At 60.4% G+C, this 55779-nt stretch carries 57 protein-coding genes and 1 CRISPR repeat array (1 of these 58 only partly in view); of the genes, 27 read left to right on the forward strand and 30 right to left on the reverse strand.

Going from position 1 to position 55779, the window contains the following annotated elements; translation table 11 throughout:
- Positions 1-41 precede the first annotated feature (41 nt).
- Positions 42-539: direct repeats of the CRISPR family, unit length 36 nt; unit sequence AGATTAGCAGTTCAGAATTCGAGGTCCAGCCGCAAC.
- 241 nt (positions 540-780) lie between these two features.
- Together ACN0Q0_RS13950 and ACN0Q0_RS13955 are read left to right on the forward strand one after the other, a co-directional pair.
- Positions 781-1032: a helix-turn-helix domain-containing protein gene (locus ACN0Q0_RS13950; protein ID WP_417244017.1), complete on the forward strand. Its 252-nt coding sequence runs from the start codon at positions 781-783 to the stop codon at positions 1030-1032.
- Entirely contained in the window at positions 1032-2351 is a 1320-nt protein-coding gene (locus ACN0Q0_RS13955; protein WP_417244018.1) for a type II toxin-antitoxin system HipA family toxin, read from the forward strand. The genes ACN0Q0_RS13950 and ACN0Q0_RS13955 overlap by 1 nt, the downstream gene beginning before the upstream one ends.
- Before the next feature lie 16 nt (positions 2352-2367).
- Here ACN0Q0_RS13955 and ACN0Q0_RS13960 read toward each other — a convergent pair whose 3' ends face one another.
- Positions 2368-3006, reverse strand: a complete 639-nt coding sequence (locus ACN0Q0_RS13960; protein WP_417244019.1) for a WGR domain-containing protein — start codon at positions 3004-3006, stop codon at positions 2368-2370.
- 88 nt (positions 3007-3094) lie between these two features.
- Between ACN0Q0_RS13960 and ACN0Q0_RS13965 the strand changes: the two genes are divergently transcribed.
- The 5 genes from ACN0Q0_RS13965 to ACN0Q0_RS13985 are packed head-to-tail and all read left to right on the forward strand — an operon-like array spanning position 3095 to position 8345.
- Positions 3095-5107, forward strand: a complete 2013-nt coding sequence (locus ACN0Q0_RS13965; RefSeq protein ID WP_417244020.1) for a TonB-dependent receptor — start codon at positions 3095-3097, stop codon at positions 5105-5107.
- Positions 5108-5119: 12 nt separating this feature from the next.
- On the forward strand, positions 5120-5482 hold the full coding sequence (locus ACN0Q0_RS13970) for a hypothetical protein (protein WP_417244021.1): 363 nt from the start codon (positions 5120-5122) through the stop codon (positions 5480-5482).
- Positions 5475-6914 (forward strand): heme anaerobic degradation radical SAM methyltransferase ChuW/HutW, encoded by a 1440-nt coding sequence (gene hutW / locus ACN0Q0_RS13975; RefSeq protein WP_417244022.1) that lies wholly within the window; start codon positions 5475-5477, stop codon positions 6912-6914. Before ACN0Q0_RS13970 ends, hutW begins: the two co-directional genes overlap by 8 nt.
- Positions 6911-7447: a heme utilization cystosolic carrier protein HutX gene (hutX, locus tag ACN0Q0_RS13980; RefSeq protein WP_417244023.1), complete on the forward strand. Its 537-nt coding sequence runs from the start codon at positions 6911-6913 to the stop codon at positions 7445-7447. The genes hutW and hutX overlap by 4 nt, the downstream gene beginning before the upstream one ends.
- Positions 7440-8345, forward strand: coding sequence for an SDR family NAD(P)-dependent oxidoreductase (locus tag ACN0Q0_RS13985; protein ID WP_417244024.1), 906 nt, complete (start codon positions 7440-7442; stop codon positions 8343-8345). Before hutX ends, ACN0Q0_RS13985 begins: the two co-directional genes overlap by 8 nt.
- On the opposite strand, the gene ACN0Q0_RS13990 is transcribed toward ACN0Q0_RS13985, so the two are convergent.
- Together ACN0Q0_RS13990 and ACN0Q0_RS13995 are read right to left on the reverse strand one after the other, a co-directional pair.
- On the reverse strand, positions 8325-8741 hold the full coding sequence (locus ACN0Q0_RS13990) for a YbaN family protein (RefSeq protein ID WP_417244025.1): 417 nt from the start codon (positions 8739-8741) through the stop codon (positions 8325-8327). The genes ACN0Q0_RS13985 and ACN0Q0_RS13990 overlap by 21 nt on opposite strands.
- Before the next feature lie 255 nt (positions 8742-8996).
- Complete coding sequence (locus ACN0Q0_RS13995; RefSeq protein ID WP_417244026.1) at positions 8997-9833, reverse strand: PRC-barrel domain-containing protein; 837 nt, start codon at positions 9831-9833, stop codon at positions 8997-8999.
- Between the two features lie 481 nt (positions 9834-10314).
- Here ACN0Q0_RS13995 and ACN0Q0_RS14000 point away from each other — a divergent pair, with 481 nt between their 5' ends.
- From ACN0Q0_RS14000 to ACN0Q0_RS14020, 5 genes are all read left to right on the forward strand, one after another.
- The gene (locus ACN0Q0_RS14000) at positions 10315-12354 is read left to right on the forward strand and encodes a TonB-dependent receptor domain-containing protein (RefSeq protein WP_417244027.1); all 2040 of its coding nucleotides are present in this window, start codon (positions 10315-10317) and stop codon (positions 12352-12354) included.
- Positions 12355-12480: 126 nt separating this feature from the next.
- Positions 12481-13527 carry a hemin-degrading factor gene (locus tag ACN0Q0_RS14005; RefSeq protein ID WP_417244028.1) on the forward strand — a complete coding sequence of 349 codons (1047 nt, stop codon included), beginning with the start codon at positions 12481-12483 and terminating at the stop codon, positions 13525-13527.
- Entirely contained in the window at positions 13524-14381 is an 858-nt protein-coding gene (locus ACN0Q0_RS14010; RefSeq protein WP_417244029.1) for a heme/hemin ABC transporter substrate-binding protein, read from the forward strand. Before ACN0Q0_RS14005 ends, ACN0Q0_RS14010 begins: the two co-directional genes overlap by 4 nt.
- Before the next feature lie 2 nt (positions 14382-14383).
- Positions 14384-15469 carry a FecCD family ABC transporter permease gene (locus tag ACN0Q0_RS14015; RefSeq protein WP_417244030.1) on the forward strand — a complete coding sequence of 362 codons (1086 nt, stop codon included), beginning with the start codon at positions 14384-14386 and terminating at the stop codon, positions 15467-15469.
- Complete coding sequence (locus tag ACN0Q0_RS14020; RefSeq protein WP_417244031.1) at positions 15469-16272, forward strand: heme ABC transporter ATP-binding protein; 804 nt, start codon at positions 15469-15471, stop codon at positions 16270-16272. The genes ACN0Q0_RS14015 and ACN0Q0_RS14020 overlap by 1 nt, the downstream gene beginning before the upstream one ends.
- Positions 16273-16325: 53 nt before the next feature.
- On the opposite strand, the gene hemP is transcribed toward ACN0Q0_RS14020, so the two are convergent.
- Entirely contained in the window at positions 16326-16481 is a 156-nt protein-coding gene (gene hemP, locus ACN0Q0_RS14025) for a hemin uptake protein HemP (protein WP_417244032.1), read from the reverse strand.
- Positions 16478-16645 carry a hypothetical protein gene (locus ACN0Q0_RS14030; protein WP_417244033.1) on the reverse strand — a complete coding sequence of 56 codons (168 nt, stop codon included), beginning with the start codon at positions 16643-16645 and terminating at the stop codon, positions 16478-16480. Before ACN0Q0_RS14030 ends, hemP begins: the two co-directional genes overlap by 4 nt.
- 239 nt (positions 16646-16884) lie before the next feature.
- Here ACN0Q0_RS14030 and ACN0Q0_RS14035 point away from each other — a divergent pair, with 239 nt between their 5' ends.
- Genes ACN0Q0_RS14035 through ACN0Q0_RS14055 form a run of 5 tightly spaced genes read left to right on the forward strand, consistent with a single transcriptional unit; the run spans position 16885 to position 19558 of the window.
- Positions 16885-17319 carry a hypothetical protein gene (locus tag ACN0Q0_RS14035; RefSeq protein WP_417244034.1) on the forward strand — a complete coding sequence of 145 codons (435 nt, stop codon included), beginning with the start codon at positions 16885-16887 and terminating at the stop codon, positions 17317-17319.
- Positions 17316-17951 carry a MotA/TolQ/ExbB proton channel family protein gene (locus tag ACN0Q0_RS14040; RefSeq protein ID WP_417244035.1) on the forward strand — a complete coding sequence of 212 codons (636 nt, stop codon included), beginning with the start codon at positions 17316-17318 and terminating at the stop codon, positions 17949-17951. The genes ACN0Q0_RS14035 and ACN0Q0_RS14040 overlap by 4 nt, the downstream gene beginning before the upstream one ends.
- Positions 17944-18327 (forward strand): biopolymer transporter ExbD, encoded by a 384-nt coding sequence (locus ACN0Q0_RS14045; protein ID WP_417244036.1) that lies wholly within the window; start codon positions 17944-17946, stop codon positions 18325-18327. Before ACN0Q0_RS14040 ends, ACN0Q0_RS14045 begins: the two co-directional genes overlap by 8 nt.
- Positions 18324-18707 carry an ExbD/TolR family protein gene (locus tag ACN0Q0_RS14050; protein ID WP_417244037.1) on the forward strand — a complete coding sequence of 128 codons (384 nt, stop codon included), beginning with the start codon at positions 18324-18326 and terminating at the stop codon, positions 18705-18707. Before ACN0Q0_RS14045 ends, ACN0Q0_RS14050 begins: the two co-directional genes overlap by 4 nt.
- Positions 18704-19558 (forward strand): TonB family protein, encoded by an 855-nt coding sequence (locus ACN0Q0_RS14055; protein ID WP_417244038.1) that lies wholly within the window; start codon positions 18704-18706, stop codon positions 19556-19558. Before ACN0Q0_RS14050 ends, ACN0Q0_RS14055 begins: the two co-directional genes overlap by 4 nt.
- 81 nt (positions 19559-19639) lie before the next feature.
- Here the strand turns inward: ACN0Q0_RS14055 and ACN0Q0_RS14060 are convergent, their stop codons facing one another.
- From ACN0Q0_RS14060 to ACN0Q0_RS14095, 8 genes are all read right to left on the reverse strand, one after another.
- Positions 19640-20212 carry a histidine phosphatase family protein gene (locus ACN0Q0_RS14060; RefSeq protein ID WP_417244039.1) on the reverse strand — a complete coding sequence of 191 codons (573 nt, stop codon included), beginning with the start codon at positions 20210-20212 and terminating at the stop codon, positions 19640-19642.
- A gap of 23 nt (positions 20213-20235) precedes the next feature.
- Positions 20236-21288 (reverse strand): ABC transporter ATP-binding protein, encoded by a 1053-nt coding sequence (locus ACN0Q0_RS14065; protein ID WP_417244040.1) that lies wholly within the window; start codon positions 21286-21288, stop codon positions 20236-20238.
- Between the two features lie 17 nt (positions 21289-21305).
- Positions 21306-23060, reverse strand: coding sequence for an ABC transporter permease (locus tag ACN0Q0_RS14070; protein ID WP_417244041.1), 1755 nt, complete (start codon positions 23058-23060; stop codon positions 21306-21308).
- A gap of 82 nt (positions 23061-23142) precedes the next feature.
- Positions 23143-24465: an ABC transporter substrate-binding protein gene (locus ACN0Q0_RS14075; protein ID WP_417244042.1), complete on the reverse strand. Its 1323-nt coding sequence runs from the start codon at positions 24463-24465 to the stop codon at positions 23143-23145.
- A 135-nt stretch (positions 24466-24600) separates the two neighbouring features.
- Complete coding sequence (locus ACN0Q0_RS14080) at positions 24601-25848, reverse strand: sigma-54-dependent transcriptional regulator (RefSeq protein WP_417244043.1); 1248 nt, start codon at positions 25846-25848, stop codon at positions 24601-24603.
- Positions 25841-27808 (reverse strand): ATP-binding protein, encoded by a 1968-nt coding sequence (locus ACN0Q0_RS14085; RefSeq protein ID WP_417244044.1) that lies wholly within the window; start codon positions 27806-27808, stop codon positions 25841-25843. Before ACN0Q0_RS14085 ends, ACN0Q0_RS14080 begins: the two co-directional genes overlap by 8 nt.
- On the reverse strand, positions 27805-29049 hold the full coding sequence (locus tag ACN0Q0_RS14090) for an ABC transporter substrate-binding protein (RefSeq protein WP_417244045.1): 1245 nt from the start codon (positions 29047-29049) through the stop codon (positions 27805-27807). The genes ACN0Q0_RS14085 and ACN0Q0_RS14090 overlap by 4 nt, the downstream gene beginning before the upstream one ends.
- Before the next feature lie 116 nt (positions 29050-29165).
- Entirely contained in the window at positions 29166-30041 is an 876-nt protein-coding gene (locus ACN0Q0_RS14095) for a PfkB family carbohydrate kinase (RefSeq protein WP_417244046.1), read from the reverse strand.
- A gap of 103 nt (positions 30042-30144) precedes the next feature.
- Between ACN0Q0_RS14095 and ACN0Q0_RS14100 the strand changes: the two genes are divergently transcribed.
- The 5 genes from ACN0Q0_RS14100 (at position 30145) to ACN0Q0_RS14120 (ending at position 34617) form a co-directional block, all read left to right on the forward strand.
- Positions 30145-31008, forward strand: coding sequence for a dihydrodipicolinate synthase family protein (locus tag ACN0Q0_RS14100; protein ID WP_417244047.1), 864 nt, complete (start codon positions 30145-30147; stop codon positions 31006-31008).
- Positions 31001-31657 (forward strand): GntR family transcriptional regulator, encoded by a 657-nt coding sequence (locus ACN0Q0_RS14105; RefSeq protein ID WP_417244048.1) that lies wholly within the window; start codon positions 31001-31003, stop codon positions 31655-31657. The genes ACN0Q0_RS14100 and ACN0Q0_RS14105 overlap by 8 nt, the downstream gene beginning before the upstream one ends.
- Before the next feature lie 69 nt (positions 31658-31726).
- The gene (dctP, locus tag ACN0Q0_RS14110; RefSeq protein WP_417244049.1) at positions 31727-32725 is read left to right on the forward strand and encodes a TRAP transporter substrate-binding protein DctP; all 999 of its coding nucleotides are present in this window, start codon (positions 31727-31729) and stop codon (positions 32723-32725) included.
- Between the two features lie 63 nt (positions 32726-32788).
- Entirely contained in the window at positions 32789-33325 is a 537-nt protein-coding gene (locus ACN0Q0_RS14115; RefSeq protein ID WP_417244050.1) for a TRAP transporter small permease, read from the forward strand.
- Positions 33322-34617, forward strand: coding sequence for a TRAP transporter large permease (locus tag ACN0Q0_RS14120; protein WP_417244051.1), 1296 nt, complete (start codon positions 33322-33324; stop codon positions 34615-34617). Before ACN0Q0_RS14115 ends, ACN0Q0_RS14120 begins: the two co-directional genes overlap by 4 nt.
- An 87-nt stretch (positions 34618-34704) precedes the next feature.
- Here the strand turns inward: ACN0Q0_RS14120 and ACN0Q0_RS14125 are convergent, their stop codons facing one another.
- Positions 34705-36753 (reverse strand): TonB-dependent receptor, encoded by a 2049-nt coding sequence (locus ACN0Q0_RS14125; protein ID WP_417244052.1) that lies wholly within the window; start codon positions 36751-36753, stop codon positions 34705-34707.
- A gap of 187 nt (positions 36754-36940) precedes the next feature.
- On the opposite strand from ACN0Q0_RS14125, the gene ACN0Q0_RS14130 reads away from it, so the two are divergent.
- The gene (locus ACN0Q0_RS14130) at positions 36941-37639 is read left to right on the forward strand and encodes a Crp/Fnr family transcriptional regulator (protein ID WP_417244053.1); all 699 of its coding nucleotides are present in this window, start codon (positions 36941-36943) and stop codon (positions 37637-37639) included.
- Here ACN0Q0_RS14130 and ACN0Q0_RS14135 read toward each other — a convergent pair.
- The 7 genes from ACN0Q0_RS14135 to ACN0Q0_RS14165 all read right to left on the reverse strand — a co-directional run bounded on the left by ACN0Q0_RS14135 (position 37636) and on the right by ACN0Q0_RS14165 (position 44376).
- On the reverse strand, positions 37636-37884 hold the full coding sequence (locus ACN0Q0_RS14135) for a hypothetical protein (RefSeq protein ID WP_417244054.1): 249 nt from the start codon (positions 37882-37884) through the stop codon (positions 37636-37638). The two genes, ACN0Q0_RS14130 and ACN0Q0_RS14135, sit on opposite strands and share 4 nt — an antisense overlap.
- Positions 37881-38429: a cytochrome c oxidase subunit 3 gene (locus ACN0Q0_RS14140; RefSeq protein ID WP_417244055.1), complete on the reverse strand. Its 549-nt coding sequence runs from the start codon at positions 38427-38429 to the stop codon at positions 37881-37883. Before ACN0Q0_RS14140 ends, ACN0Q0_RS14135 begins: the two co-directional genes overlap by 4 nt.
- Positions 38430-40388, reverse strand: a complete 1959-nt coding sequence (locus tag ACN0Q0_RS14145) for a nitric oxide reductase activation protein NorD (RefSeq protein WP_417244056.1) — start codon at positions 40386-40388, stop codon at positions 38430-38432.
- 8 nt (positions 40389-40396) lie between these two features.
- A complete protein-coding gene (locus ACN0Q0_RS14150) occupies positions 40397-41209 on the reverse strand; it encodes a CbbQ/NirQ/NorQ/GpvN family protein (RefSeq protein ID WP_417244057.1) in 813 nt (270 codons plus the stop codon).
- 5 nt (positions 41210-41214) lie between these two features.
- Entirely contained in the window at positions 41215-42585 is a 1371-nt protein-coding gene (locus ACN0Q0_RS14155) for a cbb3-type cytochrome c oxidase subunit I (protein ID WP_417244058.1), read from the reverse strand.
- A gap of 12 nt (positions 42586-42597) precedes the next feature.
- Entirely contained in the window at positions 42598-43050 is a 453-nt protein-coding gene (locus ACN0Q0_RS14160; RefSeq protein ID WP_417244059.1) for a c-type cytochrome, read from the reverse strand.
- Positions 43051-43161: 111 nt separating this feature from the next.
- A complete protein-coding gene (locus tag ACN0Q0_RS14165) occupies positions 43162-44376 on the reverse strand; it encodes an NnrS family protein (protein ID WP_417244060.1) in 1215 nt (404 codons plus the stop codon).
- Positions 44377-44512: 136 nt separating this feature from the next.
- On the opposite strand from ACN0Q0_RS14165, the gene ACN0Q0_RS14170 reads away from it, so the two are divergent.
- On the forward strand, positions 44513-46270 hold the full coding sequence (locus ACN0Q0_RS14170; protein ID WP_417244061.1) for a cytochrome D1 domain-containing protein: 1758 nt from the start codon (positions 44513-44515) through the stop codon (positions 46268-46270).
- 275 nt (positions 46271-46545) lie between these two features.
- Here the strand turns inward: ACN0Q0_RS14170 and tehB are convergent, their stop codons facing one another.
- From tehB to ACN0Q0_RS14190, 4 genes are all read right to left on the reverse strand, one after another.
- Complete coding sequence (gene tehB, locus ACN0Q0_RS14175) at positions 46546-47109, reverse strand: tellurite resistance methyltransferase TehB (protein WP_417244062.1); 564 nt, start codon at positions 47107-47109, stop codon at positions 46546-46548.
- 239 nt (positions 47110-47348) lie between these two features.
- Complete coding sequence (locus tag ACN0Q0_RS14180; RefSeq protein ID WP_417244063.1) at positions 47349-48119, reverse strand: ABC transporter ATP-binding protein; 771 nt, start codon at positions 48117-48119, stop codon at positions 47349-47351.
- The gene (locus ACN0Q0_RS14185) at positions 48113-49174 is read right to left on the reverse strand and encodes a FecCD family ABC transporter permease (protein WP_417244064.1); all 1062 of its coding nucleotides are present in this window, start codon (positions 49172-49174) and stop codon (positions 48113-48115) included. Before ACN0Q0_RS14185 ends, ACN0Q0_RS14180 begins: the two co-directional genes overlap by 7 nt.
- Before the next feature lie 53 nt (positions 49175-49227).
- A complete protein-coding gene (locus ACN0Q0_RS14190; RefSeq protein WP_417244065.1) occupies positions 49228-50358 on the reverse strand; it encodes an ABC transporter substrate-binding protein in 1131 nt (376 codons plus the stop codon).
- 123 nt (positions 50359-50481) lie between these two features.
- On the opposite strand from ACN0Q0_RS14190, the gene ACN0Q0_RS14195 reads away from it, so the two are divergent.
- The 3 genes from ACN0Q0_RS14195 (at position 50482) to ACN0Q0_RS14205 (ending at position 52250) form a co-directional block, all read left to right on the forward strand.
- Positions 50482-51246, forward strand: a complete 765-nt coding sequence (locus ACN0Q0_RS14195) for a class I SAM-dependent methyltransferase (protein WP_417244066.1) — start codon at positions 50482-50484, stop codon at positions 51244-51246.
- A 243-nt stretch (positions 51247-51489) separates the two neighbouring features.
- Complete coding sequence (locus tag ACN0Q0_RS14200) at positions 51490-52011, forward strand: hypothetical protein (protein ID WP_417244067.1); 522 nt, start codon at positions 51490-51492, stop codon at positions 52009-52011.
- Positions 52008-52250, forward strand: a complete 243-nt coding sequence (locus tag ACN0Q0_RS14205; RefSeq protein WP_417244068.1) for a hypothetical protein — start codon at positions 52008-52010, stop codon at positions 52248-52250. Before ACN0Q0_RS14200 ends, ACN0Q0_RS14205 begins: the two co-directional genes overlap by 4 nt.
- A gap of 113 nt (positions 52251-52363) precedes the next feature.
- Here the strand turns inward: ACN0Q0_RS14205 and ACN0Q0_RS14210 are convergent, their stop codons facing one another.
- The 5 genes in view from ACN0Q0_RS14210 to ACN0Q0_RS14230 are tightly spaced (at most 31 nt apart) and all read right to left on the reverse strand, a layout consistent with a single transcriptional unit that may run on beyond the window.
- Positions 52364-52774 carry a c-type cytochrome gene (locus ACN0Q0_RS14210; RefSeq protein WP_417244069.1) on the reverse strand — a complete coding sequence of 137 codons (411 nt, stop codon included), beginning with the start codon at positions 52772-52774 and terminating at the stop codon, positions 52364-52366.
- A gap of 31 nt (positions 52775-52805) precedes the next feature.
- Positions 52806-53732, reverse strand: coding sequence for an FAD:protein FMN transferase (locus tag ACN0Q0_RS14215; RefSeq protein ID WP_417244070.1), 927 nt, complete (start codon positions 53730-53732; stop codon positions 52806-52808).
- A gap of 3 nt (positions 53733-53735) precedes the next feature.
- The gene (locus ACN0Q0_RS14220) at positions 53736-54302 is read right to left on the reverse strand and encodes a nitrous oxide reductase accessory protein NosL (RefSeq protein ID WP_417244071.1); all 567 of its coding nucleotides are present in this window, start codon (positions 54300-54302) and stop codon (positions 53736-53738) included.
- Positions 54299-55126: an ABC transporter permease gene (locus ACN0Q0_RS14225; protein ID WP_417244113.1), complete on the reverse strand. Its 828-nt coding sequence runs from the start codon at positions 55124-55126 to the stop codon at positions 54299-54301. The genes ACN0Q0_RS14220 and ACN0Q0_RS14225 overlap by 4 nt, the downstream gene beginning before the upstream one ends.
- Positions 55126-55779, reverse strand: the 3' portion of a protein-coding gene (locus tag ACN0Q0_RS14230; protein ID WP_417244072.1) for an ABC transporter ATP-binding protein. The gene runs 237 nt beyond the window's last position; only the last 654 of its 891 coding nucleotides appear in the window; the start codon falls outside the window, past its right edge — the gene reads right to left on this strand; its stop codon occupies positions 55126-55128. The genes ACN0Q0_RS14225 and ACN0Q0_RS14230 overlap by 1 nt, the downstream gene beginning before the upstream one ends.

The following is a 55779-nucleotide window of genomic DNA, read 5'->3' on the forward strand; positions in this document are numbered from 1 at the left end:
CCAGCCGCAACAGTCCGTTGCGGTGTTCAGTTTTTCATTGAAGATTAGCAGTTCAGAATTCGAGGTCCAGCCGCAACGATGAGGGCCGCGCGTTAACTCGCCGTTTCAGATTAGCAGTTCAGAATTCGAGGTCCAGCCGCAACTAGCGCGCCCCGTGATCGTTGGCGATCTGAAGATTAGCAGTTCAGAATTCGAGGTCCAGCCGCAACTTACGTAACAAGCCCCGCCGTTACACGACTAGATTAGCAGTTCAGAATTCGAGGTCCAGCCGCAACTTCGTTGTTGCGGTGGGCCATTCCCTTCCGAGATTAGCAGTTCAGAATTCGAGGTCCAGCCGCAACTTTCGCGGTGGCGTTCTCGTCGCGATCTGCAGATTAGCAGTTCAGAATTCGAGGTCCAGCCGCAACTGTGATTTGCTCTTTGCGAGCGCGTCCGTTAGATTAGCAGTTCAGAATTCGAGGTCCAGCCGCAACCGCGGGATCAGTTTCCAGTTCGACGGGTCGAGATTAGCAGTTCAGAATTCGAGGTCCAGCCGCAACATCAGACTGTTGGTAGCGCCCCACAGCAGCATTTAACTTCTTTGATTCGCCTCACCCCATTCCCTAAGGTTCGGAAGGCACTTGAGCCAGTTCGGTAAACCGGTGACTATGTGCCGCGAGGGGTTCCCGACCCTCCAAGCGCCGCCTGCGTGACGCAAATTTATTCGCCACAACGCATATATTTTATTTATACGCTGTGTTGAATATTGACAGTTTATACGCTTCGGCGTATTTCCGCCGCATGAGCAATCTCGCCCGCACCCAACGACAGATCGGCACCATCATCCAGCGTGCGCGCAAGGCGCGGGGCTGGACGCAGACGACGCTTGCGGAGCAGGCAGGTCTGCGGCAGGCCACAGTGTCCATGATTGAAAGCGGGGAGACGGCCGCAAAACTTGAAACCATCCTAGCTGTCCTCGCCGCGCTCGATCTGGAATTCAGGATTGCCGAGCGCTCCAAAGGCGAGGCAAGCGACATCGAGGATCTGTTCTGATGGGGCGGCGTCCCGCCTATGCGCCCTTGCGCGTCTACCTTAACAACCGCCGTGTCGGCACGCTGAGGCGCGAGGCAAGCGGGGCCATCGGCTTTGGATACGATGAGGCTTGGCTCGAATGGGAGCACGCCCTGCCCGTCTCCTTATCCCTGCCGCTCAGAGAGACCCCCTATCGCGGCGCACCTGTCTCTGCCGTCTTTGAAAACCTTCTGCCGGACTCGGATCACCTGCGCCGCCTTGTCGCCGAAAAGGTCGGCGCGCGGGGGACCGATGCCTATAGCATGCTGGCCAAAATCGGCTATGACTGCGTGGGGGCGCTTCAGTTCATTGCAGGCGAAAACAACGCCCCCGACACGATCGGCAAGATCGAGGGAGAAGCGGTCGATGCTGACGCCATCGAAAAGATCTTGAACGGGTTGAGCCACGCGCCGCTCGGCCTCGCTCGCGATGATGCCTTCCGCATTTCAGTCGCAGGGGTGCAGGAGAAAACCGCCCTGCTTTGGCACCAAGGTCAGTGGGTCAAGCCCCATGGCACAACCCCGACCACGCATTTGTTCAAGACACAAATCGGCAAACTGCCGAGTGGCCTCGACCTTTCCGACAGCGTCGAGAACGAATATTATTGCCTGAAGCTCACCGAGGCCTTCGGCCTGCCTGTGAACCGTGCCACGATCGAGACCTTTGGCGCGGCCAAGGCTCTGGTCATCGAGCGCTTTGATCGCCGCTGGACCAAAGACGGGCGATTGCTGCGCCTGCCGCAGGAGGATTGCTGTCAGGCCCTCTCCGTTCCCCCAACCCTGAAATACCAAAGCGAAGGCGGCCCGAGCATGACCGATGTTCTGCGCTTGCTTCAGGGAAGTGACACACCGATCCAAGACCAGAACACGTTTTTCAAAGCCCAGCTCGTCTTCTGGCTGATGGGCGCAACGGATGCCCACGCCAAGAACTTCAGCGTTTTCCTCGGCCCCGGCGGCAGCTATCGAATGACCCCGCTCTACGACATCGTGACGGCGCAGGCGGCATTTGACGCCCGCCAGATCGAGCGCAAACAGATGAAGATGGCAATGTCGGTTGGAGGCAATCGTCACTATCGCTTCGACCAAATACACGGGCGGCATTTTGTACAGACGGCTCTGCGTGCAGGGATTTCCAAAAAGCGGGCAAAAGAGCTTATCGAGGAGGTCGCAGCCAAAGCGCCCGAGGTCGTGGAGGCTGCGGCAAACGCCCTACCGCAAGGGTTTCCGGCGGCCATTGTCGAGACCGTAAACACGGCGGTGATGGCCCGCCTCGCGGGTCTCACGCTTGCTGACACAGACTAAGTCCAAGAGCCCCCCTTCAACTCGCTCGATACCCGCGTTTCTCCTTAGCATGCTCTAAAGCGGATAACGCCTCTTTCGCCGCCCCTTCCTCCTCATGCGTCTCAATCAGCATCTGGCCGATGCGGCCCCATTCGCGGATCAGGCTGGTGCGGCCGAAGAGGTCGCGATGGAGGGACACCGTACGGCACGGAGGCAAAGAGCAAAGCCTCCATCGCGCCAGGAGGCTGAGCGTCACAACGTCAGGATAAAACCGGAACTCCTCCTTCTCGCCGATCGGCAAATCGACCCAGACCGCATCGCCCAGCACAGGCGAGCGCTTTACCTCCACCCTACCCCGCGCCAATGCAGACCACAGCGCGACCCAGCCCTCAGACCGCAAAAGCGCCCCGTTCAAGATCGCGCTCAGGACGATCAGAGACGCCAAGGCCTCACCCCGATGGCCGCGCTGCATCAGGCGCGTTTCCACCTCCTTCGCCAGGTCAAACACCGCCCGCGCTTGCGCGGCCCATTTCAATCTCCGTGTTGGTAGGTCGGGCAGGGTGATCAGCGCTGCGCCGGACTGACCGGGATAGCGTGGTATTTTGCTTTGGTTTCGGGGCGGGAACTTAATTCTTACTAAAATAATCAGAAATTGATTTAAATCAAATTGCCGCACGCGCGGAGGTGTTAGATCGCCACAACCCCTACTCAGCCTTTCGCCAGGGAACGGACCCACAGACTCCCGGCGAAAAGGACTGAAACCGATGCCCCCCTCAAGCACGTTATTACTGCGCATGCTCCTAACCGGCACCGCGCTGACCACTGCGACGGCACTCGCGGCCGAAACCGACTATCTGAACCTTGGTTCGATCACCTTGATCGGCACCGGCCTTCCGACCGAAGTGATGGAAAATCCGGTGTCGATCACCGTCATTGAAGGGGACGATCTGAAAAAGACCGCGCCCGTTTCAATCGCCGGCCTGTTGCGTGATGTGCCGGGCGTGCAGATCAGCGAGGAAGGTATCGAACGGGTATCGATCCGGGGTGAGACCTCGCGGCGGGTGGCGATTATGATCGACGGGCAAAAGCTGACGGATCACACCAATTATGGCCAACCCGTTCTGGTTGATCCCACACAGATCGAGCGTATCGAAGTGGTGCGTGGATCGTCTTCGGTGGTGTCGGGCAGCCGCGCGATTGGCGGGGTGATCAACATCGTGACCAAAAAGGGGGGCGACAAACCGCTCTCTTTGACAACAACAGTCGGCTACATGTCGGCGACAGAGGGCTATCGCACCTCGATCTCTGCCGGAGGCGTGGTTGATCTGGGCGCAGGCACGTTGGATTATCGGTTGTCTTTCGGCAAGATGGACCAAGGCAACCGTGAAACTCCGGAGGGGGTTCTGGATCCCTCCGGCGTCAGTGACCGGAATGCTGCGCTGGATCTGGGATACCGGTTGGGCAACCACTATTTCGGCGTGAAAACACAGGCCTATGACTTGTCGGCGGATGTTTATACTGGCGACCCCGATTTCATCATTTCATTGCCACACCGCGATCTGCGCAAGGCCTCGGCCCTTTATGAGGGGACCAATCTCACCCCATGGCTCGATACGCTGCATCTGGATGTTTACCGCCAGACGATCGATCGGGAGTTCAACAACGATGTGACGGTATCCTATGGGCCGTCGACAAGTCTTAATGTGCTGTCCACCTCGTTGGATGCGCAAGAAACCGCGGGACTGAATCTGCGGGCCGAGATGCATTTCTCGGAGAACTCGCGCACGGTTGTCGGACTGGAATACGAAGATGATCGCCTGACCTCGGACAAAACAACCGTCACCACGTTTATGACGTCGTCCACAACGCTGCGGTATGACGAGGCACAAATCAGGACGCTGTCGGTCTATGGCCAACACGAAATCGACCTGAGTGACGCGCTAACGGCGACGTTTGGCGCACGGTGGTATGACGTAAAAGCCGATCAACTGGTCTCCACGACCAATGGGGTGGCAAACACGTTATCGTCCAATACAGACAGTCTGGCGCTCGGCTCGGCCGGTCTGGTCTGGTCGCGCACTGAAAATCTCGCGCTGCGGGCCAATCTGTCACAAGGCTATATCTACCCGACATTGGGTCAGCTGTTCCTGACCACAACGGGCGGCGGCGTGACGTTGGACGGGAACGCGGATCTGCAACCCGAAACGGCGACCACTATGGAATTGGGGGCGCGCTATCAAAACGACGGCAGGCTGTTGGACGCGACCCTGTTCTATACCGAGGCCAAAGACTACATCGCCACAGTGGTTTCCGGCAACAGCGGCACCTATCAAAACGTCGATGCCGCAAACAGTTGGGGACTGGAGGTTTACGCCGAACAGGACCTGAACCTGTGGGACCTTACGGCTTATGGCTCCGTTGCGGTTATGCGCCGCAAGCTCGCCTACGCCAATGGATATGAGACATTCGACAGCGGCACTCCCACAATGGCGGGCCGGATCGGCCTGCGCAAAGGATGGGAGCGCGGCGATATATCGGGCACATTTGATGTCTTTATGCGCGGTGAGAGCGGCGTCGAGTTTCGCGATGACAGCGGCACAGTTGTCGGCTCGGCTGCGGGCTATGGCACGTTGAATATGCGCGCCGATATCGATTTGGGGCATGATCTGAGCTTTGTCGCCGAGATCAACAACATCACCAATCACAGTTACGCCTCATACGAAGAAATGGACGGCGCGGAGCGCTCGATCAACCTGTTTCTGACCAAGACGTTCTAAGGGGGGATGGCTATGCTTAAAACAGCTCTTTTGATCCTGACGATGGCACAGGGGGACGCGACGCGCGTCACCCTGTCCGAGGCCGATAGCCTAAGCGATTGTGAGGCAAGTCTGGATGTCCTGTCACAAATTCTGACCGAGGCAGGCAATCCGCCTATCGCCGCGATTTGCGGCGAGACGGCCTTGCGTCTCGAACCCTTTATCCACGGGACCCCGCCCGAGGCCGAAATCCATCGCTACCGTGTGGAAGTGCCAAATGGCAATGGCTACCGCATCGCCCCCTTGGCCAAGGATGAAACCTGCACGCCCGATCTTGCCGCCGATCCGGCGGTCTATTGCGCACAGTCGGGACAAGGCGTTCTGACAGATGGGTAAGGTTGCATCCCCCCCGCGCCCGCGTGGCGTTGCCGCCACAGTGCCGCCAACAGGGCGTTCGGCCGATGGTGACGCTCCGAGGCTGGACTCCTTTTTCGCGGCCCCCGACGCAGATCCCCTTGCAGGGGCATTCCCCGGCAAGCGTGCCGTCCATCCGTTTTCCGGCATGGCTCCGGTCCCCGAAGACCGGATCGCAGAGCGGTGGACCGCGCTGCATAACCTGCCGCGACGCAACCGGGCCGTGGCCTATCTACATGTGCCGTTTTGCGAAAATCACTGCCTGTTTTGCGGCTTTTATCAAAACGCATGGCGCAGTGGCGATGGCGCACCTTATGTCGATGCGGTCATCGCACAACTGCGGGCCTTTGCGGATACGCCCGCGCATAAGGGGCCACCGTTACAGGCCGTCTACATGGGCGGCGGCACGCCAACGGCACTGGCCGGAAAGGAGGTGTCGCGGCTTGTCACCGCGATCCACACCTATCTTCCACTCGCGCCCGATTGCGAAATCACGCTTGAGGGCCGGATCCATTCCTTCGGGTTGGATAAGGCCCGCGCGGCCTATGATGCGGGGGTGACCCGTATCTCTTTGGGCGTGCAAAGTTTCTCGGATGCAATTCGCCGCCCCTTGGGGCGCAAGGCCAACCGGGCCGAAATCATCCGCTTTCTGGGGCAATTGGTGGCTCTGGACCGAGGCGCCGTGGTCGTTGACCTTATGTACGGCTTGCCGGGTCAACAGCCAGAAAATGTCGCGGCGGATGTCGCATTGTGCGCACAACTGGGGTTGGACGGATTGGATCTGTATTCGTTGAACCTGATCCCCGGCACACCGTTATTGACGGCAGTGGAGAAAGGCAAAATGCGCCCCGCAGGTCCAACGGATCTGGGCCGCTTCTTTGCCGCGGGAGAAGACGCCGCCGAAGCCGAAGGCTGGACGCCGATTTCGACAACCCATTGGCAAGGCAGCCTGCGCGAACGCAACGTCTATAACCTCGCCGTCAAAACGGGTGCGGATTGTCTGGCCTTTGGCGCAGGGGCGGGTGGATTTTTGCAAGGCCTCAACTACCGGATCACCAGCGATCTGGCGGACTTCGCCGCCCGCGGTGGCGATCCCGCCCAATGTCTCACCCGCGGGATGATGCAGTCGGGACCAAGTGCGCCCGTCAGCAACGCACTCAAACAGGGGATGGAGCGCGGCTTGCTCGACCTGCTTGCCGTTGAGGCGGCATTTTCACGGCTATGCCCCGCCGCAACCTGCAGCATTGCGGACCATCTGGGCCCGTTGCTCGCGCAATGGACCTCAACGGGGCTGTTAACGCCCCATCACCGTTTTCACCGTCTGACCCGCGCAGGCCGCTTCTGGCAAGTGGCAATGACCGGACGACTACTTGGCTGGCTTGGCCAACACCCTGACCTGAAGGATATGAAATGACGACAGATACGCTTGACGCCCCCGTTGCAGCACCAACCACCCTCGCCGAGGCTCTGGCGGCAAACCCCACAGCCGCATTGGAGGACATCGCCCGCAGTGCAGGCACCACACCTTTGGCGGTGTTAGAGGCCCTGCCCGCAGGTGAGGTGACACATCTGCCCGGCCACCATATGGTCGCCACACTGGATGATATCGCTCACTGGGGCGAGATCACCTTTATCGTCAACACCGGCCCCGTCATTCTGGAGGTCAAAGCCCCCTTTGGCGGCGGCACCGTTGCGAACGGCATGTATAACCCCAAAGGAAAACCGATCAGTGGGCATTTGAACATAGAGGCCTGTGCGCGGGTGGCCTTTGTACGGCGCAGGCTGTTCTCGATGGAAACCCGCTCGGTGCAATTTTACGGGCAGGATGGAAACTGCCTGTTCAAGGTCTATCTTGGCCGCGATGAAAAGCGCCAGCTGCTTGCCGGTCAGATCGCGGCGTTTGACGCGCTTGAGGCACGGTTGAAGGCCGATACCGGCCATGCATAACGTGACAGGACGGCATCTGCTTCTCATGGGCGCAGGCTATACAGCGCGCGCGGTGGCACTGGGATTTCAGGCCGCGGGGGGCACCGTCAGCGCCACGCTGCGCGACCCGGATCGCGCTTCGGGACTGGCATCGCTTGGCCTGCGCCCTGTCTTGATAGATCAGGACGGCCATTTGCCGCCCTCTGCCCTGTCGGGGGTGACGGACCTGCTGATCTCTGCTCCGCCTGGGTCAACAGGATGTCCGGCGTTGGCATCAATGGCAGGGGCCGTATCAAAGACCGATGTGCAATGGGTCGGTTACTATTCATCAACGGCGGTTTACGGCGATTGCGGGGGGGCGTGGATCGACGAGTCCCGCCCCCCTGCCCCCGCTACGGCAGATGCCAAAGCCCGACTGGTCGCCGAGGCCGCATGGTTGGCCGAAACCGCGCGCCTCGGGGCAAATCTGGACATCTTCCGGATCGCGGGCATCTACGGACCGGAGGGGCGCAATGTGTTGTCACAGCTTCGCAATGGCAAAGCACGGGCGATTCTCAAGGCGGGACAAGTCTTCAACCGCATTCACCGCGACGATATTGTCGGCGCGACACTGGCTGCGATGGCCGCACCACAGCCGCATCGTTTGACGAACCTTGCCGATGGCGTGCCGGTCCCCGCTTGCGACATCCTGATCGGCGTGGCCGAGATGCTCGGCCTGCCGCGCCCGCCGGGCGTTGCTTTTGATTCGGCGGGCCTGCCGTCGGGGGCGGTCGCGTTTTATGCCGAAAACCGACGGATCAGCAATCAGGCGTTGCGCTCTCTTCCCGGTTTCGAACTGCGCTACAAAGACTGGCAGGCCGGCTATCGCGCTATAATCGCGGCCGAACAAAGACCCGTCTCAGCCAGTGCGGCCGGATGACAGGGGCGTTGATTTCGGGAAACTGGGACGGCTCAACACAAAAAACGCGGCGGCTGCGATGATCGCGAGCTGAACCAGTTTCACAGCAACCGGTAGGGACGACGTCAACCCGAACATCAGCGTTGCTGTCATCATGGCCACCGCAAGCATTTTGTAGCGCGGCGCGATACTCCCCGAGGTCCGCCAATCCGTTATCAAAGGCCCGAACAGGCGGTTCTTTTCCAACCGCGTCTTGAGGGCCGGAACGCTTTTGCCGAAAGCGAAAGCGGCAAGAATAATGAACGGCGTTGTCGGCAGGAGCGGCAGAACAGCCCCCACCGTTCCAAGGATGAGTGCGGTGGCGCCCAACAAAAACCAAAAGACCCGTAGCAGCCTGTTTGTGGAGCCCGATTGCATCACGATTCACCCTCTATCGACATGGCCTACTATTTAAGTCGGAAATCTTTGGGATGCAAGAAAACACACAGGCGGAAACGGCGGATATGGGACCTAATCCGACACGCCGGTGGAACACCTCACAGGATTTCAACCGCAGGGGAAAACGGCACAAGGGGGCGGGCCCTTTAACGGCGCAGGGTCTACGCAGGGAACCCGCGCAGACCCATCCTTCAAAACGGCAAAGGACCGGAGATACCCCCCGGTCCACTTGCTTTACCCTTTATATTCAGGCTGTTGCTCCAAGACCTCTTGGGAGCTGTCAATGTAAACGCGCAGGTCGCTGCCGTCTTCCGTCTGCACGATCTGCAACTCGGCAAATGTCACCGCAACGGACCGCTCGCCCATGCCGAGGAACCCGCCCACGTCGATCACGGCGCGATCCATTTCACCGGCGTCGGTCAATAGCAACTCGCTGACCTCGCCCACATCTTCATCGTTGGGGCCGTAAACCCGCGCGCCGGTCAAATCATCAGCGGTCAGGTCATCGACCTGTGCCGTGACGTAGCCCTCCCGCTCCACGGCCGGCGGCGTCATCATTGTGCGATTGTCCTGTGTCATCATCTGACCCGAGGTGTCCGTTTCCATCATGGGATCCGCACCCATCATCGCATCGGAATGATCCGTTCTCATGTATTGCGGAGCCTCCTCAACGCCGGCGGCACTCGCGCTCACAACGAGGAAAAAATCGCCGCTTTCGCCGTCTTCGTGGACGAACTTCAGCGTGCTCATGTCGATCGCAACGTCGCGCTCACCGGCACCAAGGAAGCCGCCGACCCCCACGATGACCGATTGAACATCCCCGTCACGGGTCAAAACAATCTCGTTGATTTCACCGATGTCATCCCATTCCTTTTCGCCGTCCGCCGCGATTGTGGATTCGTTGTTGATGTCTGCCTCGGTTGCATAAACCCGCATCCCGATCAGTTCCGAAGCGTTCAGGTTTTTCGCTTCGTCAAACGTCATATCAGAGAACGTCGCCGTGTTATCAGCGGCAAAAGCGGACGTCCCGAGGACGAGGGCCGTAGCTGTGGTAACCAGAAAGCGTTTCATATCAATTCTCCTTTATTTTCGCACCGGAGTTCGCCGGCGCTTCCGGTGAGACAACCGCCAAGCAAACTCCGGGTTCCATGAAATATTCCGGTTTTTGCGGATCCCCGCCGTCTCGCCCTCCCTGACAGCAAACGATCCCAATGGGCGCACACCTGTAATATATTATTATATTACAACTACTTAAAAACACTTCGACAAGACAGGCCACCGGCAGAGTTGCCCGCACCTGACACGAGGGCGCCAATGGAGTTTGAGGCGGCGAACGCCGGGCATCGCGACGCTGCGAGGTCGCTCCCGCCACTTTAAGACTGTGGGCAACCGGACGCCGCAGCGGGGCGCAAAGGCGCCATTTATGCGCCTTGCACGGGTCGATGATTAATACTTTACAAAAATAATCGGATACTATACGCCCTGATAAAAGTCAGCGAGCATCCCCAACGGTAGCCAGCAAGTTCACGGCATAAAACAACTTGGGGATACCATGACCACACGCACTCACCTTATGGCGGGGGCGGCGATTATTGCCGTTCTGCCCGCACATCTCACCGCCCAGGATTTGCTCTTGGGCTCCATTGAACTGGGCGAAAGCCTGCGGTCTTTGGCCACCGACACCGCCACCGCCGCGACCGTTATCGATCAGGACGAGTTGGACGCCCGTCAGGCCTCGACCATGACCGAACTGCTCGACAGCGTTCCGAACGTGGCCTTGGTCAACGGCGGCTTGCCGCAAGGCTCCGCCATTTCGATCCGTGGTCTGGGGACCCAATCGGGGACCTACGGCACAGATGGCAAGGTCGCCGTGGTCATCGACGGGATCGCCAGTGGCGCCGAAGAAATCTATCGCAACGGGTCCATGTTCGCGCTTGAACCCGAATTGTTCCGCGAAATCACCGTCACCCGTGGCCCCGCCGAAAGCTTCCGATACACCTCGGGCGCGATTGGCGGCACGGTCGAGGCACAGACCAAAGACGCGGCAGATTTCCTTGCGGAGGAGGACACGTTCGCGCTGCGTCAAAAGTTCGGGTACGAGAGCAACGGTGACGGTCTGACGTCGACGTCAATCCTCGCATGGGCGCCCGATGACAAGCTCGACATGCTCGCGTTCGCAGGCTACCGCACCGTTGGGGATCGCACGGACGGGGATGGCGTCACGCTCGATTCCACCGGCTTTGACATGCCCTCCGCCCTGCTCAAGGTGAGCTATCGCCCGAATGAGACCAACACGTTTACCTTTGGCTATGCCTACAACAAAATTCCCGAATTCGACGTGCCGTATGACGCCTACCTGCCAAGTTGGGCGGACACTTTGGTCGACCGCGAAACCGAGGACACCACCACCTACCTGTCCTACCGCTACAACCCCGCCGACAATGATCTGGTCAACCTTGAGGCCCGCCTGACCTACAAACGCGAAGGCATATTTATCGAGGAGGTTTCGGGGACCACAACCAGTTCGATCTTCAACTCCGACCACGACACGGCAACACTTGCCTTGCGGATCGAAAACGAGGCGCTGTTCCAGACGGGTCACATCCACCACACGCTGACAACGGGCATCGAGCTGAGCGAACGCGAGCGCACATCGACACAATTCGTCGGGGCCTTCGCGGGGCTGAATGACGGCTCCGCGCCGGGCGGCACCGACAAAAGCGTGGCGCTGTATCTGGCCGACAAAATGCAAGTCGGCGACAAACTGACCCTGACGCCGCAACTGCGGTTCGAGAAACAAACCCTGACATCACAGGGCAACGATTACGATTATGTCAGCTTTTCCACCATTCCCGCCGTGGCCGATGGCGCCGCGTTTTCAAAGGAGGCCCTCACAGGGGCGCTTTCGGCCCGCTACGCCGTCACACCCGATTTCGCGGTGTTCGGCACAATGGCCTATAACGAAAACCTGCCCATTCTCGACGACATCCGCGACGCGACCAAGCGCGTCACATCGGAAAAGGGCCGCACATTCGAGTTTGGGGTGTCCTATGACACGCTCGACGCATTCACGCAGGGCGACCAGCTTCAGGCAAAGCTGACAGGGTTCAAAACCGCGATCTGGAACGGCACCACCTATTCGGGCGTCAGCACCGCAGACCTCGAAGGGTTGGAGCTTGAGCTATCCTATGTCCATCCCGCGTTTTACGCCGATTTCAACGCCGCCATGATGCGTGGCACGATCAACGGCACCGATGACGATTACAAATGGGCGCCCGCCGACAGTGTCCAGATGACGCTTGGCAAGACCTTCCTGGGCGAGCAACTTGACCTGTCGATCGAGGCAAAACATGCATGGGCGCAGACCCGCACGCCCGACACTCTGGCCGCCTTTTCGCCCGGCACCGTGCCATCGGCGGCCTACACGACCCTCGCCGTCTCCGCCGCCTACACCCCGGATCACGGATGGGCCGAAGGGGTCGAATTTCGCGCCTCGGTCGAAAACCTGACCGATGAAACCTACCGCCCCTATCTGAGCACGCGCAACGCGGGAGGCCGCAATATCAAACTCTCGGTCGCCAAAACATTCTGACCAAGACGCCCCGCACTGTCCCAAGCGACACAAGCGGGCGATGCGTGGCGCGAGGCAAGTTGTCCCTTCTCTCGCGCCACGCGGCATCCCCGATTACGCCTGATATCCCGTCCAATGGAGTTTCCAATGACACACGACCTGTCCCCCGCCGACATCCGCGCCGCCAAACTGGCCGAGCCCAAAATGCGTGACCGCGATCTGGCGGACCACCTTGGTATTTCCGAAGCCGCACTTGTCGCGGCTCACGTGGGCCACACCGCCACCCGTATCAAATCGCACCCCGATGACGTCATGCCCGCGATCAAGACACTGGGCGAGGTGATGGCCCTGACCCGCAACGAAAGCTGTGTGCATGAACGTGTTGGCACGTTCGAGGATTACCGCAGCGGCCAACATGCCGCGATGGTGCTTGGCCCCGATATCGACACGCGCATTTTCCCCAAACACTGGGCGTTCGGTTTTGCCATCGAGACGACAACCGATACCGGTCCGCGCCGCACATTGCAGTTCTTTGATCACGCGGGGGACGCACTGCAAAAAGTGTTTTTGCGCCCCACCTCCGACCATGATGCATGGGCGCCCCTCGTGGCGGCACTGACCCTTGACGACCAATCCGACACAATCACCGTGACCGCCCGGACACCGACGGAGCGTGCCAGATCCGTACCGGAGAAGCGCGACATTCTTGTGGATGAATGGAAAAAGATGACAGACACGCATCAGTTCAATCGCCTCACATCCAAACTCGGCATGAACCGCCTTGGCGCCTATCGCCTTGCGGGTGGCCCGTTTGTGCGGCGCGTCGCCCCTGCCTGCGTGGCGGACTGGCTCGATGCGGTCAGCGCCAAAAAGCAAAAGGTCATCCTGTTTGTCGGCAATCAGGGCAATATCCAGATCCATTGGGGAACACTCGACACGGTGAAACCCATGGGGCCGTGGCTCAATGTACTTGACCCGAATTTCAACCTGCACCTGCGCGGCGACCACATTGCCGAGGTCTATATCGTCGACAAGCCGACCAAGCGGGGTGCGGCAGTCTCGATCGAGGCCTTCGACATCGCGGGGGGGCTGATTTTCCAATGCTTCGGTCAGCGCGACGGCGAAAACGATACGCTCGACACATGGCACGGCCTGCTTGACGCCCTGCCCACGCTTCAGGAGGAACCCGCATGAACCGCCTGATCGCAACACTGCTTGTCGCCGCCGCCCCCTTTGCGGGCGTGGCGCAATCCCACCCTGACGCCACACGGATCGTCACGATTGGCGGCCCCGTGACCGAAACCGTCTTTGCCTTGGGCGAGGGTCACCGCGTTGTGGCCCGCGACACCACATCCCTGTTCCCGCCCGAGGTAAACGAGCTGCCCGATGTCGGCTATATGCGTCAGCTGTCCGCCGAGGGCGTGTTGTCGGTCGGTCCCGATCTGATCGTGACCCGCGACACCGCAGGCCCGCCCGAGGTCCTCGATCAATTGCGGGCCGCCGCCATCCCCATGATCGAAACCCATGACGCCTATAGCGCCGCGGCCGTGATCGACGCCGTGCACACCATCGGTGCCGCACTCGATGTGGCGCAAAAGTCCAATGCCCTCGCCGCACAGATCCGCGCCGATTTCGACGCCCTCAAATCCGACATCGACGCCGGCCCCCAACCCCGCGTGATGTTTGTTCTGTCCAATCAGGGCGGGCGGTTGAACGTGTCGGGACGCGGCACGGGGGCCGATGGTATCCTTGAACTTGCGGGGGCGGTGAACGTTTTCGCCGGAGATTTCGAGGGATATAAAATCGCTTCGGACGAGGCCATTATCGCCGCGGCCCCCGATGTGGTGTTGATGATGGAACCCACGGGCGAGGCCGAACATGACACCAGGGCCGCAGACACGCTGAGCCTGCCCGCCATTTCCCAAACCCCTGCGGGTGCGGCGGGGGCATTGGTTCTTGTCGATCCTGCCGCCCTGGGCTTTGGTCCGCGCACCGCCACACTGGCCGCGGCGTTGCGCACCGACCTGTTGTCGGCGGTTGGTCACTAACCATGGTCGCACATGCCGCTCCCGCCCGCGCCGCCTCTCCCGCCCCCGTGGGGGATCGCCGCGCCAAGGCCGCCATGGTGCGGGCCGTCCTTTTGGTGGCCCTTGGCTTTGCCATGTTGCTCGGGTTGGGATGGGGGGCGGCGGGTGACACCGATGTGATCGGCGCCCTCGGCGCAGGGCTCGGCTTTGGCGAGGCCACCGTGCGCGACATGACCATCGTGTGGGACATCCGAATGCCCCGTATCCTGACCGCAACCCTCGTCGGCGCCGCCCTCGCCGTATCGGGCGCCGTCATGCAAGGCCTGTTTCGCAACCCCCTGGCCGATCCCGGTCTGGTCGGGGTCAGCGCGGGGGCGGGCTTTGGCGCGGTGGCCGCCATCGTTCTGGGTGGGTTGCTCCCCGCAAGCATCGCCGCACTCACCGGCACCTACCTTGTCCCGTTTGCGGCCTTTCTGGGCGGGTGGGCCTCGACCCTGATCCTCTACCGGATCGCGACAAGCGGCGGCCACACCTCCGTGGCCACCATGTTGCTCGCGGGGATTGCCCTTGGCGCATTGACCGGCGCGCTCACGGGATTCATCGTCTACAAGGCCGACGACAGCCAGTTGCGCGACCTGACGTTCTGGGGCATGGGCTCGGTCGCCGGAGCAACATGGGCCAAGCTGATGATCGCGGGGCCGATTATTGTACTGGCGCTGTTCACCTCGCCCTTTCTGGCGCGAAGCCTCGACGCACTCGCCCTCGGGGAACCCGTCGCCCGTCACATGGGCATCGACACCCAGAAGATGAAGCGCATCGCGATTGTATCGGTTGCGGCCTCGGTCGGGGCCTCCGTTGCCATCACCGGCGGCATCGGATTTATCGGCATCGTCGTGCCGCATCTGTTGCGCCTGTTGCAAGGCCCCGAACATCGCAACCTGTTGCCCAATGCCGCCGTATTGGGCGCGGTGGTGTTGTTGCTCGCCGATATGGTCAGCCGCGTTGTCGTGGCCCCCGCCGAATTGCCCATCGGGATTGTAACCGCGTTCATGGGCGGGCCGTTCTTCTTGTGGATCTTGCTCAAAAACCGCGCCCTGTTGGAGGCTTGATGATGATTTCCTGCGATGACATTACCGTGCAACTGGGCCACCGCGCCGTGCTCGACCGTGTGACATTTTGCGCCCGTGCGGGCGAGGTCACGGCCATCGTCGGCCCGAACGGATCGGGCAAAACCACGCTGTTGCGCACGCTCACGGGGGAACAACCCTACACGGGGCGGATCACGTTTGACGGCACGCCACTGAGCGCGCTGTCACCGCTTGATCTGGCCCGCCGCCGCGCGGTGTTGCCGCAATCGGCCAGTATCGCCTTTCCCTTTACGGTATTGGAACTGGTGCGGTTGGGCTTGACCTCGGGCGTCTCTACCACGCACAGCCACGGACAAGACGCTCTGGTGGCACAGGCCCTCGCCCGTGTTGGTCTGGACGGCTACGCGGGGCGGTTGGTACAGGAGCTGTCCGGCGGGGAACGGCAACGCGCCCAACTCGCCCGCGTGCTGATCCAGATCTGGGAACCGGTGCTCGATGGCCAACCACGGTGGTTGTTGCTCGACGAACCCGTGTCGGCGCTCGACATCGGTCACCAATTGATGATCATGGCCGTGGCACGCGATTATGCACAGGCGGGCGGCGGCGTTATCGCCGTGATGCACGACCTCAACCTGACCTCGATGTATGCCGATCACGTCGCTCTTTTGGGCGCAGGTCAGGTGCGGGCCAGTGGCCCCCCCGAAGACGTGCTGACCGATCATGCGCTGTCGGCGTGCTACGGCTGTCCGTTGCGCACCAACACGCCTCCCGCATCGGGGCGTCCGTGGATCTTACCACAAGCTACTCTCAAAGCGCAGGCCTGACCCCCGCCGGCCCTCCCCCGAAAAACAAAAGCGGCCCACATCGGGGCCGCTTTTTATTTTGTGAGAATCAGCTTGTTCATCCGCGTGATCCGCAATGTATAGACCTGACCCTCATGCACGATACGGGCGAGACCCTGTTCGTTTGTCAGATGTTTGGCGGCATGTTCGGGGATCGCCGTCTCACCCCTGTTTTCGGGCGCAGTCATCATTGTCTTTGTGACCCCTCCGGGCGGGTTTCGAGGGCGTCGAACATACGATCGAGCCACCGCGATGACGTCCAACCGTTTTCGACCGCGAGCGAGGCCGCCTCAGCCGCGTCGTGCCACCCGAGTGCGTCACGGGCATCGTGTTTGGTGTGTGCGTGTTTGTCCATGTTTCTGCCTGCGTAATCTGTCGCGTACGACTCGCATGCCTCCTTTGTGGATGTGATCGCCTCTCTTTTCCGACAAAAAGAGTATGGAATCAACAGCCGCGCTTCTTTGCGCGAAAATATTTCTGATTGTTTTTATCAGCTATTGCAAATTTGCCGCATATATGATGATTTCGCCCCACAAAATCCAGCAACGAAGCCCCGCTTCGAGCCAGACATCCCCCATCATCAGGAGATTTGCCGTGCGCCCGTTTTATGTGGCTGCGGTCGTTCTGGCGTGGCCGCTCAGCTTGCCCGCACAGGATGCCCCCGCGCCCCCTGCCCCTACGCCGACCCTCACGATTGACCTCAATGCCGCCGAACAGACGGACACGGGGTGCCTTGTCACCTTTGTCGCGGACAACAAACGCCCCGCCGGTATAGCGGCGCTTGTGCTTGAAACGGTGCTGTTCGACACCTCGGGTCAGGTCACGCAAATGACCATGCTCGACTTTGCCACCCTGCCCGCGCACAGCACCCGGGTGCGGCAATTCAATATCGCGGGTCAACCCTGTGACGGCATCGGACGGGTGCTGTTCAACGGTGTCCAGACCTGTGACGGGGGGGACGCCACCCCCGCGCAATGCGCCGCCGCCCTTGCCGTCAGCACCCGCACAGACATCGCGGTGTCGCAATGATCGCCGCCCTGCAAACCGCCATCACCCGTATCGCCGATCTGGGCGGACCAGTGGTGTTGATCCTGATTGCCGTCTCGATCCTGACCTGCTCCGTGGTGCTGTATAAACTGTGGCACTTCACCCACGCGCGGGTTGGCAAACACGCCGCGCTGATGGCCGCCGTAACAGCATGGGACAGCGGGGATGCCCGCGCCGCCACCGCCCATCTGGCCAAATCACGAAGCTACCTGCGTGAGGTTCTGGATCAGGCGATGAACGGCCAAACCGATCGCGCCCGCCTTGAGGCCGAGGCCGAAACCCGCTTTGCCCGACTGGAAAGCGGCTTTCGCCTGCTTGACAGTGTCGCGCAAATGGCGCCGCTTTTGGGTCTGTTCGGGACCGTTCTGGGCATGATCACCGCCTTTCAATCGCTACAAGAGGCCGGCGCACAGGTCGACCCGTCCATCCTTGCGGGGGGGATCTGGGTCGCACTGCTCACCACCGCCGCGGGGCTTGCCGTGGCGATGCCCACCGCCCTGATCCTGAGTTGGTTCGAGGCACGGATGGACCGGGAGCGGGTGTTTGCCGAACGCGCGGTCCACACCGTTCTATCCCCCGCGATCCCGCCCGAAACGGCCCGCCGCGATGCGTAAGCACACGCGCCGCAGACGTCTGTCGATGACCTCGTTAATTGATGTCATCTTTCTGCTCTTGCTGTTTTTCATGCTCACCTCGACCTTTTCACGCTACGGCGAGGTGAGCTTGGCCGCGGCAGGGTCGGCGGGGGCGGCCCCGTCCATTGACCGGCCCGTGTTCGTCCAACTGTCCCCCGACAGCATAACGGTGAACGCCCGCGCGGCCACGCTCGACACGCTCTCCGTGCGCCTGCGGGCCGACCGCGCCACGGACGATCCGGTGAGCGTGGTCCTCGCCCTCAAAGGGGATGTGAGCGCGCAACGCCTGACCGACACCCTTGTCATTCTCAACGCCATCCCCGGGGTCCGCCCCGTCATTCTGGGGGCCACATGAGACGCAAACGCACCGACAAACCCGAACCGACCATCGCCTTGATCAATGTGGTGTTTTTGATGCTCGTGTTCTTTCTGGTCGCAGGCACCATTGCCCGACCGCCCGACACCGCCGTGCAACTGGTGCGCACCGCCGACCTTGACCCTGCGCAGCCTCCCGATGCCTTGGTGATCCACCCCGATGGCACCTTGTACTATCGCGGGGCCGTGCTGTCCGATGTCACCGACTACCTGACCCGCGCCGACCGCTTGCCCGCCGCACCTGTGCGCCTCGTTCCTGATCGCGACCTCTCCGCCGCACGGCTGATCGCCATCGGCGCCCGCTTGCAACAGGCAGGGGCCGAACAGGTCGTCATCGTCACACAAAGGGCCGATCCATGAGCACCCGAACCCCCACCCGCACCGCATCACGGCTTGGAAAACTCACCGCAGCGGGGTTGGCCCTGTTCGGTCATGGCGCTGTGGCGCTTGCCGTGCTCGGCCCGCCGCCGGTCGTGCAAACCGAAGGGCAATCAGGCGCTGTCGAGGCGCGATTGGGCAGCGCATTTGCCGATATGTCCACAGGGACACTTACCGCCGCTGTGCCTGATGCCCTCCCGAAACCGCCGGCCAGATCACCCGTGACACCAACCGTCACAACGCCCCTGACGCCCACCGTCACGCCGCCGGTCTCCACCCAAGTGGCCGCCCTTACACCCGTTGTTCCGACCGCCCTGCCCGCGACGCCACCGCAGACCGAGGCGCAGGAGGCGCAGGCCCCCGACCCGTCCCTGCGCAGCGTCAAACCCGTGCCGCGCCCCGCGCGGGACACGCCCCAAAAAACCGCTACGAAAGCACAGCCAAAGCCCGCTGCCACCCCGGCCCCGCGTGGCAACTCCACAACCACGGCGCAGGCGGGCCAGTCCACGGGCAAAGCCACCGCGACCGCCACATCCTCTGGCTCGGGAGGCGCCCAAAAATCCGCCGGAAACGCCGCCGCGTCCAATTATCCCGGTCTGGTCATGCGCAAACTGTCGCGGGTGTCGCGCCCGCGCGTGTCGTCCAAAGGCGCTGCGCTTGTGGCCTTCGGGGTCACGGCCAACGGCGGTCTGTCCGGCGTGTCAATCGCCCGCAGTTCGGGGTCCGCCGAACTTGACCGCGCCGCCCTCACCGTGGTCCAACGCGCAGCACCCTTCCCCGCCCCACCGACGGGCGCACAGCGGTCGTTTTCAGTCGAGATCAAAGGCCGCTAGGCCCGCCGCCCCGATCACGGACACCAAGGCGAAAACGCGGAACCGGCCCACTATCCATCGTCGTAACGGGTGACTTGTGGTTCAGGTAAGGACCGTCACGGTTGCGTTCGAAATTTTCAACACGCTGCCTTGGGCGGGCGCATTCTGAACATCTAACGAAGAACCATCACCCGTCAACAAGGCCCGCAAAACCACCAAAGTGATCTTGTGGGACACAAGAATTGCAGGGGCCTCAAGGTCATTCAAAAAGGACGACGCACGCGCCACAATATCGGGCAAACGCTCGCCATCCGGCGCGCTGACGTACATCTGGAATTCCGTCTCACAGGCCGCCGCCAGATCCGGATCACGGGCCATCCGGTCCGTTGGCGTCAGGCCCTCCCATTGGCCACAGTGAACCTCGGCAAGGCGGGGATCGGTGCCGAACGGATCCCCCCCGAACGCCAGACCTGCCGTCTCTTGCGCCCGCCCCAAAGGACTGGCCCATAACCTGTGCATCCCGATGGAACCGCGAAGGTCGCGCAAAATTCCGGCCTGCCGTGCGGCCTGTTGCCGGCCAAGTTCGGTCAGATCAGAGTTCATACGCCCCTGAACGCGGTGGTCTTTATTCCATTCGGTTTCCCCGTGACGCAGGAGATAAACATCATGGGCCACAGATAATTTCGGTATCGTCATCATTATAATACAACCGCGCTGTTGGTATTGGCCAAGAGATGGACATCGGATCCGGTTTCGAAAATTGTCTGACCGGCACTGTGGCTTTGATCCACAACGATTTCGGCCCCGCCCGCGGTTACCAGATAACGCACCTGACTGCCAAGAAATTCACTATGGCGCACCTGACCGGCCAGTGAGTCTCTGGATTGACTGTGGCTCATCGAAATATTCTGTGGTCGCAGAACAATATTTGACCCCTCGGCGGCACTGCCGTCCGGCAAGCTCAGGACATCGCCGGTTTTGGTGCGGAACCGCTTTGCCGCACCGTCGGTTTCAACGGCCCCTTCAAGGATATTGGCCGTGCCAAGGAATTTGGCCACGAACAGGTTTTCGGGACGGTCATACAGCTGTTGCGGGGATCCGATCTGTTGGATCACACCGCCATCGAGAACGGCCATCCGGTCACAGGTTGTATTGGCTTCTTCCTGATCATGGGTCACAAAAATCGTGGTCAGCCCCAGTTGACGTTGCAGACGCAAAAGCTCGCGCCGCATCTGAACCCGCAAGGAGGCGTCCAGATTGGACAGGGGCTCATCCAACAACAGAACCTCCGGTTCGACCACAATGGTGCGGGCCAGTGCGATACGTTGCTGTTGGCCCCCTGAAAGTTGGTTGGGCATCCGGTCGGCCAGATGGGCCAGGCCGACAAGCTCCAGAGCCGCGTCAACTTTGGTTTTGATCTGGCCCGCCGGCAATTTGCGCTCCTTTAGGCCAAACCCGACGTTGTTGCGCACGGACAGATGCGGCCACAGCGCGTAGGATTGGAACACCATGCCGACATTACGTTTCCACGGATCGAGCCCCACAACGTCACGATCCCCGATCAGGATACGTCCCGAGGGCGTTGGCCCGAACCCCGCAATCGCGCGTAGCAGGGTCGATTTTCCCGACCCCGACGGCCCCAAAAAGGCAAAGAACTCTCCGGGTTTGATGTCCAGATTGACGCCCTTGAGCACTTCGGTATCCCCGAATGACAGATGGACGTTTTCGATTTTGATACCAGCTTTGTTCATTGTATTTCCTCCCTCGCTCACTGTGCGTCGCCGGACGACTTGAGCTTTTTGTCACGTTCGATGATGAATTGAGATGCGATGGTGCCGACAGCCACAACAAGGACCGCCACGATGCCCAAAGCAGCCCCCGCCCCACGCCCCGACGGCGTTTGCATGAACAGGTAGATACCGTAGGCAAGCGGTGCATCGTTGTTGGAGCTGACCAACATAATGGTTGCAGAAAGCTCGACCGCGGCGGTGGCAAAGCTCGTGACGAACCCCGCCAGAATGCCACCGGTCATCAAGGGGATCACAATCTTCTGGATCGTGCGTCGCTTCGTCGCCCCGAGGCTCTCGGCCGCTTCCTCAAGCGCAAGGCTGACCTGTTGCAAGGCGGCCGTACACGCCCGCAGCGCATAAGGCAGCCTGCGGATCATCAGGGCCAGCGCAATGATCACCCACCAACTGGCCATTGGCGCATCGGTGAACGGAATGTTGACACTGTGGAAGGTCCGCAGATACCCGATGCCCAGAACAACCCCCGGAACAGCAAGCGCGGCGGTGGCAAGATAGTCCAACCCCTTGCGACCGAAAATACCCGTGCGCAACACGATATAGGCGATCGCCGTGCCGATAATCACGTCAAGCGTTGCGGCAATTCCGGCATAGAGCACAGTGTTCACGATAAAGGTTTTCGAGCCTTCCCACATCGTGATGTAGTTTTGCACGGTGTACCCGTCGGGCAGAGGCGCAAAGGACCAGATCGTCCCGAAAGACAAAAGCAACAGGCCGATATGCGGTGACAAGACCAACAGCAAAATGAAAACCACCGCGCCATAGGCCAGAACTTTCTCGGTTGGTTTCAACATCCGCTTGGCCATACCGCCACCGCCCTTCTGGACCGTTGCATAATCCTTGCCACGCATGAACAGGAACGACGCCCAGAGGGACAGGATCGAGAATGCCACCAGAATAACCGAAATCACATAGCCCATCGGATCACTGATCCCGATGGACGAGATCCGCAAAAAGGCTTGCGGGGCAAGCATGTTGTTCACGTTGAGCAACAGCGGTGTCCCCAGATCATCAAAGACCTTGATAAACACCAACGCCGCACCGGCAATATATCCGGGCATCGCAAGCGGAAAGACAACCCGGCGGAACAACCGCAAACCGTGGCTCCCGAGGTTCTGTGCCGCTTCTTCCATCGAGCGGTCAATATTGCGCAACGACGCCGACAGGTTGATCAGGATGAACGGGAAATAATGGATGGATTGAACCAGAATAACGCCGTTCAGCCCCTCCATAAATGGAATGTCAAAACCGAACGTCTCGCGCATCAACAGGTTCACCGTGCCATTGCGGCCAAAGATCAGCTGCATCGCCACAGCGCCGACAAACGGCGGCATGATCAACGGAATAAACCCGAGGCTCTGGATCAGGATCGAGCCGGAAAAGTGAAACCGTGTGGTGATATAGGCCAATGGCAATGCGATTGCGGTGGCGACCACAACAGACATGGCAGAGACGTAAAACGAGTTCCAGAAACTCTCGCGAAACAGCGCGGTGTTGAAAAAATCCATAAAGTTTTGCAGCGTCGCGGCACCGGTTGCCGGATCCTGAAACGCGACAATCATCACCTGTGCCACCGGCACCAACAGCAGGCCGATCAGCATCAGCGCAATAAAAAGAGCGGCAACGTGCAAACCGGAGAGGTTCGGGACCATCCATCGTGGCAAGCGATCAGCGATCCCTGCCTGCGCACCCGCAGGAAGAGGAGAATGTCTAGACATGACGTGAGCTTTCTTTGCAGGCTGCCACCGCTCGACGCGATGGCAGCCAAGTCAGACCGTTACCGGCCCGACAGGGAGACGTTTACAATCCGGCGGCTTGTTCGGCCAATTCCTTGGCACGGGCATAGTTGGCGACGACAAACGCATCCCAACGCTGTTCGACCTCGGCCTGACGTTCGGCAACCTCGTCTGTTGCCTCTTTCCGGCTTTTGGTGAAAATCCCGCTAAAGGCCGGATCAAGGCTTTGGGCCTCATCAATCGGGTTCGCATCGATCAACGCCCAAGCTTGGGCAATCAACGCGGCGGCCTCTGCATTGGTCCCGTCCGCATGTTTGGCCTCTGCGGCCTGAATGGCACCAACGGCATCACGCAGATCGTCCAGACGATAGGTAATCATCACATCGAACATCGAGTTGACGAGGTTATAGCGCGCCCCCGAGGTGGCCACGTCGAATTCGACCGTTGCCCCGATTGTCTTGTCGGTAAAGGGGTTCGGGAAACCTTCCGGCGCGTTTTCATAGGTGGCCGGATTGACCGGCAACCGCATAATTGCCGGATCCAAAAGAACCGTTTGGCCCTCGGGTGTCAGCAGATATTCGACAAAGGCAACAGCCCCGGCTTCGTTGGGGGCCTGTGCGACCACGCCAACGTTGGCCGGGACCAAGGCCGTCACCGTGGGATAGGCGAAATCAACAGGGAAACCGGATGCCTTGGACGAGAACCCGAAGAAATCAATCACGATCCCAAGACCGAAGTTGCCGGTATTGACGCCGTCAGGCACGCCGAAACTGCGCTCTGTAACGGTGCTGAAGTTGCCCGAAATACGTTTCCAGTCGGCCCAACCTTTGTCCCAACCTTCGCCCTGCAACAAGGTTTCAACCGTCAGGTGGGTTGTCCCCGAACGGGACGGCGCAGACATGCCAACGTGGCCGTGGTATTCGGGTTGCGCAAGTTGCGACCATTCCGTCGCGGGCTTCAGGCCATTGGCCTCCAGATAACGTTCGTTCCACATGATGCCATATCCCGCACCGGCAAAGCCGAAATAGAACCCGTCCGGATCGTTCAACGGATAGGCCCCGATTTTATCCGGAATACCCTCGGATTTAATGTTCACACTGGCCAACAGCCCTTCGGTCTTGAGAACCTCAAAGGCATCCGGCGCGGAGGCCCAGAAAATATCCGCCGTATTCGCGCCCGCAATCTCCTGAATATATTTGACCCCGGCCGAGGTTTTCTTGTTCAGGATTTCCAGATCATATTCGGGATGCGCGGCCTCGAATGCCGCTTCAATCGGGCCTGTCATGGAGTCAGGGAACGAGGTGATGACCGTAACCGTCCCCTCGGCCAAAGCGCCGGTGGCGCTCAAGGCAATGGTCGCAATGGTTGCGTATAGTGAATGTTTCATGGTGTCCTCCCAATGAATTTAATGCGCTCCTCCAGCGCGTTCATTCAGAGTTTCGATGTCCCTGCCTTCAGGCAATTATTTTCATTTTCGCGGTGATTCTGTGCAAAACGGGTCAAAAATGACCCGCGAATTGGGTCAATTCCGACCCGCCGTTGAAAGCCCGACCGCCCGCAGCCGCAGATACAACCGCTTGCGCGGGATCGCCAACAGGGCCGCGGCCTCGCTCTTGCGTCCGCCGGTTTCGCGCAGGGCATGTTCCAACAGGGTCCGCTCGAACGCCAACATCGCGTCCTCATACCTTGGCTGCTCATGGGACACTTTTGGCTGTTGGTCATCCAGATTGGGCGCCAGACCGATGACCATCCGCTCGGCAACATTGCGCAACTCGCGCACATTTCCAGGCCAACGGTGCTTGCCAAGGGGCGCGAGCATGTCCTTGGTGATATTTGGCAACCGCTTTGCATATTGCTGTGCCGCCCCGCGCAAGAAAGTCTCGAGAAGCAGATAGACATCCTTTTCCCGGTCACGCAAAGGCGGCATTTCCAACGATGCGACATTAATAAGATAAAGCAGTTCGTCGCTGATGTTCGGGGGCTGCGCGAGCGAGCCGGTATGCGATAAAACAACGCGGGGACGGTCACGGGACCGCAAATAATCCGCCAATAATGTCTGGTCTTTATGATCGAGCTTATGCACGGCCCGCACATAAAGCGTAACCGTGTCGCGCCCGAGCGCATCCAGATCCCCCTGCAACCCCCGCGCCCCGATGGTTCCGCAATTCAAGACACTGAACGCGCCCTCACCCTCGCCGTATTCATGCAAGATCTGCGCCGCAAGGGACTTGCCGGTCCCCGCCTCGCCAAAAAGCGTCACGGTGATCGGAAGGGGCGCCAGATCAAGCAAGGCTTGCCGACAGGTTTTCATCACACCGGAGCGCCCGATAAGCTGACTGGCCATCCCGCCGCGACGCGCCATACGCCGCCTTAAACGTTTGTTTTCAATAACAAGCTTACGGGCATTCAATGTGCGTTGCATCATGCTGATCAGGACATCGGGCTGCACGGGTTTTTCCAGAAAATCATACGCACCCGCCTTGATCGCAGCGATTGCAAGCCGCACATCGCCATGGCCGGTGATCATCACCACCGGAACCTCGGGCGCCGCCTGTTTGGCCGCCTTCAGCACACTGAACCCGTCGAGGCCCGCCATGCGAATATCCGTCAAAACAATACCGTCCCATTCCGGATCGATCATATCCAACATGGATTGCCCGTCCGCAAACCCGCGTGCGGTCAGTCCTTCTTCGGTCAGGAACTCACAGGTTGCCTCGCGGAAATCCGCATCGTCGTCGACCACGTAAATTCTGGGGGCGTTTTCAGTCATTATCTGGTGTTCCCGCTGGCAAAGTCACCGTGGCACGTGTCCCCGTATCCGCGCGCGGACTCAGCGTCAGGGTGCCATTCATGCCCGTGATGATGTTGAAAGAAATGGACAGGCCAAGGCCAAGACCCGCACCGGGATCCTTGGTCGTCACAAAGGGATCAAAGGCCCGTTCGGGGTCCAGATCCCCAAGGCCAATACCCGTGTCCACAATCGAAAACGTGACCTCACCCGCTTGGCAGGGCTCCTTGCGGATCAATATATCGCCCCCCTGCCCGATGGCGGCAATCGCGTCACACGCATTGGACAACAGGTTGACCAATACCTGTTCCACCAAAATCACATCTCCAATCACCCGCGCCTCTTCCAGTGCGGGATCAATGCGGACCGTGATGCGATGGCCCACAATCTGGGTGTTCAGCAACTCCTGCGCCCCGCGAAAGGCACGGGTGAGGGCGACATTCTCGCGTTGGTATTCGGACCGGCGGGCAAAGCGGCGCAGATGCAGGATGATCCGCTCCATGCGGGTCACAAGCCCGTCAATCTTGTCCGTCTGTGTCCTCAGCCGCGCCGCGTCCCCCTTATCCGCCGCCTTTTGTGCCAATCGCAACCGTTGCCGGATCGCGCCAAGGGGTTGGTTCAACTCATGGCTGATACCCGCCGAGAGATTGCCCAAGGCCGCCATTTTCCCGACCTGAACCAATTCGCTTTGCATCTGGCGCAAATCCTGTATGGCCTGGTCGCGTTCACGCACCGAATTCTGGAACGCATTTACAGCCTCGACCAACTGCGCGATCTCGTCATTGCGGACGGGGATATCTTTCAGGTCGGCGCGCTCGCCACCGGCAATCTGACGCATCGCCGTGGTCAGGCGGGCCATGGGACGGATGATGGACGGGCGGATATAATAAAAGAGAATGGCCCCCCCGCCGGCCGCGGCCAGAACCGTCAGCGCCAACAAAACCTTTAAAGTGATCGCTGCATTTTTCGAAAAACCTTCGCTCAACGCCGTCATTTCAATGCGCTGCGCCTGTGACTGGTGCAGCAGCCTGTTTTGCATGTTCTTGAGCAAATTCAACGCTGTTTCAAGCTCGTCTCGAAACAGTTGCCGCGTCTGGTGCCATGCCTTGCGCCGCTCCACCAACCCCCCCGGTTGCGTGGTCATCGCGGCCAGCACCCCGGACGTTTGCCGCATAAATTGATATTCGGCCTTGACCGGCAACTCGTCTATACGCGCGTTGACTTGTGCAAGCGCATCCGCAACCAGATTTTCCAACTGCTCGAGTTGCTTGAGCGACTGGCTCGTCGAGATCTGGATGGCCAGTGTTGTCGCGGTGGCGGTGTCATTTCCGATGCTCGAAAACAACGCTTGCAGGTTCAGCCCCCCGGACAACATATCCGCCATTTTCTTGCGCAGTGCGGGGTCGGGTTCGCGAACCAACTCGCGGGTTAAAACCTCGATATTATAGGAAAAATCAGCCATCACCGCCGCCGCTTCGTCTTGGACGTCGACATTGAGCCAACGCAGTTGCTCAATATGATTGCGCAGTTGGGCTTCGATCTGTCGTGCCTGATCCAGACTGCGGATGACAAGCGCAAGGTGGCGTTGCAGGGCCTGTGAATCCTGTTGGGTGAGAACCGTCCCGAACCCGTCGTCAATCAGGGTGTTGAGGTCGGTCACCGAGGTCTTGAGCATGGTTTCAAGGTCATCGGGCGTCTCGCCCCCCTCCGACAGGATACGGTTGCTGAGCATGGCCAGATCAGCGGTGGTCGCCGACAGCCGCGAGGTCTGCGCCAACCGTGGCGCATGTACCGTGCTCAAATCCGTCACCACAAGGCGCGCATTATTAAGCCAGTAAAACGAGGCCGCCACCACAATCCACGTCAAAACAATCGCCGCAGTGACCATCAAAAAGAGGCGGGTCCATATTTTGGGCGCAACACGGTTCCAAAGTCTCATCATTCATAAAACCGCGCTTCGAGACGATGCAAACCCTGATCGACCTGCTGCAACAGATCATTGCCCAGATCACGCCACTGCGTGACCACCTGTGGCTCCAACATCGCTGTGTCCACCACGGCATTTGCCCCGTGCCCCGCCTCGACACCCACGGTTGCGGCAACGGCTTTCTCTTGTGAAACCGGCATTGTTGTCAGTAGCTTGCGAAGACGGCGCAGCTCGCCCTCTCCCGCCCGACCCTCCAAGGCATAAAGCCGCCGCCACAGGTCACGGCGCATCACCAAAGGCTCTGCAATCAACAGATCAAACAGGGTATTGACCGCCCAATACCGATCCGATGTCATTTGCGCGTCATAGTCGAGCCACGACAATTGTAAGGCCTCGGCAATGCCATCGGGCAGTTGGTCTTTCACCTCGGCCCGCACCGCGGCATCATAGGGAATACGGGCAATTTCAGGGGACAAAAGCGCAAGTTGGCCTTCGCGCGACAACACCATGCGCACAAAATCACAGGCCTTGTCCAAAGACGCCCCGCCCTTCAGGATCCCGATCTGGGCGGCCGCCAGAACAATCGGACGGCCATAGCGAAAGTCCACGACGTCACGCTGCGCTTGTGCCAGAAAATCAATGGTCAAGCCAATCTCGAACCGCCTGTTTTTAACCCCGTCCGGCACGCCATAGCTGCGTGCGGTCAGTGTTGACAGGTTCCCGGCAAGCTCCAGAAGATACGCCCAACCGTCGTCCCACCCGCGCACAAGCAACAATTGCTCCACCATCATATGCGTGGTGCCGGACCGCGCCGGACGTGCCATTGCGACCTGATCGCGATACATCGGTTTTAGAAGGTCATTCCAGTCTGCGGGCATGAACATGGAACTGTCGCTGCGCCGCGCCCACCCGACCGATGACAGGGCAAACGGTTCGACCGCCCCGGGTCCATCCGCGCCACAAACGGCCCCGTCCATAAAGGAGTTGTTGCGTGACAAAAGTTCGAACGCCTCGGGGGAGGAGGCCCAGAACACGTCAAAGCCACGGCTGTTGCCCCGAAGGATCTCGTTGATACCGGCCACGGTGTTCTTGTTCAGAACACGGATCCCGGCGTCCGGCGCGATCCGGTCCCACATCGCGACATAGGCGTCCGAAACATCAAGCGGGAACGAGGTCAGAACCCTGAGATCCTGAGCGGCCAGGGGCGGCGTCAGGAACAGGAAAACGCTCGCCAATACGGTGTGGAATCTCTGCATGGATTGCACTCTATATTTGCAAACCTGTAAATTCAGTCAAAGTTTTCGATCCGGCAAAAACGGGTCACTATTGACACATCCATAGCGCCCCCGCCGCACTGTTGCCTGTTCAGTATTCAGTGTGGCGATGCCAAAAGGGCCGCAACATCGGCGGCGGTCGGTAGAACTCCGGGACCGTGGGCGACCTTGACCGCAGCGGCGGCATTGGCGTAGCGGGCCGCATCGACCTCGGGTTGCCCTTGGGCGAGGGCAAGCGCAAAGGCGCCATGCCACATATCACCCGCCCCCAAAGTATCCACCGGCGTTGTCGCAAAGGCATCGACCGCGCCACAGCTCGCGCCCTTGTGCCAGAGCACGGGCAAGGCCCCGCGCGTCACGGCCACCCACGCATCCAATTTCTGCGCAACCGTGGCCAAGGCCGCCGCATCGCACCCGCCCGCATAATCGTGCAACCCCTGTTCCGAAAACACCACATGGCTTGCCGCATGAAGCGCCGCAGTCGCCAATCGCACGGGGCTTTCGGCGTCCAACACGGCGGGCTTGCCCGCCTGTCGCGCCGCCTGCATGAGAGCGGCGGCTCCGACGGGCCAACGGGTATCGGCCAAAGCCGCGTCAAAACGGGAGGGCAAGGTCGGTGCGGTTGCAAACAGACGCGCATCGCGGTGGTTGATCACCGTCCGCTCCCCGCCTGCGCTGATGATCACGGCGGAGCGTGCGGTAGCGACCCCGCCTATGGTACGCAACGCGCCGCCATCAATGCCCCGCACCGCAAGGGCATTGCGCACGATCGGGGCCAAGGCATCATCCCCCACCGCCCCCGCAAGACTGGCCTGCCCGCCCAAGGACGCCACCGCCGAGGCTGCATAAAACGCACCGCCCCCCGCGACCATATGCGCGGTATCGGCCCGGATTTTCGTCCCCTCCGTGGGGTAGTGCGCCGTGTGGTACAAAAAATCGACCGTGATCAGGCCAGCGCAAACAACATGGGGCATCTTTTTGCCTTTCGGAAACTGTTCAAAAATCGATCTGATATTTTTACTTTACTGTCAACGCGTAGTTAGTAACATGTCAGGACAAAACACAAGAGTAGACCCCATGACCCGAATCGGAATTTCTGTCGCACTATTGACCCCGTTTGACGCCACCGGCGCCATCGACACCGCGCTGTTGTCGGCCCATGCCGTGGACGTCATGTCCAAGGGCGCACATGGTGTGACCCTGTTTGGCACCACTGGCGAGGGGGCCTCGGTCGCGATTGCAGAGCGCAATCCGGCGATCACCGCGCTGTTGGACCGCGGCATCGCCGCCAAACACATCTTTATCGGCCTGTGCGCTACATCTCTCGGCGACACGCTGGCCCAGATTGATCAGGCCCTCGCGCACGGGATCGACACCTTTTTGTTGCTGCCGCCCTACTATTTCCCCGCCCCTGATGATGCGGGACTACGGGCGTGGCATGAGGCCCTGTTTGCGCGGGCCGATACACGGGCAAAGTTCATTCTGTACCACATTCCACAAATCACCGCCGTACCGCTATCCTTTGATCTGGTCACCGGATTGCGGGCGGATTTCCCCGAACGGGTCATCGCGATCAAGGACAGTTCGGGCAATTGGGATAACACCGAGCGCCTGTTGAAACACGGTGGCATTCCCGTCCTGGTGGGCGACGAGCGGTTTTTGCACCGCGCCTTGCCGATGGGGGCGTCGGGATCCATTTGCGGCATGGCCAACCTGCACCCTGCCCGTCTTCGGGCGCTGTTCGACACCGCAACCGAGGATGTGGCGCTCTCGCGTCAGGTGGACGCCGTTGTCGCGGGTCCGGTCATTCCCGCGCTCAAGGCCCTGATGGTCCACCAGACAGGCAACGCCGGTTGGGCCAATCTGCGCGCGCCCCTTGCGCCGCTTGATGACACCGCCCGCACCGCAATTGTGGCACAGGGAAGCACTGACGATGGGTAAACCGGCCGACAACCGCGCCCGCGATCACGCCTATTCGAGCTTCACGACAAAGCTGTTGGCGCATGATATCGAGCCGGGACAAATCGTGTCGCAACGCGAGTTGATGGAGCTGACGGGGATGCCCTTGGGGGCGATCCGCGAGATGATCCCGCGGCTTGAGGCGGACGGGCTGATTGAAACCGTGCCACGGCGCGGTCTCAAGGTGCTGAGCATCGACCTCGACCTTGTGCGCGATGCCTTTCAGCTGCGCCATATCATCGAGGGCGAGGCGATTGCGGTGTTCTGCGCCCGCGCAACAGACGCCGACATTACCGCCATTGCCGCCGCGCACCGCGACATCCGTGATCGTGCCAAAGACGGCGTGACGCCCGCGCTTTTGGAACAGGCGCAGCGGATGGATTGGGCCTTTCACGATCAGGTGGTCGATGCCATGGGCAACCGGATCATTTCCGACATCCACCGTGTCAACGCGATCAAGATCCGTCTGATCCGGAATTCAAGCACACGGATGTTGCCCGAATTGGCTGTGCCGGTTCTGGCCGAACATCTGGACGTGATCGACGCGCTGACCGCCCGCGATGCACCGCGTGCCGTGGCCGCCATGCACGCCCATATCGATAGCGCCAAACGACGCGCACTTGCGCTCTAGAATTTCCACGGGCTTGCCCGCGGGACAAGGCGGTCCACGCACCGCACCACACGAGGAGGAGACACTTTAATGACGATCAATTTCACCCGCCGTGCCGTGATCGCGCTCTGCGCTGCTGCCGCTCTGGCCACCCCCGCCATCGCTCAGGACAAAATTGCCCTGCGCATGTCGACACCCGCATCCGAAACCGACCAACGCTCGGTCGCCCTGTCCGGGGTCTTTGGCCCCGCCGTGGCCGGATTTGCCGATTACCAACCCCATTACAACGGCTCGCTGATTGCCCAGAACTCCGAACTCGAGGCCATTGCCTCGGGGGATCTGGAAATGTCCATCACCTCGGCTCAGGAACTGGCACAGTTCTTTCCCGAGTTCTCGATCTTTGCCACCGGCTACGTCCATCAGGACGCCGCACACCAAGTGGCTGTGTTTAACGATCCTTTGATGGACCCGTTCAAACAGACCGTCGAGGACGAGTTGGGCGTGAAACTTCTGGCCGTGATGTACCTTGGCCGCCGCCATGTGAACCTGCGCCAGTCGAAAGACGAGCTGACCGTGACGACCCCCGCCGATCTGGCCGGTGTCAACCTGCGCATGCCCGGCACCGATGCATGGCAGTTCCTCGGCAAGGCACTGGGCGCGAACCCGACGCCGATGGCCTTTACCGAGATCTACACCGCACTGCAAACCGGCAGTGTCGACGGACAGGACAACCCCCTGCCCACCGTGGTCGACGCCAAATTCTACGAAGTCACCAAACAGGTCGCCCTGACCTCGCATCTGGTTGACCTGAACTACGTCGCCTTTTCCAAGTCGGTTTGGGACACCCTGACCCCCGACCAACAAGCCACCGTTCAAAAGGCCGCCGAAGATGCCGCCGAAAGCGGTCGGGTGGCCCAACTGGCAAAAGAGGATGACTTGGTCGCCTTCCTCGAAGAGCAGGGGATGGACATCTATGAGCCTGATCTGGCCGCCTTCCGCAGCCATGTGCAGCAACAATATGTCGGATCCGAATTTGCGGCCTCATGGCCCGATGGCGTTCTGGATAAAATCAACGCTCTGGGCAACTAGGCAAGCGCATGACGGGGAAAGGCGGCCGGTCCGCCTTTCCCCCTTCGTCTTTAGGAATTGCCGATGAAACCCGTTGCCCACTTGCGCACCTTTGCACAGGCCGTTGCCGCCACGCTTATGGCGCTGATGTTCCTGACCTTTGTGCTACAGATCACCATCCGCTACACCGCACGCATCGACGGAATCGCCGATATCGCACCGATCCTTGATCCGTCCGCCTACGGGTGGACGTTGGAATTTTGCCTGTTGATCTGGGTGTGGTTGGTGTTTTGGGGCAATGCTTTTGTCGTGCGTGACCGTGATCATGTGACCTTCGACATCCTGTATCTGGCCGTGCGTCCCTCTGTGCGGCGGTGGTTTGCGATTGTGTCGGGCCTGGCCATTTGCATCGGGCTTGCCGCCTCCATCGGGCCGACATGGGAAAAGTTCTACATCCTGCGACTGAAAAAAACCGCCACCCTGTCCCACGTTTTTGGCGACTGGATCCGGATGCGCGACCTCTATTTGATCTACATCCTGTTTCTGGGTGCTGTGGCCGCCCGTTATGCCTGGGCCGTCTGGCGTGCCTTTCGCTATGGCGTAGAGGAGCCTGACGCATGAGCATGGAATTTATGATCTGCCTGACCGTGATGTTCGGTCTGGCCGGCATCGGCGCCCCCATTGCCTACGCAATCCTGATCTCGTCCCTCGCCTATCTGGCCGCCTCGGGACAGGGCATCGGCCTTGCCGGCAAGGTCCTGATGGACGGGCTGTATAACAGTTTTATCCTGTTGGCCGTGCCGCTGTTTATCGTCGCCGCCAATATCATGAACGCAGGCACCATCTCGGACCGGTTGTTGTCATTCTGCGTGGCAATCGTGGGACGGTTCCGCGGCGGCCTTGGCCACGTCAATGTCGTGGCCTCGCTGATCTTTTCGGGCATGTCCGGCTCGGCGGTCGCAGACGCCGCAGGGATCGGGAAAATCATCATCCAGATGATGACAAAGAGCGGGCAATATCCGCGCGGATACGCCGCCGCAATCACCGCCGCCTCCGCCACCATCGGGCCGATTATTCCACCCTCCATCCCCATGGTGCTCTATGCGCTCGTCTCGAACACCTCGATCGGCTACCTGTTTCTGGGCGGCATTGTTCCGGGGTTGATTATGGGCGTTGTGCTCATGGCGATGAATTCGCTTCTGGCGCATCGCCGCGGTTTCGCCCTTGAAACGCCCGTGCCGCTGCGCGAATTGCCGCGCCGCACCGGCGACGCCTTTCCCGCGCTGCTCATGCCCGCGATCCTGCTCTATGGCATCTACGGCGGTGTCACCACACCGACCGAAGCGGCAGCGGTTGCGGCGACCTATGCCCTTGTTCTATCTGCCGTGTTTTACCGCGCTCTCAGCTTTCGCGCCCTGTTCGACATTCTGGTGGAAAGCGCACGCTCGTCGGCGGCTGTCGGGTTGGTCATCGGCGGGGCGTTGATCCTCAATTATATCGTCGCCTCAGAGAACATTCCGCGCCTGCTTGCCGCCCATCTGGTCGGGTTGGACGTCACGCCCGTGGCCTTTATGCTGGGGGTGATGGTGCTGCTGTTGCTGTTGGGCTGTGTGCTTGACGCGACGACGATCATTCTCGTCATTATCCCGCTGTTCCTCCCCGCCTGCCGCGAGTTGGGCATTGATCTGGTGCATTTCGGCGTGGTGGCCGTCATCAATTGCATGATCGGGCTCATCACACCGCCCTACGGGATTTTGCTATTCGTTATCAACGCGGTAACGCGTATCCCCCTGTCGGAAATCATCCGCGAGATCTGGCCGTTTCTGGGCGTGCTTCTGGCCGCGCTCATTTGGCTTGCCCTTGCCCCCGGGGTCGTGCTGTGGCTGCCACGGATGTTCGGTTACGCGGGGTAGGCCACCACCATAATGCCCGTCAGGACCCGCGCGGGCGATTGCCCTCCCCCGCGCGGGTGTTTGGTTTGGATCAGGTCAGGCCTGCGCCTACCATGTCCGTGTGGCATAGAGCGCGATATTGCGCCCTGCGCCGGGGTTCTGGTCATAGCTTTCGAACGACCGGTCGAACAGGTTGCCGACCTCCGCCGAGACGCGGAAGCTGTCGGACACCCGGGCGCTGACCGCGAGGTTCAACGTGGCGTATCCGCCGCCAAGGCTCGGGGCGTCCATCACCCCGTCCTGATCGCGCATCCCCGCACCGCTTGCGCCGCGCATGAACACATCCCAATCGCCCGCCATATTCCACGCATCCCAATCGCCCTTGACGCCGAGGCGCCCCGAAACCGTTGGCGTGCCGCTATCGTATGTGGAATACCCGTTGGCATAGGTGATTTCGCGGCGCATCAGCGCGAGCGAGGCATAGGGCGTCATCGCACCCAGAGTGTATTCGCCCTGAAGCTCGAGACCGTAGGCCCGCGCCTCGTCGACGTTATCCCAAAGCGCGGTGGACCCTGTAATCACCTTGGCGATATAGTCGTCGCTTTTGGTGTAAAACAGCGTGGCATCCAGTTGCCCCGCGCCGCCGTCATAGCGCGCGCCAAGCTCGAGCGTGGTGGCGGTTTCCGGTTTCAGATCAGGGTTGCCATAGGTCGTGTTGGACCCGCCAACCGTGGTTAGGAACAACTGGCTCAGGGTCGGGTAGGTGTAGCCCTGACTCAGGTTCGCACGCAATGACATTGCATCGCTGCTGCGCCACACCAATCCCGCAGCGCCCAAAATCCCGCTGTCCGAATTGGACGTCAACGCATTGTCCACCCCATTGGTCGTCGAGGCATCCAGTGACGCAGACACATCGAACCACCGCGCCCCCACTGTGGCGGTCACATCGGGCGACAGGTCCATTTCGTGCTGACCGTAAATCGCAAGTGTGCGGATCCCCGCCTCGTCATGCCCGAGGCGCTGTGTGGATGTCACGGAGGACATGATCATATTGGTGATCTGTGTTGTGGTGGTTTTATCCGTGGTCACCGCGTCATCGACATATTCGAACCCGAACACCGTGCGGCTCGACGGGCCAAAGGACAACTCGACCATACCATTCAGGCCCATGGTCTCTTGGGCATCCTCGGAATAGGCGTTGATGTCGATCAACACGGGAAACGACCCCGCCGAGATATTGCTGTCAAACACGCGATCAACGGTTTGGTAAAACGCATTCAACGCGACCTTTTCCACCACAGGCGACAGGTCGGTGGCCTCATAGGCCAACGCCACCTTGCGCAAATCGCGCTTTGGCAAATCAATGGTGAACCCGTTCTGTTCGGTGAACACTTCGGCGTTCAGATCAAAGGCCATCGCATCCACCGCAAAGTAGTGGTTGTCCTTGGTCCACCCCATATGCGCCGAAATGCTCCGGTCCTCGGTCGAGGACGGATCAAGCGTCCCGTCGGGGGTCTTGCGGTCGCCCTGTTCGGACGCGCCAAAACTCAAACGGTAATCCAGATCCCCCGCGCCGGCGGCAAGCGTGCCGGACATGGTGTTGGACACACGCCACCCGTCGGTGGCCGAAAAATACCCCGCCGTGGTGGTCATCTCGAACGGCACAGGCGTGCCTTTTTTCAAAATAATGTTGATCACGCCGCCAATCGCCGACGAGCCCGTGATCACGGAGGATGGCCCGCGCACCACTTCGATCCGCTCGATCGTGGTCGGGTCCACCATAATGGGCTGGCCGTAATTGGAATGGTCGGTGAGCTTCTGGCCGTTGATCAAAACGGCGACCCGCGCGGCGGTTTCGCCACGGATCGAGACACGTTCAATTCCCTCCTCGGACACCTGCACACCTGGAACCTCGTTGAGAATCGCCGCCACGGATTTGGGCGGAACGCGCTTCATCTGGGTTTCACCCTGCACGGTGAGGCTCGCAGGGTTGTCCATCACCTGAACGGCAAACCCCGTCCCCGTGACGGTAATCGCATCCAGTTCAAAAATCTCTTCGGCCGTGGCCGCACCAACGCTCAACACACCTGCCGCACATAGCGCCGTCGCAGAGGTCATCCGTCGGGCAAACGCGCCCGTTCTATCTGTCATCGTCATTGTATTTGTCCCGTAGTCGCGGCCCAAACGGCCTGCGCGGAATGTGGCGCAAAATCCGAGTAAAATACTTGATCAAGATCAACCGGAAGGTGCTTTCCCCCGCGACCTTCCCCCACGGTCTGTTTGCAACTGCGCCCGTTCACGATTAGGGTTCCCGCGATACGCGAACAAAAACAGGTTCTACGCCATGCGCCCCGACGTCGAAATGATTGCACGCCGCTCTTTGCTATTCGCAAATGCGCCCGCCTTGCTCGTCGATGCCCTGCTTGAGAATGCGCGTGTCACCCAACACACCCGTGGCAGCACCATCTTTTTACAAGACGACCCTGCGGATGCGATCTACATCGTGGCCGACGGGTGGGTGAAACTCTATCGCGTGGCCGCCAATGGATCCGAAGCTGTGGTCGGCGCCTTTACCAAAGGCCACTCCTTTGGCGAGGCCGTGGCGCTGCGCTCGGACACCTATCCCGTGTCCGCCGAGGCCGTGACCGATTGCGAACTGGTGCGAATCGATGCCGCGATGTTGCTGCGCCACCTCGAAGACAACCCCAAAATCGCCATCGCCATGCTGACCGCAACCTATGCCCACCTGCACAATCTGGTGGCTCAGGTCGAACAGCTGAAATCGCGCACCGGCCCACAGCGCGTGGCCGAATTCCTGCTTGATCTTGCCGCCTGTGAAATCGGATCGTGCGAGGTCACCCTGCCCTACGACAAGGTTCTCATCGCGGGACGTCTGGGCATGAAACCCGAAAGCCTGTCACGCGCCTTTGCCAAGCTCAAGGACAAGGGTGTGAAGGTCCGTCAGAACGCCGCCGAAATCGAAGATATCGAAATGCTGCGGGCCTATGCCGAGGACGACCCCGCCGCCGGGTGGACGCGCTAAGACGCGGCCATAATCAACACAAGCGCCACCGCGGACCACAACACGACCACCGCCGTCATGCCCGACAACATGCGCGGCGCTGTGTAAAGATCGAGATACTGCGCCAGAATCACCCGCGACTTGATCAACGCCAACACCATCAACGCGGGCGCGACCCAGATCCCGGAGCCATGCATCACGGCCAGACCGGTCGTCAGGAGACTGGCCACAACCACAATCACCCATGCCATTATCAACCGTTTCATAGCGACCCCAACAGATAGATCACGGGGAACAACATGACCCAGACCAGATCAACCATGTGCCAGAACGCCACGGCGGCGGACACTTCGGTGGCGCGTTTGCGCCATGCCACCAACAGCAACAGGATGATCCCCGCAACCACATGCGCCGCGTGAAAGCCGGTCAAAAGGTAGTAGAATGTAAAAAACGGATGGCTCTCGGTGGACAGTCCCGCCCCGATCAAACTGGCCCATTCGTGGGACTTCAGCCACAAAAACCCGACCCCGCCAAGCGCGGCAAGCACCAAAGGGGCGGAGCGCTGCAACCGCATGCCGACAGCCGCGAAAAAGCCCGATGTGACCAACAAAATCGTCCCCAGACCCGCCGCAACGGGGTGCAGGTGGCTTGCGGCCTGCGCAAAACCCGCCACATCCGTCATCCGCACCGCCAAAAACGCCCAAAGACCGGCACCGAACACCAACATCTCGGAGATGATCAAAATCCAGACCATCAAATCATGCGGAAGCTGCTCGCCGGTCTCGCGCGTGTCTGCCCTATGGTCGGTCATTTAGCGCCCGACGATTTGTGCATAGATGCGCGGCAACGCCTCGCTCAGGCGTTCGGGATCGGGGACAAGCGCATAACCGCCCTGCCCGAAAATGCGCGGGAACCATGCCTTGCCATCGCGGTCCACCGCGATACCGAACACCGAATGACCGGCGCGACGCGCCTCCATCACCGCCTTGCGGCTATCCTCGATCCCGTGGCGCCCCTCGTAGTGGTCCAGATCGTTGGGCTTGCCATCGGTGATCACCAACAACAGCCGCCGCATGTGGCCCTGTTCGGTCAACCCCGTACTTGCATGACGGATCGCGGCCCCCAGACGGGTGTAAAACCCGGGCTTGAGCGAGGCAATCCGCGCCTCGACACCCGCGCCCATCGGCTCGTTGAATCCCTTGGCCTCGGCCATAAACACGCGGTCGCGTTTGATTGACGAAAACCCGTTGATCGCAAAGGCATCGCCACAGGCATCCAGACCCCACGCAAGGGCGGCAAGCGCCTCGCGTTCGATGTCGATCACCGGACGGGCGCGGCCACGGTGGCACGTCACGGTGGCCTCGGTCGAGCGCGACACATCGAGCAGGATCGACACGGCGAGATCGCGTTTGAGGGGGCGGTTTTGCCGCCACACCCGTCCGTCGCTCTCCCCCGTTGCGGCGAAATCCGCCACGGCCCGCACGGCGCGTTCGCTGTCCAACTCGTCGCCATCCAAATGGCCGGAGGTCGAGATAAGCGAGGGCCGCAAGGCCTCGAATTGCCGCTTTACCGCGCGAATGCGTTTGCGTGCCTCATAATCGAATACGGTCTCGGCGGTGGTATCCGCCTCGATCCGGTGCGCCAGAACGCGGGTGTGATCCGGCAAATAGACACCGCGCCGCACATCCCATTCGGGATAGGTCACCTTGTCGGAAATCCGTTCAATGTCCGCGTCTTCGGGTGCGAGATCAAGGTGAAGCCGCAACCGCGTTGCCGGCGCCTTTTTGATCTGGCCAAGGCCGATTTCCTCTTGGTCATCGGCGGATTTTTTGGCGTTGTCCTCGTCATCATCCTCCACCCGGCGATTGAGATTGACGAATTGGGCAAAGCTGAGAATGGCTTCGAATTTGTGCAGGATAAGACTGTCCTTGCGCTCGATCTGGTCAGAGCGGTGACGCCGCGCACGGCGCGGTTTGGTGTCTTCGTCCTGGCTTTGGTCATTGGCCAGTTCGGCCTCTTGCGTTTCGACCGCATCGCCCATCGACAGGGTTTGCACCCGTGGCTCGACCCAGATCGGAACCGGCAAAAACGGACGGTATTTGCGCGGCGCACGCCAGATGGAATAGTCGCCGCTTTGCACGCTGTCCCACATTTTCTGCGCCTTGTCCGACAGGGTCACATCGGCCCCGAGCATCAGGCGGATAACCTCTTCGACGGCGCGTTCGGCCTGTGGCAGGGCCGGTGTGGTGCGCGCGGCAAGCAAAATCTCGCACAACTCCGAATAGAGTGCGCGCAATCCCGGAGCATCCAGATGGGTCCGGATCAACGCAGCCCGCACTTGCGCAAGCGTCATCAGATCGCTGACAAGCGGGTCGTCAACCTGCGCAATAGGATGGGTCGCCGCGCCGATCGCGGCAAGCCACACATAGGCGGCCGCGTTCATTTGCTCGGCGGGAAACACCGCCAAAGAGGACGGCAAGCGCAAGGCACTTCCGTCGAAACTGGCACGCGGCAGCTCCTCTGCATAGGTGCCAAGGGCGCGCAGACGCGACAGGCGGTGATGCGATTGTTCGTCCGAAATCGGTTTGATCTCGACCGACGGATCCCCGCCCATCCCGCGATAAAAGACAGCCAGCCGCACATCGATCAGGGACAGATCGACACGCGCTCCCTCATACGCCTCGGGCGCATCAAAGCGGCTGGCCCATTTGTGCCATATCTTCCCGATGGTTTCTTCGGGTTCCCACGGCTCAAATTCGATCTTGCCCATAACCGGCCTCACCCGAAGACGGCTGTGACAAGGTCGAGAAGCCCGCGTTTCGTATCCGCATCATCGGTCAGCGGTTCAATCATCGCGGTTTCAATCGCCCGCTCGATCGGCATGCCACCGGCAATGAGCGTGGCCGCATAGACGACGAGACGGGTGGAGACACCCTCTTCGATGTCCTGACCTTTCATATCGCGCAGCTTGTTGGCCAAACGCACGAGCGGCTTGACACGATCCTCGGGCAATCCGCTTTCGGCGGCCACAACGGGGATCTCCAACTCGGGTGTCGGAAAGGCGAAATCAAGCGCCAGAAACCGCTGCCGAGTCGAGGGCTTCAGCGTCTTGAGAATGTTCTGGTAGCCGGGGTTGTACGAGGCCACGAGCATGAACCCGGGCGCCGCAGCGATCTCTTCGCCGGTGCGGTCAATCGGCAAAATGCGGCGGTCATCGGTGAGCGGGTGCAACACCACGGCCACGTCTTTGCGCGCCTCGACCACTTCGTCGAGGTAACAAATCGCCCCTTCGCGCACCGCGCGGGTCAGCGGCCCGTCGACCCAGACCGTCTCCCCGCCCTTGAGCAGGTAACGCCCGATCAGGTCGGCCGCAGACAGATCATCGTGACAGGCAACCGTATAGAGAGGACGGCCCAAACGGGCAGCCATATAGGCCACGAACCGCGTTTTACCACAGCCTGTCGGCCCCTTGAGAAGGATCGGCAAATCGTGTTTTGCGGCGGCCTCGAACACAGAGACTTCGTCGCCCTGCGGAAGGTAGAAAGGGGCGTCAGCCGCCCCTTTCGTTGATGTTTGATTGAGGTCTTTCATGTCCATCACTCCGCTGCGGATTCAACCACAGGACCGGCGGTAATGACTTCGCGACGTGGAACCATGACCGAGTAGATGAAGAGAATTGCACCCAACACCACTGCGACACCGGATCCGAAGCGCATCACATAGAAGACCCAGAGCTGGTCCTGAACATCCATGAAATATTCGCCGTTGACGCGCTGCAGGTGGGTTTGAACCGTGCCAGCGAATGTCAGCGTAAAGGTCATGAACAACATACCACCTGACATCAGCCAGAAGGACGCCATGTTAAGCACCTGGTTGTAGGGATCACGTCCACGCAGTTGCGGCATCGCATAGGTGATGATCGCAAGGTTAAGCGCAACGTAGGCCCCGAAGAACGCGAGGTGGCCGTGGGCCGCCGTGATCTGCGTCCCGTGGGTGTAGTAGTTGATCCCGTGCAACGTGTGCAGGAAGCCCCAGACACCGGCGCCAAAGAAGGCAAGCGTGGCACACCCGAGCGACCACAACAAAGCCGCCTTGTTCGGATGGTCGCGACGACCCTTCCAGACCATGACAAAGGCAAAGGCCATCATGCCAAAGAACGGAATAACTTCGAGCGCGGAGAAGATCGAACCGATCCACTGCCAGTACCCGGGAGTACCGATCCAGTAGTAGTGGTGACCGGTGCCGAGGATGCCGGAGAACAGCGCGGTGGCAACGATGACATAGAGCCATTTTTCCACCACTTCGCGGTCCACACCCGTCAGCTTGAGCATCAGGAAGCCGAGAATACCGGCCATGACCAATTCCCATGTGCCTTCGACCCAGAGGTGAACAACGTACCACCAGTATTGCTTGTCAAGCGCAAGGTTGGAGGGGTTGTAGAAGGCAAAGAGGAACAACAGCGCGATGCCCCAAAGACCGAGCAACATGATGTTGGTAATCGCGGTCTTGCGACCTTTGAGAACCGTCATCGAGATGTTGTAGAGGAAAATGAGAGCGGCAACGACGATGCCCGCCTTGACCCAACGGGGCTGTTCAAGGAACTCACGCCCCTCTTTGCCCAACAGGAAGTTCCCGTCGAACAGGTTGAACAGATAGGTCAACACAACGCCCACGGTTCCGAGAACCAGAATCGCCAGTTGCAAATAGGCCAGTTTGGCCGAGTGGATTTCGCGCTCTGCTTCCTCGGGGATGAGGTAGTAGGCCGCGCCGAAGAAGCCGGTCAGCAGCCACACAATCAACGAGTTGGTGTGGAGCATACGGGCAATGTTAAACGGCAGGAGCTCGGACAGGAAAGTTCCGTCCACATAGATCCAGCCCATAACGAGTCCAAGCGAGACCTGGACCGCGAACAACGACATCGCAAACACGAAATAGGCCATCGCGATTTTTTGGGTTTGGTATTTCATTTTATGTCTCCCTTAGCCCGCGTCATTCGGTGGCCAGTCCTGATTGCGGATCGTATTGGTCCACAACAGGAAATCACTGAGCGCGCGATATTCTTCGTCGTTCAGATCAAAAAACGGCATTTGACGACGGCCTTCGATGCCTGTGGGCATGGCCATCATCCAGCCTTTGAGACTTTCAAACGCGGCTTCGGGATCGTCGGTTACATCCCAACGGGTCATCACATTGCCAAGCTCGGGCGCAAAGTACGCGCCTTCCCCCAGAATTGTGTGACAGTTCACACAGCCGTGTTGTTCCCAAAGGTGTTTGCCGTGTTTAACGGACGGCGTCAGCGTGGCGGTGTCCGTTGAGGTATTTACGATATAGATGTGGCTATGCACGGATAGCCCCAAAAAGATGAGAATGAAGAACAATGACCCGCCGTAAAAGATGTTGCGGGCCATGCTCTTGGTCATGACTTCGCGCATGGCGTAGTCTCCTTGACTTGAGCAGTTACGGTAACCTTAGATGCGTTCAAGGCTAACGTTCCTCCTTAACGAAAGTCAATTGCCGACAAAATTCGTCCGAAAATGTGCGTTTTACCTTGTGGGCGGTGGCCCGACCGGCGCGCGTGGCGCACGCGGCGTGGTAAAGATTGGCGCATAGGCCACGAGGAACCCGCCAAAGGCCAAAAGCCACAATCCGCCGGACACCCAGATCGACAGCGCATAAAGATCGCCGCCAAAGGTGCCGCCCGCCCAACGGACAAGCCCGGCAAGCGGAAGCGCCACGAATCCCATGACAACGGGCCGCATCGCCACAAGCGCCAGACCCGCATGACCGAGGCTTGCGCGCGCCATGACCGCGAATGTCATCCCGCCCACGCCGCTAATCGCCAGAAAATGCAGACCCGCGACTTCGGACAGTCCGGTAAACGGCGCAAGGCCCTTAAGCACCAAACCCGCCCCGATCGAGGCGTAACTCAGATGCAGGCTCCATAGAATCGGTTGGCTCCACTGAAACCGCGTGTGCCAGAACCCCACCCGCACCAAGGCGAATATCCCCGCCGCCAGATAGATCACACCGCTCACCGCCGACCCGTCGCCGAGCATCGCAACAGGCGGCAGCAGCGCGGCAAGGCCGATCGCCAGAGGCGTGAACACCTGTGGATCGCGCGGCATGCCCTCTTCCAGTCCCGCGCGGTGCATTGCGTTACGGGTGAACGCGGGCGTGACCCGCCCCCCGAGCACGATGATCATCCCGACAAGCGCCATAAGCCCGCCGCGCAACCCGACCTCGGCCGATCCGCCCGACAGGCCCATCCAGTCCAGATGCACCAACAGGTTCGCACTCCAGAAATATGTGAGGAACAACAAGAACACCATGTTCTGGGGTTTGGGCTTTTTGAGCAGTTGCGTGGCGATTTTGGCACCGAGAACCGGCGCGAACGACAGATCGATCACGGCCACGATGACCGGCGGCACAACGCCCGACATCCAGACCACCACACGCCCCGCCACCCACAATCCCGCGACAAGCGCGATAAAGCGGTGCGGCGCGGCTTTGGCCCCCGTCCAGTTGGGGACCGCCGTCAAAAAGAAACCGGCCAGTGTCGCGCCGCCGTAGCCAAAGATCATCTCGTGACCGTGCCACAGATGCGGCGCACTGGCGGTGGGCAAATCGAATCCCCCCCCCGCGCTCAACGCCACCTGATAGGCGGTCCAAACAAGAACGGACACAAAACCGAACACCCCCGCGCCCAAAAAGAAGACGCGGAATCCTTCTCCAACAAGAAGACGAAGAACCTGTTTCATTTTGCCATTCCTGATCTGCGCGATGTGCCCGCATAGGGGCCCAAAATGTCGCACCCCACCTTAACATATATCAAGGTCGGGCTCTCACAAAAGCGTGAGGTTCACCCCGACTTCAACAGCTCAATGGAGAAATACGATGTTCACCCGAGCCACCACGCTCAAACGGTCCCTACTCGGCACAGCTGCCTTGTTGCTCGCCGGCGGCCTCGCCCCCGCGCTTGCCCAGGACAACTCCCACGGTAGCGATGCGGCCGCCGCCTATTCCCCCTCCATGACGACACTCGGCGAAATTCGCGTCGAAGTGCCAGGGATGAAACCCGGCGACCCCGTTATGACAGACGCAGAATTCCAGGCTGCGACAAAAATCTATTTCGAACGCTGCGCCGGTTGTCACGGCGTGCTGCGCAAAGGGGCCACCGGTAAACCGCTGACCCCCGATATCACACGCGAGCACGGCTATGACTACCTCGAAAGCATTCTGACCTACGGTTCGCCCGCAGGGATGCCCAACTGGGGTACATCGGGCCAATTGTCCGAAGAACAGATCAACATGATGGCCCGCTACCTGTTGCTCGAGCCACCAGCGCCACCCGAGTGGGGCATGCCCGAAATGCTCGACAGCTGGGAAGTTATCGTAGCACCCGAGGATCGCCCAACCGAGAAAATGAACGACATCAACATCGAAAACCTGATGTCTGTCACGCTTCGCGACGCAGGCCAAGTGGCCCTGATTGACGGCGATACCCTAGAAATCCGCTCGATCATCGACACCGGTTATGCCGTTCACATCAGCCGTATCTCGGCATCGGGTCGCTACCTGATGGTGATCGGCCGTGACGGTCTGGTCAACATGATCGACCTGTGGATGGAAAACCCCGATACCGTTGCCAAAATCAAGATGGGCATGGAAGCCCGTTCCGTCGAGACCTCGAAATACGAAGGCTACGAGGACAAATACGTGATCGCCGGTGCCTACTGGCCTCCACAATATGTCATCATGGATGGCGACACGCTTGAGCCGCTCAAAATCGTCTCGACCCGTGGCAACATCTACGACGAACAGACCTACCACCCCGAACCCCGTGTGGCCTCGATCCTTGGGTCGCACTATGCGCCTGAATTCATCGTTAACGTTAAGGAGACGGGCAAGATTTTGATGGTCGACTACTCCGACCTGAAAAACCTCAAAACCGTCGAAATCGAAGCGGAACGCTTCTTGCACGATGGGGGCCTTGATAGCACCCACCGTTACTTCATGGTGGCCGCCAACGCCCGTAACAAAATTGCGGTCGTGGACACCAAAGAAGGCAAGTTGACCGCATTGGTCGAAACCGAAGGCCAGACACCTCACCCGGGTCGCGGCGCCAACTTCATGCACCCTGTGTTCGGTCCCGTCTGGTCCACCTCGCACCTGGGCGATGAAAGCATTGCGTTGATCGGCACGGACCCCGAGGGTCACCCCGAACAGGCATGGACACTCGTCGATAGCTTCTACGGTCTGGGCGGCGGGTCGCTGTTTATCAAAACACACCCCAACTCCGACCACCTCTATGTCGACGCGCCACTCAACCCTGACGAAGACACATCCGCCTCTGTGGCCGTGTTCAAAATCTCGGAAATGGATGGCGACCGCGAAACCGAAGAGGACTACACTGTTCTTCCAATCGGTGAATGGGCCGGCATCGAAGGTGGGCAACCACGCGTTGTGCAACCCGAGTTCAACAAACAGGGGACCGAAGTCTGGTTCTCCGTGTGGAACTCCAAAGACCAGGAAAGCGCCATCGTTGTTGTCGACGACGCGACCCTTGAGCTGAAAAAGGTCATCAAGGATCCGCGCCTGATCACACCAACAGGCAAATTCAACGTCTACAACACACAAAAGGACGTCTATTAATCCTTGATAGACTTTCCACACTTATCGGGGCGCTGTTCGCGTAGTTGTCACCGATAAGCAGCCCGGCCACGCCTCACCGCGTGGCCGGTTTGTTTTTGTCCCGCGCCGCCCGTCACACCGGCCGCACCCGACATCCCCATGCCCGCCGACGGACCAAAAAACAGGCCGCCCGCCAAAGTGTCCCCGTCAAAGGAGGGAAGACACATGGCAAACGGCCCGCTTTCGGGATCGTGTCACAGGGTCAGGGGCATAAGGCCCGAGGCTCGACGCCTCGCCTAGAGCGGTTTACGCGCCAACATCGTTGCAAACTGGAGCTGCGCCCCGTTGTGCATGGTGCCAAGATCCTCGTTCGACTTGAGCATCTCCCACCCCTGATAGATCGCGCCGAGTTGCCCCTCTTGTAGCGTAAACGGAAAGGGGACCGGACAGGGATGCGCGTCCGTATCCATCGCACAAACGATCAGGTTGTAACCACCGGGGACAGTATGCGCCTGCATATCGGCCAGAACCGCCGCGACCCGCGCGGGGTCCAGAAACATCAGCGTCACGGTACACGAAATAAACCCGTAATCGGCATCCAGAGCGGCGTGGTTGAGGTCATACATGCGCAGGTCGATATTGCTGATGTCTTCGTGCTCAATAATAGACTGCAGCGCCTGAAGCGCATTGGCATTGCTGTCCACGGCGGTGACATCAAACCCCAGTTGGCTCAGGTACAGGGCATTGCGGCCACTGGAGCATCCCATATCAAGCACGCTGCACGGTTTGATATGGGTACAGGCGTCGATCACTTCGCTATGAGGCGGGGTTATGCCGTAAAGGCTGTTCAGATCTGTCATTGTTATCTCCGATATGGGGCGGCCTGTTCGGGGGGCCTCGCACTGCAAACATCAAACCGTCTGCGGCCAATGTCATGGACACACAGGAATACGCACCTGTGTACGCCCCTCTCTAGGATCACGGTGCTCCCCTGCGATCAACCCCGAATACACCCGCGTGCGAAAGCGCCGCAGACAGGCCGGCACGGCCCCGCGCCAACACCGGCACGCAGCGGCCCGAACGCGGGATTTTTACGACGCTACGCTGCGGTGTGGCTGTGTCGGGCCGGTCCGTCAACGATCATCATGGGACACCCGCGCGAACACCGTTCAACGCGGCTGTCGATGCCGTAAAGCTGACTGATCATCTGCGGCGTCAGAACCTCCAACGTGGGGCCGGTCGCAAGGATACGCCCCTGTCCGAGCGCCATCACGGTGGTACAGGCCCGCATGACCTGATTGAGATCGTGCAGCGCAAGGATCATGACCGCCCCCGTGTCACGCGCATACTGGCGCAGCGCCTCGAGAACCTCATACTGACGGTAAAGATCCAGTGCCGAGGTCGGTTCGTCCATTAAAACCACCTTGGGCCGCGTCACCAGGGTTTGGGCAATGGACACCGCCTGTCGCTGACCGCCCGAGAGTTCCGGCAATTGCAGGTCGGCCAGATGGGCCACGCCGAACTGGTGCAGCACGGTATCAACCGCCGCCAGTTCCGGTGTGGACAACCGCCACCCGCCACGGCCCTGCTTCAACGCGAGTATGATGGATTCATAGACCGTGAGCGCCGCACTCATGCCGGTATCTTGGGGCATATACCGCAGGTCATCACGCACAGCACCCGACAAACGCACCGCGCCCGCGCCGCGCAACTGTCCCGCCATGCGCCGGAACAGGGTCGACTTTCCCGCCGCATTCGCCCCGACCAAGGCCGTCAAACTGCCCCCCGGAATCTGCGGTGTGGATGCACCGGCCAGAACCGTGCGCCGTCCGTAGCGTGCGCCGATTTGATCAAGAGCGAGAGTCACCATGATTTACGTCCTTTTGTCAAAATGAGCGCGGCGAAAAACGGCACACCGACGAGAGCCGTGATAATCCCGATGGGCAAGACCGCACCGGGCAGGATGGCCTTGGACAGGACCGAGGTCGCGGACAGGATCACCGCCCCCGACAGCATCGCCCCGGGCAAAAAGAACCGTTGATCCTCGCCCAACAACAACCGCGCCACATGCGGCCCGACAATGCCGATAAAGCCGATCGTCCCGACGAATGAGACCGGAACGGCGGCGAGCAACGATACGAGAAACAGCGATTCGAGGCGCAACCGCTTGACCGGCACGCCCATGGCCGCCGCGCGGGTTTCGCCCAGACGGATCGCCGTCAGCGCCCAGGCACGGCGCGCGAACAGCGGGGCGCACACCGCCAGAATCGCCGCGGTGACGGCAACTTTGGCCCATGTCGCTTTTGTCAGGCTGCCCATGGTCCAGAACACCACCGCCGACAGCGCCTGTTCGGAGGCGAAAAATTGCAACAACGCCAACGCCGCGTTGAACGAAAAAACCAACGCAATCCCCAACAGGATGATGGTTTCCACCGTCACCCCGCGCAACGTCGACAACCCGAAGATCAACAGCGATGCCGCCATCGCCATGGCAAAGGCATTGATCGGCACCATCAACGCAATGGCGGCGGGAAACAGGGAGACGCCCAACACCATCGCCAAAGCCGCCCCGAAACTCGCCGCCGCCGACAACCCGAGGGTAAAGGGACTGGCCAACGGGTTGGCAAGAATCGTCTGCATCTGTGCCCCCGCCAACGACAGGCTCGCACCAACGGTCACGGCCAACAGCGCCATCGGCATCCGGATATCCCAGACCACAACGCGCATCTGCACCTCGGCCGCACCGGGGGCGAAAACCGTGCGCAACACATCCGGCAGGGAATACCGCGCCGGCCCAAGTGCGACATCGACCGCCAGAGAGAGCAGCAAAAGAACGGTCAGACCGCCCAAAATCAGGATCCGCCGCGCAACCAGACCGCGATAGCTTTCGGCGTGCGAGGGGGTATGTTCAGTCACAGCAGTCATGGGAAATGCTCCACAGGTTAGGGGCGACCCAAAGGCCGCCCCATCAGATCAGATCAATGCGCCGCGGCATCCAGCGACACCCAGTACCCCGGGCGGTAATCAACCGGCAGGAACCGCGCATGAAGTTCGGCCAACGTCGCCTCGGCATCGAGATCGGGGAACAGGTCGGGATGCAGCCACGTTGCCAACCGCTGCACAGCGATAAAGCTGTAGGGGTTGTTGTAGAACTGGTGCCAGATCGCGTGGACCTGACCCTCTTCCACCGCTTTGACACCGGTAAATCCGGGACGCTGCATCAGCGCGGCCAGTTTCACACGCGCCTCGGCCTCATCAGCATCGGGGCCAAGACCGACCCATGCCCCGCCCGGCACATAGGCCTCCCAATTGCCGCCCGTGACGACGATCTGGTCGGGGTTCGACGCGATCACCTGTTCGGCATTCACCGTTCCGAACGTACCGGGGATAAACGGAGCGGCCATGTTTTCGCCCCCCGCCACGTCGACAAACGTGCCAAAGTTGCCGTGACCGAAAGACATGCAACAGTCCTCGGAATAACCGCCGGCGCGTTCGACAAACACAAGCGGACGCTCAAGGTCCGGTTGCGCGGCGATGACATCCGTCACGCGGGCCATCTGGGCGTCATAAAAGGCATTGAATTCGGCGGCACGGTCGTCTTTGCCAAACAACTGGCCGATGATCTGCATCGACCGGGACGTATGCACAAACGGCTTTTCACGAAAATCGACATAGACGATGGGAATACCGACCTTGGCGAGTTTTTCCTCATAGCCCGCTTCCTCGGTGGCCGCCTTTGCCTCAAGGTTCAAAATCAGCACATCGGGATCAAGGGCAACAGCCTGTTCGATGTCGAATGTGCCGTCCTTGAACCCGCCAAACGTGGGGATGTCGGCAATCTGCGGGAATTTCTCGGCATAAAGCGCGTAGCTCTCCGGCGCGGCCTGAAGCAGGTCGTCACGCCAACCCACAACACGTTGGAACGGGTCATCCCCGTCCAGAACAGCCGCGAAAAAGATCTGTCGCCCCTCACCGAGAATCACGCGATCGGCGGGGCCGTCCAACGTCACTTCGCGCCCCGCGATATCGGTCAGGGTTATGGGATCAGCCAGTGTCAGGGTAGGCAAAAGTGTCAGCACAGTCGCGCCAATCAAAAATCGAAGGGTCATATTTGTGTCCTTGGTTTCAGTAACTCTGGACGGGATAGATGTACCTTAGTGTTTTAGTCAAGATATAAGTTGACAAAAACACTCGGATACTAGAAATCTCGGAAAACTCGAATGGGAACCACCATGACCGCCACACAGCACGCCAACCGGACCATCAGGGACGAGATCCGCGATTACTGGTCCGATCGCGCCGCGACCTTTGACAACGATCCCGGCCACAAGATCACCGACGGTGCCGAAATGGCGGCGTGGGAGGCCCTGTTTCACAAACACCTTGGCGCGGCCCGCGGGCGCAGGCTGCTTGATCTCGCGTCTGGTACCGGCGAAATTTCCCGCCTGTGCAACGCAATGGGGTTCGAGACAACGGGACTGGACTGGTCCGAACCGATGTTGGAGCGGGCGCGGGCAAAGCTACCCGATGTCACATTCCTGCAAGCGGACGCAGAGCGCACAACCCTGCCACCGGCCAGTATGGACGTGATCGTGACGCGCCACCTTGTCTGGACGTTGGTCGATCCGGCCGCGGCCTTTGCCGAATGGCATCGGGTCCTGACCCCCGGTGGGATCCTGTTGGTCGTCGACGGTGATTTCGTCACCCGGAACTGGGTGGCGCGGATGATGACGCGGTTTGCCCCCGCCGCCACCCACGGACACGCCGCCCGCCACAAGGAGATCCTGTCACAGGTCCATTTCTCGCAAGGGGCGCGGGCCGATGCGGTGGCACACCTGTTGGGCAATGCGGGGTTTTCACCCGTCAGGATCGACCGTCGCCTTGGCCCGATCCACCGCGCACAGGCCGCACAGTTGGGATGGCGCAAATCACTGCTGCGCCGCTGTGAACACCGTTACGCCATCTGTGCGCACAAACGCCTGCCGCCGCCCGCATAAAGGGCCGGCGCGGCCTGACGCCCCCTCATCACCCTGTTGTCTCCCCCCCGTCATGGCCCTTTGGGTTTTGGCGCGTTCAGGGGGGAGGTGCCGCTTGGCCCCTGCCGACCTTTGTTCGGTGACCAGACGGGTCAGGCGCCCCGCCCCCCTATTCGCAAACCGTCCCGAAAAACCGCAACGCACCTGACTTTCGTCAAGGGAATAGGTGCAAACCCCATGCATGTTAGCGCCATGAGACACCTGTTGACCGTCTTGTTTTTGGCTCTGCCCACCATAGGTTTTGCCTCGGCTCTGATCCCTTCGTGCCGAAGCTCGGACCTCCTATGGCGGGCAGAGGTCCAAACCGGCACCCTCACCATTTACAACGACCCTGCCGCAACCGTGGCCCATACCCGTGTCCTTGAGGCGCGGGATCATGTGGTGTCACAGACCGCCGCCCTCCTTTACCACGCCGGCCAAAACGCCTTTCTCGTCGCCCTTGAGGCCGCCCCCGAGCTGTGGCTTGTGGACCTTGATGAGGGTGCGGGCCCCTATTATGACGGATTCGTACACAGCTACATCGCAGGGATGGAGGAAAGCCTCTCCTCGGAAGAGGGCCGGTTTTCGCGCCTGCGCATTGATCTGGAAACCCCGCTGACCGCCATCCGGCCCGCCGCCGATGATCCCAGAGCGGTTGACGGATTGCGCCCCGACGGGTCATGTGTACGCGTCCACCTGATTGCCAAACGCGAGATTGGCCCCTGCCCTGACGGAGCATTCAAATGACCGACGATCTGTTTTCCGGCCCACGGTGGTCGCGACGCAAAATCACCGTGGTTCTCTATCCCTTTGCCGCCGCCGCTGTGGCCATCAACCTGTTCATGGCCTCTTTGGTCACGCAGGTGATCGGTCTGCCCGCCCTGCCCCCGGTCTGGGCGCTTGGCCTGTCGGTGCCGCTTGGCGTGCCTGCCGCGATGCTGTTTGGCCGTTGGGTCGAGGGGCTGCTCGACGAGGCCGCCGAATAACGCGCGCCCCGACCGCCCCACCCGACATCCCCCCGCACAACGAATTGCACAACGAAAAACGCCGCCCCGAAGGAGCGGCGTTGTTTTACCCTGAAGTTCGCGCGGGTCGGTCTTTATTCGCTCAGCGAAACAAAATAGGCGGCCATATCTTCGGCACCTTTTTTGTGCTTGTAGGTCATTTTGGTTTTGGCACCGTCATCACCTGTGACTTCGATCAGCCATGCTTTCGGATCGGTGATGTAAGCGGCAAAGCTTTCTTCGTCCCAAACGGCACCGGCTTCGCCAGCGGCAACAATGCTGTCACCGTAACGGAAATCCTCAACGGAACCGACTTGACGGCCAATCACGCCACCCAGATCGGGACCGGTTTTACCGCCCTTCTGAATGACAGTGCCGTCGGCCGCTGTCACCGAGTGGCAAGCTTTGCACTTTTTGAAATCCGCTTCGCCAACAGCGGCGTCACCTGCGAATGCAGCGGAGCCCATAAGTGGCAAAGCACAAAGTGCGAGAACGAGAGTTTTCATGTGTGTGTCCCTTCGATAAGTCTATGTCGGATCAAGTGATAAAGGATTCAAGACGCGCATCCTTGACTATACTCAAGAGGTCACGTGCCTCTTGTGCAGTGTCTACCATGCTTAGCCCCGTGGATAAACCATCCGCAAGGGCCGCACTCCGCGAAGACACGGAAAGTTGTTTGGCGCCGCGGGGACGTAATGTCGCAGTCCGCGGGTCAAGGATGTGCCCCTGCGTCCCCGCCCCGTCCAAAACCGTCCCCATCAGGGCCGATGTCGCAATGGCACGGTCACGCAACACATGCGCGGCACTCTCGCCCGCAATGGTCACAGGCCACCCTGCCCCGTTTGCGGATCCGTCCGGTGCCACGCCAAGCGCGGCAATCTCGCCGGTATCAATCAATACATCGGTGATTCCCTCGGACCGCAACAGCTGCGCCACACGATCCGCGATATACCCCTGTGCAATACCGTTGAGCGTCAACGCCTGACCCGCATCCAGTTGCACCGCCTCACTGTCGAACCGCACGCGCCCGAACCCGACGAGATCCGCCGCCGCCGCGACATCCGCCGCCGCAGGCGCCTGCCCCTGTGCCGCGGCCTGTGCCACGACCTGCCACAACGGCTGTACCGTCGGATCAAACCGGCCTTCGGTAATGTCATGCACGCGGCGCGCCACGGCCAGACAATCAAGCATCTCGAACGACGGCGCATCCAGACGCCCCGCCGCGTTCAACCGCATCAGATCGCTATCGGCGCGATAGAGGCTAAACACCCCCTCAAGGCGGGAAATTTCCGCCTGTGCGCGGGCCGAGATATGCGCGGCATCCGGATGATCCAGAATGATCTGGGCCTTGGCACCAAGGGCAATCCCCTGCCACCGGTAGGTCGATGCACAGGCCCCGAACGCGGCGCTCGTCAAACAAGCGGCGGAGGCAATGGTCAGAAAACGGCGACGTGAAAGCGTCATGGATTAGTTCCCTTTACTTTGGCTCAACGCATTTAACCGCGCGGCCATCTCATCTGTCCCGTCGTCCGCATCGGCGGCAACGGGTTCGGGGGCCGCAAGCGTATCTTCGGCCGTAATCGTTTCGAAGCGGCGCACTTCGCCGCCATTCTCATCTGCAAATTTCTGTGCGGCGGCGTCACTGGAAAACGGAACAAACTCGGGGGCATCCATGCCGCCCATCACCCGTGAACCAATCACGTAAACCGCGTCTTCGGCGCGGACCCATGCCCCGGGATTATCCCATGTCCCCGATGTCATATCCTGCACATAGGTGACCATAACCGCATGGCTTTGCTCGGGCATATGCAGATAGGCCACGGCATCCTTGACCTGCGAGAAAAACAGCGGTGCGGGCATCCCGTCGAGGTGGATCTGACCCTTTGGCCCGTCATGTTCCAACAGCGCCATCTGGCAATAGAACCCCGCCGAGTCCGCGGTCACATCAATAGGATCGGGCAAGGCCGCAGTCTCGTCCTGACACGCCGCCAACAGGGCCGCGCACAGGGTGAGGGACACCAGACGCGTCATCATGGCTGCACCTTTTCAAACGCAAGACGCGCAAACCCGAGCGCCAACAGCGGCCAGAGCAAAAGCGACACAAGCGGTTTCCAGATTGCGATGGAGCTTGCCGCCCCCGACAGGCCCGAAACCGCGCCGACGGCATCAGAGGCCGCGAGGTTGAAAATACGGAACGCATCGGCGGGGTTGAGAACCAGAGCCCACGGGAACACCTGAGTGGTGAACGACCCGCCGTCATCGGCCACAACAGCCGCCAAAAGGCCAAGGTCATAGAGCACAATCGCAATGAGCCAAAGCCCGATGGCCATCGCCGCCGCCCCCGAGGGACGCCGCGCAAGGCAGGACATCAAATAGCCAAGCGACAGGAACACCGCCCCCAAAAGGACCGAGGTCCAGATCAGACGCCACAGCGCCGGCAGACCATTCGCGGCCATGCTACCGCCGGACCAGAACGCGGCCAATGCGGCCACGCCGTAACCTGCGACAACCGCCACGGCCACCACGGCCAGTTGCGCGGCGAGTTTGCCGATGAGCAATTCGGTGCGTGACAACGGGTAGGTCAGATGCAGCGGCAAGGTGCCGCGCTCGACCTCGCCCGCGATGGCGTCAAACGAGATCAACAGCGCAATCAGCGGCACCAGATAGACCGACAAAGAGGTGAGCGAGGCGACCGTTACCGAAAGCGGATCAACGGCCAGATCGCCCGAGGGCGCGGAGCCTGCCGCCGAGAGGACAAGCGAGAACAGCACCATCATCGCGACCGCAACGGAAACCCAGCGGTTGCGCAGGGCAATCGCGAATTCGATGCGGGCGGTGGAGAGAAAGCGGTTGAGCATCATGCGGCCTTCGAGCTGATATGAGCATAAATATCGTCAAGTGACGGCGGATGAATATCGAAATCCTCGATCTGGTCGGCGGCGGCGGTGATCCGCCCGAGCACGTCGAGTTTTTGGGCCTGGGCGAAATCCATCACCCATTGGCCGCTGTGCTCTTTCGCCTCGGGGAAGCGTGCCGCCACGGCGGCCCCCTGCCCCGCGCGCGGGCGCAACGACACCGTGAGCGGCAACGCGGCCTCGCTGCGCAAATCGCCCAATGTGCCTTCGGTCACTTTATGGCCTTTGGACAGGATCACGATGCGGTCCGTGCGGGCCTCGACTTCCGAGAGCGCGTGCGAGGAAAGCAGGATCGCGGTGCCATGGGCGGCCAGATCGTCGAGCAGGGTGTAGAATTCGCGGCGCGATACGGGATCAAGGCCCGAGGTCGGCTCGTCGAGAATCATCAGGCGCGGGGCGCCGATCAGCGCTTGGGCCAGTCCGACGCGTTGACGCATCCCTTTGGAATAGGTGCCGATCCGGCGTCGTGCCGCATCGCCAAGGCCCACCCGCTCCAACAGCTCCTCGGCCTTGGACACGGGTTCGCCGCGCAGGCGCAGGAAGTGGCGGATCTGCTCGCGACCGGTGAGGGCCGGATGGAAGGCGGCATTTTCGGG

Source organism: Celeribacter sp., from assembly GCF_048259695.1.
Lineage (GTDB): Bacteria > Pseudomonadota > Alphaproteobacteria > Rhodobacterales > Rhodobacteraceae > Celeribacter.

Coding starts and splice junctions, on each gene's coding strand:
- ACN0Q0_RS13950 (WP_417244017.1), top strand. CDS start 781: ATGAGCAATCTCGCCCGCACCCAACGACAGATCGGCACCATCATCCAG.
- ACN0Q0_RS13955 (WP_417244018.1), top strand. CDS start 1,032: ATGGGGCGGCGTCCCGCCTATGCGCCCTTGCGCGTCTACCTTAACAAC.
- ACN0Q0_RS13965 (WP_417244020.1), top strand. CDS start 3,095: ATGCCCCCCTCAAGCACGTTATTACTGCGCATGCTCCTAACCGGCACC.
- ACN0Q0_RS13970 (WP_417244021.1), top strand. CDS start 5,120: ATGCTTAAAACAGCTCTTTTGATCCTGACGATGGCACAGGGGGACGCG.
- hutW (WP_417244022.1), top strand. CDS start 5,475: ATGGGTAAGGTTGCATCCCCCCCGCGCCCGCGTGGCGTTGCCGCCACA.
- hutX (WP_417244023.1), top strand. CDS start 6,911: ATGACGACAGATACGCTTGACGCCCCCGTTGCAGCACCAACCACCCTC.
- ACN0Q0_RS13985 (WP_417244024.1), top strand. CDS start 7,440: ATGCATAACGTGACAGGACGGCATCTGCTTCTCATGGGCGCAGGCTAT.
- ACN0Q0_RS13990 (WP_417244025.1), bottom strand. CDS start 8,741: ATGCAATCGGGCTCCACAAACAGGCTGCTACGGGTCTTTTGGTTTTTG.
- ACN0Q0_RS13995 (WP_417244026.1), bottom strand. CDS start 9,833: ATGAAACGCTTTCTGGTTACCACAGCTACGGCCCTCGTCCTCGGGACG.
- ACN0Q0_RS14000 (WP_417244027.1), top strand. CDS start 10,315: ATGACCACACGCACTCACCTTATGGCGGGGGCGGCGATTATTGCCGTT.
- ACN0Q0_RS14005 (WP_417244028.1), top strand. CDS start 12,481: ATGACACACGACCTGTCCCCCGCCGACATCCGCGCCGCCAAACTGGCC.
- ACN0Q0_RS14010 (WP_417244029.1), top strand. CDS start 13,524: ATGAACCGCCTGATCGCAACACTGCTTGTCGCCGCCGCCCCCTTTGCG.
- ACN0Q0_RS14015 (WP_417244030.1), top strand. CDS start 14,384: ATGGTCGCACATGCCGCTCCCGCCCGCGCCGCCTCTCCCGCCCCCGTG.
- ACN0Q0_RS14020 (WP_417244031.1), top strand. CDS start 15,469: ATGATGATTTCCTGCGATGACATTACCGTGCAACTGGGCCACCGCGCC.
- hemP (WP_417244032.1), bottom strand. CDS start 16,481: ATGATGACTGCGCCCGAAAACAGGGGTGAGACGGCGATCCCCGAACAT.
- ACN0Q0_RS14030 (WP_417244033.1), bottom strand. CDS start 16,645: ATGGACAAACACGCACACACCAAACACGATGCCCGTGACGCACTCGGG.
- ACN0Q0_RS14040 (WP_417244035.1), top strand. CDS start 17,316: ATGATCGCCGCCCTGCAAACCGCCATCACCCGTATCGCCGATCTGGGC.
- ACN0Q0_RS14045 (WP_417244036.1), top strand. CDS start 17,944: ATGCGTAAGCACACGCGCCGCAGACGTCTGTCGATGACCTCGTTAATT.
- ACN0Q0_RS14050 (WP_417244037.1), top strand. CDS start 18,324: ATGAGACGCAAACGCACCGACAAACCCGAACCGACCATCGCCTTGATC.
- ACN0Q0_RS14055 (WP_417244038.1), top strand. CDS start 18,704: ATGAGCACCCGAACCCCCACCCGCACCGCATCACGGCTTGGAAAACTC.
- ACN0Q0_RS14065 (WP_417244040.1), bottom strand. CDS start 21,288: ATGAACAAAGCTGGTATCAAAATCGAAAACGTCCATCTGTCATTCGGG.
- ACN0Q0_RS14070 (WP_417244041.1), bottom strand. CDS start 23,060: ATGTCTAGACATTCTCCTCTTCCTGCGGGTGCGCAGGCAGGGATCGCT.
- ACN0Q0_RS14075 (WP_417244042.1), bottom strand. CDS start 24,465: ATGAAACATTCACTATACGCAACCATTGCGACCATTGCCTTGAGCGCC.
- ACN0Q0_RS14080 (WP_417244043.1), bottom strand. CDS start 25,848: ATGACTGAAAACGCCCCCAGAATTTACGTGGTCGACGACGATGCGGAT.
- ACN0Q0_RS14085 (WP_417244044.1), bottom strand. CDS start 27,808: ATGATGAGACTTTGGAACCGTGTTGCGCCCAAAATATGGACCCGCCTC.
- ACN0Q0_RS14090 (WP_417244045.1), bottom strand. CDS start 29,049: ATGCAGAGATTCCACACCGTATTGGCGAGCGTTTTCCTGTTCCTGACG.
- ACN0Q0_RS14095 (WP_417244046.1), bottom strand. CDS start 30,041: ATGCCCCATGTTGTTTGCGCTGGCCTGATCACGGTCGATTTTTTGTAC.
- ACN0Q0_RS14100 (WP_417244047.1), top strand. CDS start 30,145: ATGACCCGAATCGGAATTTCTGTCGCACTATTGACCCCGTTTGACGCC.
- ACN0Q0_RS14105 (WP_417244048.1), top strand. CDS start 31,001: ATGGGTAAACCGGCCGACAACCGCGCCCGCGATCACGCCTATTCGAGC.
- dctP (WP_417244049.1), top strand. CDS start 31,727: ATGACGATCAATTTCACCCGCCGTGCCGTGATCGCGCTCTGCGCTGCT.
- ACN0Q0_RS14115 (WP_417244050.1), top strand. CDS start 32,789: ATGAAACCCGTTGCCCACTTGCGCACCTTTGCACAGGCCGTTGCCGCC.
- ACN0Q0_RS14120 (WP_417244051.1), top strand. CDS start 33,322: ATGAGCATGGAATTTATGATCTGCCTGACCGTGATGTTCGGTCTGGCC.
- ACN0Q0_RS14125 (WP_417244052.1), bottom strand. CDS start 36,753: ATGACGATGACAGATAGAACGGGCGCGTTTGCCCGACGGATGACCTCT.
- ACN0Q0_RS14130 (WP_417244053.1), top strand. CDS start 36,941: ATGCGCCCCGACGTCGAAATGATTGCACGCCGCTCTTTGCTATTCGCA.
- ACN0Q0_RS14135 (WP_417244054.1), bottom strand. CDS start 37,884: ATGAAACGGTTGATAATGGCATGGGTGATTGTGGTTGTGGCCAGTCTC.
- ACN0Q0_RS14140 (WP_417244055.1), bottom strand. CDS start 38,429: ATGACCGACCATAGGGCAGACACGCGCGAGACCGGCGAGCAGCTTCCG.
- ACN0Q0_RS14145 (WP_417244056.1), bottom strand. CDS start 40,388: ATGGGCAAGATCGAATTTGAGCCGTGGGAACCCGAAGAAACCATCGGG.
- ACN0Q0_RS14150 (WP_417244057.1), bottom strand. CDS start 41,209: ATGAAAGACCTCAATCAAACATCAACGAAAGGGGCGGCTGACGCCCCT.
- ACN0Q0_RS14155 (WP_417244058.1), bottom strand. CDS start 42,585: ATGAAATACCAAACCCAAAAAATCGCGATGGCCTATTTCGTGTTTGCG.
- ACN0Q0_RS14160 (WP_417244059.1), bottom strand. CDS start 43,050: ATGCGCGAAGTCATGACCAAGAGCATGGCCCGCAACATCTTTTACGGC.
- ACN0Q0_RS14165 (WP_417244060.1), bottom strand. CDS start 44,376: ATGAAACAGGTTCTTCGTCTTCTTGTTGGAGAAGGATTCCGCGTCTTC.
- ACN0Q0_RS14170 (WP_417244061.1), top strand. CDS start 44,513: ATGTTCACCCGAGCCACCACGCTCAAACGGTCCCTACTCGGCACAGCT.
- tehB (WP_417244062.1), bottom strand. CDS start 47,109: ATGACAGATCTGAACAGCCTTTACGGCATAACCCCGCCTCATAGCGAA.
- ACN0Q0_RS14180 (WP_417244063.1), bottom strand. CDS start 48,119: ATGGTGACTCTCGCTCTTGATCAAATCGGCGCACGCTACGGACGGCGC.
- ACN0Q0_RS14185 (WP_417244064.1), bottom strand. CDS start 49,174: ATGACTGCTGTGACTGAACATACCCCCTCGCACGCCGAAAGCTATCGC.
- ACN0Q0_RS14190 (WP_417244065.1), bottom strand. CDS start 50,358: ATGACCCTTCGATTTTTGATTGGCGCGACTGTGCTGACACTTTTGCCT.
- ACN0Q0_RS14195 (WP_417244066.1), top strand. CDS start 50,482: ATGACCGCCACACAGCACGCCAACCGGACCATCAGGGACGAGATCCGC.
- ACN0Q0_RS14205 (WP_417244068.1), top strand. CDS start 52,008: ATGACCGACGATCTGTTTTCCGGCCCACGGTGGTCGCGACGCAAAATC.
- ACN0Q0_RS14210 (WP_417244069.1), bottom strand. CDS start 52,774: ATGAAAACTCTCGTTCTCGCACTTTGTGCTTTGCCACTTATGGGCTCC.
- ACN0Q0_RS14215 (WP_417244070.1), bottom strand. CDS start 53,732: ATGACGCTTTCACGTCGCCGTTTTCTGACCATTGCCTCCGCCGCTTGT.
- ACN0Q0_RS14220 (WP_417244071.1), bottom strand. CDS start 54,302: ATGATGACGCGTCTGGTGTCCCTCACCCTGTGCGCGGCCCTGTTGGCG.
- ACN0Q0_RS14225 (WP_417244113.1), bottom strand. CDS start 55,126: ATGCTCAACCGCTTTCTCTCCACCGCCCGCATCGAATTCGCGATTGCC.